49 protein-coding genes (1 of these 49 running past the window's edge) are annotated in these 56738 nt (G+C 71.6%); 31 read left to right on the top strand and 18 right to left on the bottom strand.

Going from position 1 to position 56738, the window contains the following annotated elements:
* Positions 1-865 carry the 5' portion of a WD40/YVTN/BNR-like repeat-containing protein gene (locus ACWDVB_RS32775; protein WP_451516033.1) on the bottom strand. The gene continues 311 nt to the left of window position 1, outside the view, so 865 of the gene's 1176 nt are visible here — the first part of the coding sequence; its start codon is at positions 863-865; its stop codon lies off the left edge, out of view.
* A 213-nt stretch (positions 866-1078) separates the two neighbouring features.
* Here ACWDVB_RS32775 and ACWDVB_RS32770 point away from each other — a divergent pair, with 213 nt between their 5' ends.
* Positions 1079-1495, top strand: a complete 417-nt coding sequence (locus ACWDVB_RS32770; protein WP_451516034.1) for an SsgA family sporulation/cell division regulator — start codon at positions 1079-1081, stop codon at positions 1493-1495.
* A gap of 87 nt (positions 1496-1582) precedes the next feature.
* Here ACWDVB_RS32770 and ACWDVB_RS32765 read toward each other — a convergent pair whose 3' ends face one another.
* Both ACWDVB_RS32765 and ACWDVB_RS32760 read right to left on the bottom strand, forming a co-directional pair.
* Positions 1583-2281: a GOLPH3/VPS74 family protein gene (locus tag ACWDVB_RS32765; RefSeq protein ID WP_451516035.1), complete on the bottom strand. Its 699-nt coding sequence runs from the start codon at positions 2279-2281 to the stop codon at positions 1583-1585.
* Positions 2282-2403: 122 nt separating this feature from the next.
* Positions 2404-3330, bottom strand: a complete 927-nt coding sequence (locus ACWDVB_RS32760; protein WP_451516036.1) for an SMP-30/gluconolactonase/LRE family protein — start codon at positions 3328-3330, stop codon at positions 2404-2406.
* Between the two features lie 94 nt (positions 3331-3424).
* Here ACWDVB_RS32760 and ACWDVB_RS32755 point away from each other — a divergent pair, with 94 nt between their 5' ends.
* From ACWDVB_RS32755 to ACWDVB_RS32730, 6 genes are all read left to right on the top strand, one after another.
* Positions 3425-3892: an Lrp/AsnC family transcriptional regulator gene (locus ACWDVB_RS32755; protein ID WP_451516155.1), complete on the top strand. Its 468-nt coding sequence runs from the start codon at positions 3425-3427 to the stop codon at positions 3890-3892.
* A 252-nt stretch (positions 3893-4144) separates the two neighbouring features.
* On the top strand, positions 4145-5788 hold the full coding sequence (locus tag ACWDVB_RS32750) for an ABC-F family ATP-binding cassette domain-containing protein (protein WP_451516037.1): 1644 nt from the start codon (positions 4145-4147) through the stop codon (positions 5786-5788).
* 10 nt (positions 5789-5798) lie between these two features.
* The gene (locus ACWDVB_RS32745; protein ID WP_451516038.1) at positions 5799-8144 is read left to right on the top strand and encodes an ATP-binding cassette domain-containing protein; all 2346 of its coding nucleotides are present in this window, start codon (positions 5799-5801) and stop codon (positions 8142-8144) included.
* Between the two features lie 37 nt (positions 8145-8181).
* Positions 8182-8958 carry a dimethylargininase gene (ddaH, locus tag ACWDVB_RS32740; protein ID WP_451516039.1) on the top strand — a complete coding sequence of 259 codons (777 nt, stop codon included), beginning with the start codon at positions 8182-8184 and terminating at the stop codon, positions 8956-8958.
* A 156-nt stretch (positions 8959-9114) separates the two neighbouring features.
* Positions 9115-10086 carry an acyl-ACP desaturase gene (locus ACWDVB_RS32735; RefSeq protein WP_451516040.1) on the top strand — a complete coding sequence of 324 codons (972 nt, stop codon included), beginning with the start codon at positions 9115-9117 and terminating at the stop codon, positions 10084-10086.
* Positions 10087-10186: 100 nt separating this feature from the next.
* Positions 10187-12658, top strand: coding sequence for a hypothetical protein (locus tag ACWDVB_RS32730; protein ID WP_451516041.1), 2472 nt, complete (start codon positions 10187-10189; stop codon positions 12656-12658).
* Positions 12659-12671: 13 nt separating this feature from the next.
* Here ACWDVB_RS32730 and ACWDVB_RS32725 read toward each other — a convergent pair whose 3' ends face one another.
* Both ACWDVB_RS32725 and ACWDVB_RS32720 read right to left on the bottom strand, forming a co-directional pair.
* The gene (locus ACWDVB_RS32725; protein ID WP_451516042.1) at positions 12672-12926 is read right to left on the bottom strand and encodes a WhiB family transcriptional regulator; all 255 of its coding nucleotides are present in this window, start codon (positions 12924-12926) and stop codon (positions 12672-12674) included.
* Between the two features lie 68 nt (positions 12927-12994).
* On the bottom strand, positions 12995-13792 hold the full coding sequence (locus ACWDVB_RS32720; RefSeq protein ID WP_451516043.1) for a VOC family protein: 798 nt from the start codon (positions 13790-13792) through the stop codon (positions 12995-12997).
* 199 nt (positions 13793-13991) lie between these two features.
* On the opposite strand from ACWDVB_RS32720, the gene ACWDVB_RS32715 reads away from it, so the two are divergent.
* A complete protein-coding gene (locus ACWDVB_RS32715) occupies positions 13992-15230 on the top strand; it encodes a glycoside hydrolase family 64 protein (protein WP_451516044.1) in 1239 nt (412 codons plus the stop codon).
* On the opposite strand, the gene ACWDVB_RS32710 is transcribed toward ACWDVB_RS32715, so the two are convergent.
* Entirely contained in the window at positions 15125-15673 is a 549-nt protein-coding gene (locus ACWDVB_RS32710) for a hypothetical protein (protein ID WP_451516156.1), read from the bottom strand. The two genes, ACWDVB_RS32715 and ACWDVB_RS32710, sit on opposite strands and share 106 nt — an antisense overlap.
* Before the next feature lie 221 nt (positions 15674-15894).
* Positions 15895-16926: a LacI family DNA-binding transcriptional regulator gene (locus ACWDVB_RS32705; protein ID WP_451516045.1), complete on the bottom strand. Its 1032-nt coding sequence runs from the start codon at positions 16924-16926 to the stop codon at positions 15895-15897.
* Between the two features lie 217 nt (positions 16927-17143).
* Here ACWDVB_RS32705 and ACWDVB_RS32700 point away from each other — a divergent pair, with 217 nt between their 5' ends.
* The gene (locus ACWDVB_RS32700; protein ID WP_451516046.1) at positions 17144-18199 is read left to right on the top strand and encodes a pentapeptide repeat-containing protein; all 1056 of its coding nucleotides are present in this window, start codon (positions 17144-17146) and stop codon (positions 18197-18199) included.
* A 15-nt stretch (positions 18200-18214) separates the two neighbouring features.
* Here the strand turns inward: ACWDVB_RS32700 and ACWDVB_RS32695 are convergent, their stop codons facing one another.
* A complete protein-coding gene (locus tag ACWDVB_RS32695) occupies positions 18215-19213 on the bottom strand; it encodes a multicopper oxidase domain-containing protein (RefSeq protein WP_451516157.1) in 999 nt (332 codons plus the stop codon).
* Between the two features lie 214 nt (positions 19214-19427).
* On the opposite strand from ACWDVB_RS32695, the gene ACWDVB_RS32690 reads away from it, so the two are divergent.
* Entirely contained in the window at positions 19428-21962 is a 2535-nt protein-coding gene (locus tag ACWDVB_RS32690; RefSeq protein ID WP_451516047.1) for a ThuA domain-containing protein, read from the top strand.
* Positions 21959-24178: an OmpL47-type beta-barrel domain-containing protein gene (locus ACWDVB_RS32685; protein WP_451516048.1), complete on the top strand. Its 2220-nt coding sequence runs from the start codon at positions 21959-21961 to the stop codon at positions 24176-24178. Before ACWDVB_RS32690 ends, ACWDVB_RS32685 begins: the two co-directional genes overlap by 4 nt.
* Before the next feature lie 79 nt (positions 24179-24257).
* On the opposite strand, the gene ACWDVB_RS32680 is transcribed toward ACWDVB_RS32685, so the two are convergent.
* Complete coding sequence (locus tag ACWDVB_RS32680; RefSeq protein WP_451516049.1) at positions 24258-24599, bottom strand: hypothetical protein; 342 nt, start codon at positions 24597-24599, stop codon at positions 24258-24260.
* A 101-nt stretch (positions 24600-24700) separates the two neighbouring features.
* Between ACWDVB_RS32680 and legP the strand changes: the two genes are divergently transcribed.
* A complete protein-coding gene (gene legP / locus ACWDVB_RS32675) occupies positions 24701-26563 on the top strand; it encodes a Dot/Icm T4SS effector Zinc-dependent metalloprotease LegP (RefSeq protein WP_451516050.1) in 1863 nt (620 codons plus the stop codon).
* Positions 26564-26607: 44 nt separating this feature from the next.
* On the opposite strand, the gene ligD is transcribed toward legP, so the two are convergent.
* Positions 26608-27654, bottom strand: a complete 1047-nt coding sequence (gene ligD, locus ACWDVB_RS32670; protein WP_451516051.1) for a non-homologous end-joining DNA ligase — start codon at positions 27652-27654, stop codon at positions 26608-26610.
* Positions 27655-27727: 73 nt separating this feature from the next.
* Between ligD and ACWDVB_RS32665 the strand changes: the two genes are divergently transcribed.
* The 3 genes from ACWDVB_RS32665 (at position 27728) to ACWDVB_RS32655 (ending at position 31720) form a co-directional block, all read left to right on the top strand.
* A complete protein-coding gene (locus tag ACWDVB_RS32665) occupies positions 27728-28813 on the top strand; it encodes an ATP-dependent DNA ligase (RefSeq protein WP_451516052.1) in 1086 nt (361 codons plus the stop codon).
* A 147-nt stretch (positions 28814-28960) separates the two neighbouring features.
* Positions 28961-30754 (top strand): hydroxysqualene dehydroxylase, encoded by a 1794-nt coding sequence (locus tag ACWDVB_RS32660; protein WP_451516053.1) that lies wholly within the window; start codon positions 28961-28963, stop codon positions 30752-30754.
* 30 nt (positions 30755-30784) lie between these two features.
* Positions 30785-31720, top strand: a complete 936-nt coding sequence (locus tag ACWDVB_RS32655) for a DUF3048 domain-containing protein (protein WP_451516054.1) — start codon at positions 30785-30787, stop codon at positions 31718-31720.
* Between the two features lie 5 nt (positions 31721-31725).
* Here the strand turns inward: ACWDVB_RS32655 and ACWDVB_RS32650 are convergent, their stop codons facing one another.
* Positions 31726-32193, bottom strand: coding sequence for a MarR family winged helix-turn-helix transcriptional regulator (locus ACWDVB_RS32650; RefSeq protein ID WP_451516158.1), 468 nt, complete (start codon positions 32191-32193; stop codon positions 31726-31728).
* Positions 32194-32390: 197 nt separating this feature from the next.
* Between ACWDVB_RS32650 and ACWDVB_RS32645 the strand changes: the two genes are divergently transcribed.
* The 6 genes from ACWDVB_RS32645 to pcaDC are packed head-to-tail and all read left to right on the top strand — an operon-like array spanning position 32391 to position 37901.
* Positions 32391-33146: a CoA transferase subunit A gene (locus ACWDVB_RS32645; RefSeq protein WP_451516055.1), complete on the top strand. Its 756-nt coding sequence runs from the start codon at positions 32391-32393 to the stop codon at positions 33144-33146.
* Positions 33146-33790, top strand: coding sequence for a CoA transferase subunit B (locus tag ACWDVB_RS32640; RefSeq protein WP_451516056.1), 645 nt, complete (start codon positions 33146-33148; stop codon positions 33788-33790). Before ACWDVB_RS32645 ends, ACWDVB_RS32640 begins: the two co-directional genes overlap by 1 nt.
* A gap of 55 nt (positions 33791-33845) precedes the next feature.
* Entirely contained in the window at positions 33846-34742 is an 897-nt protein-coding gene (pcaH, locus tag ACWDVB_RS32635) for a protocatechuate 3,4-dioxygenase subunit beta (protein ID WP_451516057.1), read from the top strand.
* Complete coding sequence (pcaG, locus tag ACWDVB_RS32630) at positions 34742-35323, top strand: protocatechuate 3,4-dioxygenase subunit alpha (RefSeq protein ID WP_451516058.1); 582 nt, start codon at positions 34742-34744, stop codon at positions 35321-35323. Before pcaH ends, pcaG begins: the two co-directional genes overlap by 1 nt.
* A complete protein-coding gene (locus tag ACWDVB_RS32625; RefSeq protein ID WP_451516059.1) occupies positions 35320-36756 on the top strand; it encodes a lyase family protein in 1437 nt (478 codons plus the stop codon). The genes pcaG and ACWDVB_RS32625 overlap by 4 nt, the downstream gene beginning before the upstream one ends.
* Complete coding sequence (gene pcaDC, locus ACWDVB_RS32620; RefSeq protein WP_451516060.1) at positions 36753-37901, top strand: bifunctional 3-oxoadipate enol-lactonase/4-carboxymuconolactone decarboxylase PcaDC; 1149 nt, start codon at positions 36753-36755, stop codon at positions 37899-37901. The genes ACWDVB_RS32625 and pcaDC overlap by 4 nt, the downstream gene beginning before the upstream one ends.
* A 56-nt stretch (positions 37902-37957) precedes the next feature.
* Here the strand turns inward: pcaDC and ACWDVB_RS32615 are convergent, their stop codons facing one another.
* Positions 37958-38920 carry an SDR family oxidoreductase gene (locus ACWDVB_RS32615; RefSeq protein ID WP_451516061.1) on the bottom strand — a complete coding sequence of 321 codons (963 nt, stop codon included), beginning with the start codon at positions 38918-38920 and terminating at the stop codon, positions 37958-37960.
* Between the two features lie 23 nt (positions 38921-38943).
* Positions 38944-39708, bottom strand: a complete 765-nt coding sequence (locus ACWDVB_RS32610) for an SDR family oxidoreductase (protein ID WP_451516062.1) — start codon at positions 39706-39708, stop codon at positions 38944-38946.
* Between the two features lie 68 nt (positions 39709-39776).
* On the opposite strand from ACWDVB_RS32610, the gene ACWDVB_RS32605 reads away from it, so the two are divergent.
* Genes ACWDVB_RS32605 through ACWDVB_RS32590 form a run of 4 tightly spaced genes read left to right on the top strand, consistent with a single transcriptional unit; the run spans position 39777 to position 43262 of the window.
* Positions 39777-40532 carry an enoyl-CoA hydratase family protein gene (locus ACWDVB_RS32605; RefSeq protein WP_451516063.1) on the top strand — a complete coding sequence of 252 codons (756 nt, stop codon included), beginning with the start codon at positions 39777-39779 and terminating at the stop codon, positions 40530-40532.
* Entirely contained in the window at positions 40529-41419 is an 891-nt protein-coding gene (locus ACWDVB_RS32600; protein WP_451516064.1) for a CoA transferase subunit A, read from the top strand. Before ACWDVB_RS32605 ends, ACWDVB_RS32600 begins: the two co-directional genes overlap by 4 nt.
* Positions 41416-42198: a CoA-transferase subunit beta gene (locus ACWDVB_RS32595; protein ID WP_451516065.1), complete on the top strand. Its 783-nt coding sequence runs from the start codon at positions 41416-41418 to the stop codon at positions 42196-42198. Before ACWDVB_RS32600 ends, ACWDVB_RS32595 begins: the two co-directional genes overlap by 4 nt.
* A 17-nt stretch (positions 42199-42215) precedes the next feature.
* Positions 42216-43262: an NAD(P)H-dependent flavin oxidoreductase gene (locus ACWDVB_RS32590; protein ID WP_451516159.1), complete on the top strand. Its 1047-nt coding sequence runs from the start codon at positions 42216-42218 to the stop codon at positions 43260-43262.
* A 106-nt stretch (positions 43263-43368) separates the two neighbouring features.
* Here ACWDVB_RS32590 and ACWDVB_RS32585 read toward each other — a convergent pair whose 3' ends face one another.
* From ACWDVB_RS32585 to ACWDVB_RS32570, 4 genes are all read right to left on the bottom strand, one after another.
* Entirely contained in the window at positions 43369-46023 is a 2655-nt protein-coding gene (locus ACWDVB_RS32585; protein ID WP_451516066.1) for an ATP-binding protein, read from the bottom strand.
* A gap of 169 nt (positions 46024-46192) precedes the next feature.
* A complete protein-coding gene (locus ACWDVB_RS32580) occupies positions 46193-47350 on the bottom strand; it encodes an acetyl-CoA C-acetyltransferase (protein ID WP_451516067.1) in 1158 nt (385 codons plus the stop codon).
* A 46-nt stretch (positions 47351-47396) separates the two neighbouring features.
* Positions 47397-47984 (bottom strand): TetR/AcrR family transcriptional regulator, encoded by a 588-nt coding sequence (locus tag ACWDVB_RS32575; protein ID WP_451516160.1) that lies wholly within the window; start codon positions 47982-47984, stop codon positions 47397-47399.
* A 120-nt stretch (positions 47985-48104) separates the two neighbouring features.
* Positions 48105-48887, bottom strand: coding sequence for an SDR family oxidoreductase (locus tag ACWDVB_RS32570; RefSeq protein ID WP_451516068.1), 783 nt, complete (start codon positions 48885-48887; stop codon positions 48105-48107).
* Positions 48888-49002: 115 nt separating this feature from the next.
* Here ACWDVB_RS32570 and ACWDVB_RS32565 point away from each other — a divergent pair, with 115 nt between their 5' ends.
* The 4 genes from ACWDVB_RS32565 to ACWDVB_RS32550 all read left to right on the top strand — a co-directional run bounded on the left by ACWDVB_RS32565 (position 49003) and on the right by ACWDVB_RS32550 (position 53931).
* Complete coding sequence (locus ACWDVB_RS32565; protein ID WP_451516069.1) at positions 49003-50241, top strand: acyl-CoA dehydrogenase family protein; 1239 nt, start codon at positions 49003-49005, stop codon at positions 50239-50241.
* On the top strand, positions 50241-51227 hold the full coding sequence (locus tag ACWDVB_RS32560; protein ID WP_451516070.1) for an acyl-CoA dehydrogenase family protein: 987 nt from the start codon (positions 50241-50243) through the stop codon (positions 51225-51227). The genes ACWDVB_RS32565 and ACWDVB_RS32560 overlap by 1 nt, the downstream gene beginning before the upstream one ends.
* A 401-nt stretch (positions 51228-51628) precedes the next feature.
* Entirely contained in the window at positions 51629-52813 is a 1185-nt protein-coding gene (locus ACWDVB_RS32555; RefSeq protein WP_451516071.1) for an anhydro-N-acetylmuramic acid kinase, read from the top strand.
* 164 nt (positions 52814-52977) lie between these two features.
* Positions 52978-53931 carry a DUF2510 domain-containing protein gene (locus ACWDVB_RS32550; protein WP_451516072.1) on the top strand — a complete coding sequence of 318 codons (954 nt, stop codon included), beginning with the start codon at positions 52978-52980 and terminating at the stop codon, positions 53929-53931.
* A 206-nt stretch (positions 53932-54137) separates the two neighbouring features.
* On the opposite strand, the gene ACWDVB_RS32545 is transcribed toward ACWDVB_RS32550, so the two are convergent.
* The gene (locus ACWDVB_RS32545; protein WP_451516073.1) at positions 54138-54722 is read right to left on the bottom strand and encodes a TetR/AcrR family transcriptional regulator; all 585 of its coding nucleotides are present in this window, start codon (positions 54720-54722) and stop codon (positions 54138-54140) included.
* A gap of 161 nt (positions 54723-54883) precedes the next feature.
* On the opposite strand from ACWDVB_RS32545, the gene ACWDVB_RS32540 reads away from it, so the two are divergent.
* Both ACWDVB_RS32540 and ACWDVB_RS32535 read left to right on the top strand, forming a co-directional pair.
* Positions 54884-55765 (top strand): phosphatase PAP2 family protein, encoded by an 882-nt coding sequence (locus ACWDVB_RS32540; RefSeq protein ID WP_451516074.1) that lies wholly within the window; start codon positions 54884-54886, stop codon positions 55763-55765.
* Positions 55762-56673 carry a DMT family transporter gene (locus tag ACWDVB_RS32535; protein ID WP_451612016.1) on the top strand — a complete coding sequence of 304 codons (912 nt, stop codon included), beginning with the start codon at positions 55762-55764 and terminating at the stop codon, positions 56671-56673. Before ACWDVB_RS32540 ends, ACWDVB_RS32535 begins: the two co-directional genes overlap by 4 nt.
* Positions 56674-56738 lie beyond the last annotated feature (65 nt).

Below are 56738 nucleotides of genomic sequence, written 5' to 3'. Positions count from 1 at the left end.
AGGTCTGGTCGGGGCGGTAGTCGCCGCCGACCGCGATGCCGTGCGTACGGTCGCGGAAGGCGAGGCCGAAGACGCCGCGCGCCGGGTCGCCCGCCGGGATCGGCGCGTCGGTGGCCGTCCAGGTCAGGCCCCGGTCGGCGGAGTGCAGGACACGCGCGCGGGACGCCCCGCCGGTGGCCAGCCACACGTCGCGCGGCCCCGAGCTCACCAGGCACTGGCCGCTCGCCGCGAAGGCGGCCTCGCCCTCCTGCGCGGCCGGCATGCCGGTGCTCGGCAGGACCTTCCAGGAGCGGCCGCCGTCCGCGGTGGACAGGATGCGGTACTTGCCGTCGACCGGATCGCTCACCGCCAGGCCGTGGCGGCGGTCGAAGAAGGTCATGCAGTCGTAGAACGCCTTCGCGTCGGTGTTGCGGAAGGACTCCGTCCATGTCGCGCCGCCGTCGTCGGTGCGCAGGACCCGCGACGCCTCGCCCTCGCCGATGGCGAGGACCACCGCGCGCCGGCCGTCAAAGGCCGCCACGTCGCGCAGTTCGAGAGCCGCGCCACCCGGTGGGCCCGGTGGGGACACATCGCGCCAGGTACTGCCACCGTCCGACGTACGCAACACGGTTCCCTTGGACCCGGCCACCCAGGCCGTGCGACGGCTGACGGCGGCGAGGCCGCGGAAGCGCGCGTCGGTGCCGCTGTCCTTGAGCTGCCAGCCCGGACCCCTGCCGGGGGTGCGGTCCTGCCCGTCCGGTCGTGCGGTCGCGGGCGCCGCGCTCACGGTCGCGGGCACCGCGAGAACGGCCCCGGCGAGCGCCGCCCCGCAGAGTCCCGCCAGCATCGCGCGTCTCATCGACTTCGACTTCCCCATGGCCCTCATGGCGGGCGAAGCTAGCCGACGCGCCGGGCCCCGTCCAGATGGCCTGAAGGCGCCCCCCGCACGACGGGGGCCGGGAACCGCGGGCGCCTCCACGGTGTCGCGGTGACAGAGGTCACTCGGTCCCACCCACCCGGCGTGTGCACGGATCCCGTCATTCCGTCGTCTATTCAAGTGCCGACCCCAGTCGTCCAGCAGTCAGTGAGGGAGCAGGCGTTGTCCACCGTCATCGAGCAAGCCGTAGAGGCCCGCCTGGTCGCCGCCGCGCCGCGGATGCCGACCATCCCCGCAACACTCCACTACGACCGGCGGGACCCCTTCGCCGTGCGGATGAGCTTCCCCGCCCCCGCGACCCTGGAGGGCGTCGAGGTCTGCTGGACCTTCGCCCGCGAACTGCTCACCGTCGGCGTGCAGCGCGCGGTGGGCGACGGCGACGTACGCGTGCGGCCGTACGGCTTCGACCGCACGGTCGTGGAGTTCCACGCGCCCGAGGGGACGGCGATCGTCCACATCCGCACCGGGGAGCTGCGCGGCTTCCTGCGCCGCACGACCGCGCTGGTGCCGGTCGGCCAGGAGCACCGCCACGTCGACCTGGACCAGGACCTGGTGGAGCTGATGCGGGACGCGTGCTGAGGCGCTGACGCACGTCGGTGAGCCCGCCCCACCGGGCCTCCCTCAGCCGCCGACCACCTTGAACAGCAGCGCTCGTTCCCCACTGCCTCAGTCCCCGCCGCCTCCGTCACCGCCGCCCGACGAGCGTGCCATCTCGGCGGAGGCGACCGCCGAGGCCTGTGCCTTGCGGAGGTTGCGCATCAGCGTCCGCAGCTCCGGCGAGGCGCTGCCGCCGCGGTCGGTCAGCTCCGCGAGCCGGTCCTTGTGGCGCCTGCGGTCCTTGCCGCTGACGAGCGTGCGCATCTTGCCGGTGGCCGCGCATACGACCAGCGCCGCGTCGCTCGGCGCCACTTCCGTGACCGGCCGGTCGCCGCGCAGCGCGGCCAGCGCCTCCGCGTGGAGCGTCTCGGCGTGTCCGACGCGTTCCAGTTCCCAGGTCCGGGACGGAAAGAGACCAAGGATGCGTCTGCGCTCCATGCGCAGATAGCCGTGGGCGGTCAGCTGGTCGCGGACCGCGGTGAGCGTGTCCCGGGAGCGGTACGTCATCCAGCCGCGCCACTTGCGCGGCTTCGACCGCTCGACCAGGTCGACGAGGGCGTCCAGCACGGTGTCCCCGGTGCGGGCGCCGACGGCGGGCATGACGACACCGCCGCCCGTCTCGACGAGCATGCCGCGCTGGGCGAGTTCGGCCAGGGCCCCGGCGCGGATCGCGAGGTGGAGGTCGGGGCCCCCGGTGAACTTGCCCCGGTCCGTGTTCCACGCCAGCAGGAAGAGCCTCGCGGGCAGGGACAGCGTGCTGTGGTGCACGGCGCCTCCTCTCTCATGCCCTTCAGGGGAGCGATCGGCGGTCGCCGCCGGTGAGCGGTGAGCCGGTAGCACTGAACGATAGCGGCGCGGGTCGCCTCATCGACCGGCTCGGTGCCCGCGCGTCAGCGCCGCACCCGCGGCAGCCCGGTGACCGCCATGACCACCGAGTAGAGCGAGGTCGACGCGGTGATGAACAGGCGGTTGTTCTTGGGGCCGCCGAAGGCGATGTTCGAGACCGGCTCCGGGATGTTGAGGCGGCCGATGAGCGTCCCGTCCGGGTCGTAGCAGTGCACCCCGCCCTGGATGGCCGCCGCCCACAGCCGGCCTCCGTCGTCGAAGCGGAGGTTGTCGAAGTGGCTGACGCCGTCCGTGGTCTTGGCGAAGACCTCCCCGTCGGAGAGCGTCCCGTCGTCGCGGACGTCGAAGGCGCGGATGACGCCGCCCCGCGTGTCCGAGACGTACAACTGCCGCTCGTCGGGAGAGAAGACAAGCCCGTTCGGGGCCTCGAAACAGTCCGCGACCAGGCGCACCCGACCCGAGTCCGGGTCGATCCGGTAGACGTTGAGACCGTCGAGCTCGGGCTCGGCGCGGAAGCCCTCGTAGTCGCTGGTGATCCCGAAGTCGGGGTCGGAGAACCACACCGAGCCGTCGGAGCGTACGACCGCGTCGTTGGGGCTGTTGAGCCGCTTGCCGTCGTAGCGGTCGGCGAGCACGGTGATCCTGCCGTCGGGCTCGGTGCGGGTGACCCGCCGGTTGCCCTGCTCGCAGCTGATCAGCCGGCCCTCGCGGTCGAGCGTGTTGCCGTTGACGTGCCCGGCCGGGGAGCGGAAGACGGAGACCGCTCCGGTCGTCTCGTCCCAGCGCAGCAACCGGTCGTTGGGGATGTCGCTCCAGATCAGCTGGCGCCAGGCGGGGAGGTAGAGGGGTCCCTCGGCCCAGCGGCAGCCGCCGTACAGCTTCTCCAGGCGGTCGTCGCCGTTCGCGCACCGACCGGTGCGGAACCGGTCGTCCAGAATCTCATACAGTGTGGTGTCGTCGGTACCGGACATGCCTACCCCCAGGCGCTTGTGGACTGAATCTCGTACAGCCGCGGTGGACTATGCCAGAACCGTATATGGTTGCGCCATGGGGATGGTGCATGACGTGGACGACATCGACCGCAAGCTGATCGCGGTCCTCCAACAGGACGCGACCACCGCGTATGCCGCGCTCGGCAAGGAGGTCGGTCTCTCCGCGGGCGCCGCCCACGAACGGGTGCGCAAGCTGCGCGAGCGGGGCGTCATCCGGCGCACCACCATCGATGTGGACCCGGCGGCGCTGGGCCGCGGCGTCCTGGCCTTCGTGATGGTCGAATCGACGGCCTGGATGGGAGATTCGGCCGAGGCCTTCGCGGCGATCCCGGAGATCCAGGAGGCGCATGTCATCGCGGGCACCGCCGCGGTCCTGGTGAAGGTGCGCGCCGCGACGACGGAGCAGCTCCAGGACGTGCTGCGCAGGCTGTACGCGATCGACGGCGTGAGCGGCACGCAGGCGACGGTGTCCCTGGAAACCTTCTTCGAGCGGCCGGTCCCGCCCGCCGCGCCGAGCGGCGGCGCCGCGATAAAACATTGACAGGGGATTCGGGGCTTCCTACCGTGTACAACGGTTCTGTTGCCGTCGATAGGAGAAGGACGTTGCTCGTCTGAGGTCATGAGACACCGCGTCACGCAGCTTTCGCTGCCGTGTACGTCGCGTGCGACCTCGGCATACGAGCCGTCCCGTCCCCCGGCGCAGGCCTTCTCTCCTTTCTGGCCCCACCCCGCCGCGGTGTCTCGAACGCGTTGTCCCTGACCGCGCTCCACACCACGCGACCGCGAGGCCTGTATGTCTACTTTCCCCACCTCTGTCACCTGCACGTCGCTCGCCTTCGCCTGGCCCGACGGAACGGTCGTCCTCGACGGCCTCCAAGTGGCCTTCGGGCCCGGCAGGACCGGACTCATCGGCGTCAACGGCTCAGGCAAGTCGACGCTGTTGAAGCTCATCGCCGGTGAGCTGACGCCCGCCGAAGGCACCGTCAAGGTCACCGGCGAGGTCGGCCATCTGCCGCAGAACGTCACCCTCGACACCGGGCTGCGCGTCGACGAGGTGCTCGGCATCGCCGCGACCCGCGCCGCGCTGCACGCCATCGAGGCGGGCGACGTGCGCGAGGAGCACTTCGCGGCCGTCGGCGACGACTGGGACGTCGAGGAGCGCGCCCGCGCCACCCTCGACCAGCTCGGGCTCGGCCACATCGGCCTCGACCGCACCACGGGCGAGGTCTCGGGCGGCGAGTCGGTGCTGCTGCGCCTGGCCGCGCTGCTCCTGCGCCGACCCGACGTCCTGCTGCTCGACGAACCGACCAACAACCTCGACCTGTACGCCCGTCGGCGCCTGTACGCGGCCGTCGAGGCGTGGACCGGAGTGCTCGTCGTGGTCAGCCACGACCGTGAACTCCTCGACCTCGTCGACCAGATCGCCGATCTGCGCGAGGGCGAGGTCAGTTGGTACGGCGGCAACTTCAGCGCGTACGAGGAAGCCCTCGCCACCGAGCAGGAGGCGGCGGAGCGCATGGTGCGCGTCGCCGAGTCCGACCTGAAGAGGCAGAAACGCGATCTGGCCGACGCCCAGGTCAAGTTGGCCCGCCGCAAGCGGTACGGCCAGAAGATCCAGGACAGCAGGAGCCAGCCGAAGATCTTGATGGGCGCCCGCAAGCGCGCCGCCCAGGAGTCGGCGGGCAAGCACCGCATCCTGCACGAGGAGAAGCTCGCCGAGGCCAAGGAGCGCCTCGACGACGCCGTGGAGGCGGTCCGGGACGACGACGAGATCCGCGTCGACCTGCCACACACCCTGGTCCACCCGGGGCGCACCGTCCTCACCCTGAGCGGTCTCGGACTGCGCTACGGCGCCCGCGTCCAGGGCGAGTTCGAGCTGCGCGGCCCCGAGCGGATCGCGCTGACCGGACGCAACGGCGCGGGCAAGACGACGCTGCTGCGCACCATCGCCGGGGAGCTGGACGCGGTCTTTGGCGAGGCTCGGGCGCACGTACCGCTGCGCTTTCTGCCGCAGCGCCTCGACGTGCTCGACGACGAGCTGACCGTCGCCGAGAACGTGGCGTCGTACGCCCCTGACGCGACCAACAACCGGGTCCGGGCGCGCCTGGCCCGCTTCCTGTTCAAGGGGGCCAAGGCCGATCAGCGGGCGGGGTCCCTCTCGGGCGGCGAGCGGTTCCGGGCGGCGCTCGCCGCGCTGCTCCTGGCCGAGCCCGCGCCGCAGCTGCTCATGCTCGACGAGCCGACGAACAACCTCGACATGGCGAGCGTGAAGCAGCTGTCGACGGCCCTGGAGTCGTACGAGGGCGCGCTGATCGTGGCCAGTCACGACCTGCCGTTCCTGGAATCCATCGGCATCACACGGTGGCTGCTCCTGGACGGCGAACTGAAGGAGATCACCCAGGAAAAGAAGACAGAAGCTGTCGGGTATTCCGATTAGCTTCGCGTGTATGCACCAGGACACGCGACAGCACCGGGGCACGCGACAGGGCGTACAGCAGAGCACGCACCAGCACATCGCCATCGTCGGAGCCCGTGAGAACAACCTCAAGGAAGTGGACCTGCGCATCCCGAAAGGCCGCCTCACGGTCTTCACCGGGGTGTCGGGGTCCGGGAAGTCGTCGGTCGTCTTCGACACGATCGCGGTCGAGTCCCAGCGTCAGCTGAACGAGACCTTCACCTGGTTCGTGCGCAACCGGCTGCCGAAGTACGAGCGGCCGCACGCGGACGCCATCGAGGACCTCTCGCCCGCGATCGTCGTCGACCAGAGGCCGATCGGCGGCCACTCCCGCTCAACGGTGGGCACGATGACGGACGTCTACTCCGTGATCAGGGTGCTCTTCTCCCGGCACGGCACGCCGAGCGCGGGCCCGGCGACGGCGTATTCGTTCAACGACCCGTCGGGCATGTGCCCCGAGTGCGACGGCCTCGGCCGTACCGTGCGGCCCGACTACGACCGCATCCTCGACCCGGCCAGGTCCCTGGCGGACGGCGCGATCCTCTTCCCGCCGTTCGCCGCGGGGACCTGGCAGGGCCAGACGTACACCAACACGACCGACCTCGACACGCACAAGCCGGTCGGCCGATTCACCGACGCAGAGCGGCAGTTCCTGCTGCGCGGTGGCCGCGGAAAGGTGAAGGTCAACGTCGACAACACCGGCGGCGCCCGGGACATCGACTACGAAGGGCTCGCCGACCGCTTCGAGCGGCTCTACCTCAACCGCGACCTGTCCGCGCTCTCCCAGAAGACGCGCGACCTGGTGCGGGGCTTCCTCGTCGAAGGCGCCTGCCCGTCCTGCCGCGGGGCGCGGCTCAACCCGGCGGCGCTCGCCACGCGCGTCAACGGCCTCGGCATCGCCGACTGCACCGGGATGGAAGTCACCGACCTCATCAAGGAGTTGGGCCGCATCCACGATCCGGTGGCCGGCCCGATCGCCGGGGCCGCCGTCGCCGCGCTGGAGCGGATCGAGGCGATCGGGCTCGGCTATCTCAGCCTGGACCGCGAGACGTCCACGCTCTCCGGCGGCGAGGGGCAGCGCCTGAAGATGGTGCGCCATCTCGGCTCCAGCCTCACCGGTATGACGTACATCTTCGACGAACCGAGCGTCGGCCTGCACCCACGCGACGTGGGGCGGCTGAACGACCTGCTGCTGCGGCTGCGCGACAAGGGCAACACCGTCCTGGTCGTCGAGCACGACCCGGACGTGATCGCGGTCGCCGACCACGTCGTCGACATGGGACCCGCGGCCGGCACCGACGGCGGCCTGGTCGTCTTCGAGGGCACGCCGGACGAGCTGCGGCAGGCGGACACCCTCACCGGCCGCCACCTGCGCCGCGTCAGGACCATCAAGGAGAAGCCGCGCGAGGCGACCGGCGGACACTGGATCAAGGGCGCCGATCTGCACAACCTCAAGAACGTCAGCGTGCGCGTGCCGACCGGCGTGCTCACCGCGGTCACCGGCGTCGCCGGATCCGGCAAGAGCACGCTGGTGTCGAAGGCGTTCACCGCGGCCCACCCGGACGCCGTGGTCGTCGACCAGTCGTCCATCGGCATCTCGGGCCGCTCGACCCCGGCGACCTACCTCGGGATCATGGACACGGTGCGCAAGCTCTTCGCGCGGGAGACGGGCGCGAAGGCGAGCCTGTTCAGCTTCAACTCCCACGGTGCGTGCGAGCGTTGTCAGGGGCGCGGGATCATCTACAGCGATCTGGCCTTCATGGACCCGGTGACCACGACGTGCGAGGCGTGCGAGGGGCGGCGCTTCAAGGACGAGGTGCTGCGCCTCACCGTCGACGGCCGGTCCGTCGTCGACGTGCTGGAGATGACCGCCGAGCGGGCGCTGGACTTCTTCGGCCGCTTCGACGACCCGGCGGTACGCCGACGCCTCGGCGCCCTGCGGGACGTCGGGCTCACCTATCTCACGCTCGGCCAGCCGCTCAGCACCCTGTCCGGCGGCGAGCGCCAGCGCATCAAGCTGGCCACGCAGCTGCACCGCACCGGCACGACGTACGTCCTGGACGAACCGACGACCGGCCTGCACATGGCGGACGTCGACGGGCTCCTCGCGATGCTCGACCGGCTCGTCGACGCCGGGAACACGGTGCTCGTCGTCGAGCACAACCTCGACGTCGTCAAGCACGCGGACTGGGTCATCGACCTCGGCCCCGACGGCGGCAAGCACGGCGGGCGGATCGTCTTCGAGGGCACTCCGGCGCGGCTCCTCCAGACACGGGGGTCGTTCACGGCGGATCACCTCCGGAGCACTCTGGCCCCGGACGGGGAACGCGCCGCATGATGTGCGGCACCGCCCCCGCCGCCATGAGGAGTACCCCGTGCCCAGCAAGAAGGCCCTGATCCGCCGTCCCGGCCCGCGCCTCGCCGAAGGGCTGCTCACCCACCTGGAACGCACCCCGGTCGACGTGGGGCTCGCGCTGCGGCAGTGGGAGGCGTACGTCGCGGCGCTGGACGCGCACGGCTGGCAGACGCTGGAGGTGGAGCCCGCGGACGACTGCCCGGACTCGGTGTTCGTGGAGGACACGGTCGTCGTCTTCCGGAACGTGGCGCTGATCGCCCGGCCTGGAGCCGAGGCCCGGCGGGGCGAGACGCCGGCCGTCGAGGAGGCGGTGGCCCGGCTCGGCTGCTCCGTGAACCGGATCCGGGAGCCCGGCACGCTCGACGGCGGCGACATCCTCAAGATCGGCGACACGGTCTACGTGGGGCGGGGCGGCAGGACCGACGCGGAGGGGGTGCGGCAGCTGCGGGCCGCCTTCGAACCGCTCGGCGCGCGCGTGGTCGCCGTCCCCGTCGCCAAGGTCCTGCATCTGAAGTCGGCGGTGACGGCGCTGCCCGACGGGACGGTCATCGGATACGAGCCGCTGGTCGACAGCCCCTCGCTCTTCCCGCGCTTCCTGCCCGTGCCGGAGGAGCCGGGCGCGCACGTGGTGCTCCTGGGCGGCACGAGGCTGCTGATGGCGGCGAGCGCGCCGAAGAGCGCGGAGCTTTTCGCCGGTCTCGGTTTCGACCCGGTTTTGGTGGACATCAGCGAGTTCGAGAAGCTCGAAGGCTGTGTGACGTGCCTCTCAGTCCGGTTCCGGGAACTGTACGCCTGACCAGTAATGAGGCCTTTGTTGCTGGGGAGACGTATGGGGGCCGGGCTCACAGCCCCTTTACGGTGGGTTTAACCTACGGCAACGTAACCTACGAGACCGTAGGTAGTGCACCGCTCGCACTGCTCGTAAGTATCCCCGTCCCCGTATGGAGCCCACGTGACGATCACCTCTCCCCACCTCGGCAGCACGGACAGCTGGACCGATGCCCGGCTGCTCTACGCGCTGGAAGAAGTGGTCGAGCAGGAACTCAATCGCCACCTGAAGGTGGCCAAGGACTGGATGCCCCACGAGTACGTCCCGTTCTCCGACGCCCGCAACTTCCCCGGCTTCTTCGAGGACGGCGAGGCGTGGGAGAAGGGCCAGTCCCCGGTCACCGACATCGGGCGCATCGCCCTGGTGGTCAACCTGCTCACCGAGGACAACCTCCCCAGCTACCACCACGAGATCGCCTCCCTCTTCGGCCGCGACGGCGCCTGGGGCACCTGGGTGCACCGCTGGACGGCCGAGGAGGGCAGGCACGGCATCGTGATGCGTGACTACCTCCTGGCCTCGCGCGCCGTCGACCCGGACGAGCTGGAACGCTTCCGGATGATGCACATGAGCGAGGGCTTCGAGTCGGACAACCGCCACTCGATGCTCCACTCGGTCGCGTACGTGGCCTTCCAGGAACTGGCGACCCGCATCTCGCACCGCAACACCGGACACCAGTCGGGCGACCCGGTCTGCGACCGCATGCTGGCCCGCATCGCCACCGACGAGAACCTCCACATGGTCTTCTACCGGAACCTCCTGAAGGCCGCCTTCGAGCTCGCGCCCGACCTGACCATGCAGGCCGTCCGTGACGTGGTGGTCAACTTCCGCATGCCGGGCCACGGCATGCCGGGCTTCGAGCGGGCCGCCGCGCAGATGGCCATCGGCGAGGTCTACAACATGCGCATCCACCACGACGACGTGCTCCAGCCCGTGCTGCGCCACCTGAAGGTCCTGGAGATCGACGGCCTCGGTCCCGAGGGCCTGAAGGCGCAGGAGGAGCTGGGCTTCTTCATGGGCGGGCTCGACGCGGAGGCGTCCAAGTTCGACGAGAAGCTGGCCGCCCGCAAGGCGCGGTTGGCGGCGCGCGGAGCCTGACGCCCGCGCAGCGGGGCCTGACCGCCGTACACCAGCCAGTGGCGCCGCATCGATTTACGGACGTCCTCCCCGGTGCGACTGTGGCATGGGGGTGGAACCCATGGCACAGACCCATGAGTGGATGTTCTACGAGGTCATGTGGCGCAACTGGACGGGCAGGGCGCAAGTGCCCTCTCCCGTGCCGTGGTGGGCGCAGCAGGCCTTCCGGCGCTGGAGCGACGACTTCGACGCCGGGACGTACGAATCGAAGGAGGCCGCCCTGGCCTCCAACGCCCTGTACCGCTACTGGCACATGGTGGGCGTGAAGGATCACCGTCAGGAGTCCCTGATCGGTCAGGCCGGTGAGATCGAGCCGGTCTACGACAAGTACTGCCTGTCCTTCTTCCTGTACGACCCGGCGTCGGGCGCCCTGCACCTGCCGCAGCTCACCGACGGCGGCACGGTCGGCCAGCGCGTGGAGGCGCCGCACCTGCCCGTCGTCCTGACCGACTTCCGCACGCCGGACGGCGTCGCGTTCGTGCAGCGCACATTCGCGACGACCGTCGGCGCGCGGCAGCGGGACCTCGTGGTGACACGGCTGACCGTGGGCACCGCGACCGGGCGGCAGCGCGAGGGGTGGCTGTGCGCGGCGGTCATGCCGGCGGGGCCCAGCGGCTTCCAGCGGCACGACCGCAACGGCCGGCAGATCACCGACCGGAGGCTGACGTTCCTGCGGTATCTGCCGGAGGAGAGCCGGGCGGAGACGAACAGCGGGTGGGGCCCGGTGTTCGACACGGCACCCGAGCAGTACGGCGTGTACGGCAACCCCGACTTCTCCTACGACCCGAACGCGTATCTGACGCACAGCCCCTTCCACGACCTGGTCATGGGCGGCAAGCTGAACGGGGCGCGGCAGGCGCAGGACCAGATCGCGGGGATGTGCAGCGCGGCGTTCGCGTGGCCGTTCCGGGTCGTCGACGACGAGACGTTCGAGCTCGATGTGCGGCTGCCCGTCGATCTGTACAGCGGGGCCGCCGACCTCGCAGAGATCACGGCGACCCCGGCCGCCGAACTGGAGGCGGCCAACCGGACGTTCTGGACGACCAAACTGCTCGACCAGGGGCTTCAGCCCCGACTGCCGCGCGCCGTCTCCCATCTGACGGACCTGTTCCGCCAGTCGCGCTCGCAGCTGCTCATCCTCTCCGACGGCGGCGAGATCCATCCGGGCCCGACGGTCTACGACTCGTTCTGGATCCGTGACTCGTCCGTGGAGGCGACCGCCTGCTCGCTGGTGGGCGACGCGGCGCTCGCCGAGCACCAGCTGGGCACGCACTACCCGCTGAAGTTCAACCGCGGCACGGGCCGGATCGGGCCGTGCGCCGAGTACGGCTTCTACGGCGGCCCGCACGAGCGCGACGACCGCGAGTGGGACAGCAACGGCCAGGCGCTGTGGGCGATCGGCCGCCTCGACCGCACGAAGGGGCCCGCCGACGCGTTCGGCGCCAAGCTCTACACGCCGTACGTGATCGACGGCGCCCGGTGGCTGCGCGACAACCGCGACCAGTACGGGCTGCTGCACAGCGGCTGGAGCGCCGAGCATGTGGGCGAGCGCGACAAGCCGCACTACTGGGACGACCTGTGGGCGCTGGCCGGTCTGTACGAGGCGGCGCGGCTCGCGGAGCGCATCGGCTCGCCGGACGTGCCCGAACTCTGGGCCGTGTTCGACGACACGAAGCGCGCGACGGCGGCCTCGATCCACTGGGTCCTGGAGGAGCAGCGCAGGCGCGGGGCGTGGGAGACGTACATTCCGACCGGGCCGGGCGACGTCGGGCGGCTCGACTCGACGATGATCGGCACCGCGGCGTTCTTCCATCCGCTGCGCCTGCACATGGGCAGCAAGCTGGGCCCGGACATCGACCGGGCGGCCCGCTTCACACTCGACACCATGTACGCCCACTTCGTGTCGGGCGGCTACCGCCACGAGGCGGCCTGGAACGCCTACGGCCCCTACCTCACCACGCAGTTGGCGCACGCGTACCTGCTCGCGGGCGATCCGGTGCGGATGGACGCGCTGCTCGGCTGGATCGTCGGCGCCTCGTTCCCCCGCGCGGAGGGCCGTGCGGTGGCCCTCGGCGCGTGGAACGAGCAGCACGCGTTCACCATCGCGTCGGACTTCCACGAAGTGCCATCGCGGCACTGGTACATGGGCGACATCCCGCACGGCTGGGCCGCCGCCGAGTATCTGCTCCTGATCCGCGACATCCTGCTCTTCGAGGCGGACGAGGACCGCGACCCGCACGTGTACATCGCGCCCGGCGTACGTCCGCACTGGGTGCCGGACGGCGACACGGTGGCCGTGGAGTCCGCGCCGACGCTCTTCGGTGAGCCCTTCGGCTACCGGCTCACCCATGACGCGGGCGAGCGGACGGTCGCGGTGGAGGTCACCGAGGCCCCGGAGCGGGTGCGGTACGTCTATCCCTGCCGGTTCGGTCAGGTGCGGGCGGCGACGGCGGACGGGCACGACCTGCCCGTCTCCGGTGACGATGTCCAGATCCCCGCGGGGACGCGGCGGTTCACGGTGACGTACGCCTGAAGGCGCACGCACGTCACCGTGTGCCGCGCGGTACGCGTCTGAGGGCGTACCTCTCCTTCTCGGAGAGGCCGCCCCAGACGCCGAACCGCTCGTCGTTGGCGAGTGCGTACTCCAGGCAGGCCGGGCGCATCTGGCACATCCGGCAGATGTACTTCGCCTCGCGCACCGAGCTTCCGGGCTCGGGGAAGAAGAAATCCGCTCCGGTCTGCGCGCACAGCGCCTGCTCCTGCCAGGCGAGTTCGGGCTGGGCCGTCATGTCGATCTGCATGGCACCGATACTGCCCCGGCGCGCGAAACAAGCGATCAACGAACGATCAACGACCGTCCGCCCACGGGTCAGGACTCCATCCGCTCACCGGGAGGGGAGGGCTGCAGCACCGCGAACCGGGCGCCCGCCGGGTCGGCGAGCTTGGCGAAGCGGCCGACGCCCGCCATCTCCACCGTCCGCATCCGCACCGCGCCACCGGCCCGCTCGGCCTTGGCGACCGTGTCGTCGCAGTCGTCCACCTGGAAGTACGGCAGCCAGTACGCCCCCTCTTCGGTGGGGTCGCTGTCGAGCGGCACGATGCCGCCGAACATGTCGTCCTCGGTGCCGTCGGCGGGGTGCACCATCGTGTACGAGCCGCCGGGGAAGGTCATCTCGGTGGTCTGCCAGCCGCACACCGAGCCGTAGAACGACGTGGCCGCGGCGACGTCCGGGGTGTACAGCTCGGTCCAGACCAGGCCGCCCGGCTCGTTCAGGACATCGAGGCCCTTGAGCTGTCCCTGCTGCCACACGGAGAACGGCACGCCCGCCGGGTCGGTGAAGCCCGCCATGCGGCCGAGGTCGCGGATGTCCATGGCTTCGACGAGCGTGCTGCCGCCGAGCTGCTCGACGGATTTCGCCGTGGCGTCGACGTCCGTCGCGCGGAAGTAGAGCGTCCAGGTCGGCGGGGCCTCGTCGGCCGCCATGGCCATCGCGCCCGCCGCGGTCCTGCCGGAGATCTGGAACTGGCTGTAGCCCCCCACTTCCGGGCCGCCCTGCTGGAGCTCCCAGCCGAACAGCTCGCGGTAGAAGGCGCCGACGCTGTCGAGGTCCGGGGCGCACATGTCCACCCAGACCGGAGCGCCTGTGACAAAACGGGTACCGACCATGATCGACTCCTTTGTCGCATCTCGCTGCGTCTCGCTGCCGTCTCTTCGAGTCTGGCACCCGCCACTGACAATCCGCCCTGTCGTCACTTCGTGAAGGAAACACATTTCTGAGAGCGCTCTCAGTCACATCTCTTGACGCCTCGATCGCCTGCCGCGACAGTGGTGCACCACCCCCCACGACCCGTGCAGGAGACCTTCCGTGATATCGCGTCGAACGTTTCTGACCACCGCCGCCGGCGCCGCGGGCGCCCTCACCCACCCCCTCTGGGGGAGCGCTCTCAGCGCCAGTGCCCGGGCGGGCGGCAAGGCCGCTCCCACCACCTGTGAGCTGGCCCTGCGGAACAAGTCGCTTCCGGGCCAAGTGCGCGCGTACGTCACCGGTCATGAGCAGGGCACCGGCCGCTGGCTGCTGCTCAAGCCGGACGGCGGGGTCTACCGCCCCGAGTCGCCCTCGGCGCCGCAGACCCCGCTGCCGGTCGACTGCGCCATACCGCTCGGCGCGGCCGGTTCGGCGCCCCGGGTGTTGACGCTTCCTCAGATGTACGGTGCCCGAATCTACTTCGTACGCGACGACAGGCTGGACTTCTTCCTCAACCCCGGCCCCGCCCTGGTCGAGCCCGCCTTCGCGAACCGTGCGGACCCCAACTACGGCCGCACGTGGTCGTTCTGCGAGTTCACCTTCAACCCCCAGCAGCTCTTCGCCAACATCAGCTACGTCGACCTCGTCACCGCGCTGCCCATCGGGCTGACCCTGGAGGGCGACGCCACGCACACCGTCGCCCCGCTCCCCGACGGCGCCGTCGGCAGAATCGCCTCGGACCTCGTGGCACAGGCGGCGAGGGACGGGCAGCCGTGGGACGACCTGGTCATCCGGAGCGACGGCGGAGGCGTGCTGCGCGTGATCTCACCGCAGAACCTCATGGCGCCCTACTTCGACAGGCCCGGCGAGATGCCCTTCCGTGACGTATGGAACGGCTACATCGACCAGGTGTGGGACAAGTACCGCTCCACCGACCTGAAGATCGACCTCCAGGGCGGGCGCGGCGTGTTCACCGGGCGCGTCAGCGGCGACGTACTGACGTTCAACGGCGGCCACTCCTTCACCAAGCCGACGTCGAAGGACATCTTCACCTGCAACCACGGCCCCTTCGCCAACAACCCCGGCGACCCGGACGACAAGAAGGGCCTCCTCGCGCGGCTCGCGGCCGGTTTCAACCGCAGCATCATGCTCACGCACCCCTCGCAGCCGAACGGCCCGACGGCCGCCGACTACTACCGGGGCCCGGTGACCAACCACTGGTCACGGGTGGTGCACGCCAACTCCCCCATCGGCTACGCCTTCCCGTACGACGACGTACGTCCCGACGGGCAGCCGGACGTGTCGGGCGCCGCGCATGACGGCAATCCGCGCCGGTTCACGGTGAGCGTGGGTTCGTAAGCCGGTACGGGCGGGACGGCCGTCCGGCGACGGTAGTAGTGCACCGTGACCGCGCCCAGCAGCGGGCCCCACAGGAGCAGCGGGGCGTAGGCGATGTTGAGCAGCCAGGTGCCCCAGGGCGATGCGTCCATGTCCGCGTTGACCGACGTGTACACGAACATCACGCCGAAGGCCGTCGTGGCCAGCGCGCCCAGTCCCGCCACGACGGTGGCCGGCAGGACCGGGACGCGACGCCCGCGCAGAAATGGAAGCCACCGCGGCCAGGTCTCGCCCCAGCGCTGGACGAGCCCGAGGGTGAGGAACGCGAAGAGCTCGGAGACCAGGCTGAGGCCGACAAGGTAGAACGACCCCGGGCCGGGGGCCTGCATCTGGTCGTACTCGGACCGGGCCAGTCCCACCGGAAGGCCCACCGCGATGGCCAGGCGCCACAGCCCCGAGGGCACATTGGTCAACGCCGCACCTACGGCGGCGCGTTGCGCCCATGGCGGCACGTTCGGCAACGTATTCACTTTCAGCATGTGATCCACACTGGCGCGCGAGGGCACCGCCACGCGTCGGCCTGTGGTCGCGTGCTCCTCCGCCGAGCGGCGTACTGACGAGTGCGACCACCGGGGGCGGTGAAGTCCCGGCCCCGGTGCCCGAGGCCGTGCGCGGACCGCCCCTGTTACGCCGACGCCCTGCGCACCAGGGCCGTCGGCAGCACCACGCTCGTCGGTCCGGAGGTGGACTCCTCCCCATCCCTGCCGCGCAGGAGCGTCCGGGCCATCAAGCGGCCCATCTCCTCGATGTCCTGACGGACCGTCGTCAGCGGCGGTTCGGTCTGCTCCGCCACCGGCAGCATGTCGTCGAAGCCGATCACCGCCACGTCGTCCGGCACCCTCCTGCCGCGCTCCCGCAGCACCCTGAGGGCGCCGGACGCCGACAGGTCGTTGGCCGCGAAGACGGCGTCCAGCTCCGGTACGCGGTCGAGGAGTTCCCGCATCGCCCGCTCCCCGCCCGCGGGCGTGAAGTCACCCTCGGCGATCAGCCGCGGGTCCACGTCGACGAGGACGTCACGGAAGCCGTCGAGCCGGTCGACCGCGGAGGTCTGGTCGAGGGGGCCGGTGATGTGCGCGACGCGGCGGCGGCCGAGGCCGACCAGATGGCGCACGGCGTCGCGCGCCCCGCCGCGGTTGTCGCAGTCGACGTAGGGCGTGCCCCGCTCGTCCGACGCGGCGTCCGGCCAGCCGGGGCGGCCGCCGAACACGGTGGGCACCCCGGCGCGCCGGATGATGCCGGGCAGCGGATCGTCGAGGTGCAGCGAGAAGACGAGGGCGCCGTCGACGTGGCCGCCCGCGAGATAGCGTCCGACCCGTTCATGGTCGTCCCGCCCCTCGGTGAGCAGCAGCACGAGCTGTACGTCACGGGCGGTCAGCTCCTTGCTGATGCCGCGCAGTTGGAGGGCGAAGAAGGGGTCGGCGAAGACCCGGGTCTCCGGCTCGGCGATCACCACGGCGACCGCGTCGTGGCGCCGGGTGACGAGGCTGCGGGCGGCGCGGTTGGGGACGTAGCCCAGCTCGTCGACCGCGGCCCTGACCTTCTCCGCGAGCCCCTCGCGCACTCCCGGGTCGCCGTTGACGACGCGGGAGACGGTGGCGCGCGAGACCCCGGCGCGGGCGGCCACGGCCTCCAGCGTGGGGCGCGGTTCCTCGGTCACCTGCGGTCACTCCTCCCTGACGGTGTCAGGGGCATCCTCTCCTACGGCTGGAGCAGACCAAGGGCCCGGATGCGCCTGGTTCAGGTGGTGGAACCGGTGGGTAGGCGCGTGGATGCGGCTGCGAGGAACGAGCCCGGAAGGGAGATCGTCCGTCCTGGTGGCTGGTGGCCGACGAGGCGCAGCCGGACGGCCGTGGCGAGCGCGGTGAGGGGGACGCATGCCGGAGGATGAAAGGCGCAACGGAGCGGATCACGGGGAGGCCACAGGGACCGGTGAGGGCGAGGCCGCAGGGACCGGCGATGGGCAGGCCGCAGGGACCGGCGACAGTGGTGAGTCGGCGACCACCTCACCCACCCGGCGTTCCGACTGGACCAAGCGGACCGAGATCGGGGTGGCGGTACTGGCGGGGCTTTCGACGTTGTTCGCGGCTGTGGCCGCCGTGGTCACCCTTCAGGTCCAGGCCAGGCAGGGCCGCAACGAGGTGGACGTGACGCTCCAGGGCCAGATCACCGATCGCTTCAACGCCGCGGTGGGCAACCTCGGCGACCGGGCGGACGAAGTGCGCCTTGGCGGGATTTTCGCCCTGCGGCGCATCATGGAGGACTCGTCCCGAGACCAGCCGGCGGTCGTGGACGTGCTGTCGGCGTACGTACGTACGCATGCGCCCGCCGCCGGGGGAGGAAAGGCGAAGCGGGACGCCGCCGGGCGACCGGCGCCGGACGTGCGGGCGGCTTTCGAGACGCTGGCCGAACGCGACCCGGACCACGACAAGTCGGCCCGGGTCGACCTGCGCGACACCTACCTCCGCTACATCGGCGTACGCCAGAACGCGAGCGGCCCCGACGGAACGGGGCCGAAGCTGGCCAACGCCAACCTGTCCGGCGCCGTCCTGTCCGACGCGCAACTGAGCCGGACGCGGCTTTCGGGGACGTACCTCGTCGGTACCCGGCTGGAGGATGCGGATCTACGAGGGGCAGACCTGCGCGAGGCCGACCTGCGCGGAGCCAAGCTCTCAGGCGCCGACCTGAAAGGCGCTGACCTGCGCGGCGCCCGGCTCCGCGCCGAGGACGCCGCTGAGGGCGACGACAAGAGCAGCGACGACAAGAATGACAAGAACGGCTCCGGCAAGAACGCCAATGTCTCCCGGAACCCCGCCGAGGTGAGCGCGGACCAACTCCTCAGGGCTCGTCTGGACCGCACGACCTTGCTCCCGTCCTCCCTGGAGCGTGACCCCCGTATCCGCGAGCACCTCTCGGACGAGCATGCGCCTTGAGACCGCGCTGGAACACTAACCGTGGTCGTACTTCCCCGACTTCGCCGCGCCCCCGGCGCGATGGTGCGGCTCATAGTCCGGAATCGTCCCGTCCGCCTTCCTCACCAGGAACAGGCCCGCCATCCCCATGTCCGAGTGGCTCTGCACATGGCAGTGGTACATCCAGGCCCCGGCGCCCACGCCCTCGCCCGCGACGACCTGGAAGCCGAAGGAGTCGCCGGGGCCCGTGATCTTGTCGTCCAGGATCTGGCTCGGGTCGTCGGGGCCGGTCAGCATGCCCGTGCGGTTGTCCGCCCAGCGGTGACCGTGGACGTGGAACGTGTGGTGGTACTCGCCGTGGGTGATCGACACGAACTCGACCCGGTCGCCCACGGTGGCCTCGAAGGTGGGGCTGTCGTGGCCGGACCTGTTGTTGATCGTCATGTCGTTGAAGACGATCGTGAAGGTCTTGTCCGGCAGCAGGTCGCCCTTGCGCCGCACGATCAGCGGACCGTACAGCCCCTTCCTGACGCCGCCGGTGCCGTGGTCCGTGCCGACCACGTGGTCGTGGTAGTGCCAGTAGCCCGCGGTGCCGGGACGCCAGGTGCCGTCCTTGCGGCGGCCCGGGGCGTGCGTGCGCCAGGTGTAGGTGCGCCTGCCGCCCGGCTCGACGTCGCTCCTGGTGTGCTTGGTGCCGTCGCTGGAGATCTCGTAGTCCATGCCGTGGACGTGCAGGCTGGCGGCCACGTCCATCGTGTTCTCGAACTCGATGTGCAGGGTGTCGCCCTCGTTCAGCTCGATGAGCGGGCCCGGTATCGACGCCTCGCCCTTCTCCAGGCCGTACCCCATCTGCCCGTCGGGGAGCTTCTCCGCGTACATCTTGATGCGTTTGACCTCGCCGCCCGCGGGCGCCGTCCTGGGGGGTCCCTCGGCCGTGCTCGCCTCCGGCGCATGGGTGAGGGACAACGATGTCACGCCCGCCGCGGCCGCCGCGCCGCCCGCGAGCAGCCTCCGGCTGAAGCTCCGCCGGTCCATGTTCCGTCGGTCCATGCCGAACTCCCCACTGCGGTACGGAGACTGACGGGGCGCGGGATGCCCCGGGGACGGCCACACGGTATCGACGGCATCTCCGTTTATCCACACTCAGGACAAAGGTCGTGCTGTCGCGGTGATACCTATTGGCGAGGTGCGAAAAGAGGTCTAACTTCGTCGGCGCTGTTGCTGTGACCGACGAGGGGTGGGTGTACTCATGCGGCGCACACCGCATCAAGAGCCCTTGACCGTACGAGGGTTGAGCAGAGCACGACGCAGACCGAACCGCTCGCGCCGGGCCTGGACGGCCGCGCTGCTGTCCGGAGCCATGGTCACCGGAGCGCTCTCCGCGCAGGCCGCGTCCGCGCGGCCGTACCCGGAACCGCCGATGACAACGATGTCCATCCCGTCGCCGCCCGGCGGCGCCAACGTCAAGGTGCTGGTCTTCCACGGCTCCGCGGCCGCCGGCGACGAGTCTCCCGTCGTCGACGCCGGCATCGAGGCCATCGAGAAGATCGGCCAGTCGGGCCCGGCGGCCCAGCGGTTCAAAATCGTGGCGACGGACGACCCGGCCGTCTTCACGGACGGGAGAAGGCTCGGCACGTTCAACGCCGTGGCGTTCCTGACCGGTGGCGGCGATGTCCTCGACCCCGAGCAGGAAGCGGGCCTTGAGGCGTACATGGAGGCCGGTGGCGGCTTCCTCGGCGTCCATGACGCGGCGCGCGCCGAGCCGTACTCGACCTGGTTCACCGGACTCATCGGCGCCCGCCCGGCGGACTCCGGCCCGACGGACGTCCAGCGCGCGACCGTCGAGGTCGGCGACCGCGAGCATCCGGCGACCAAGGGCCTGCCCCTCCAGTGGAAGCGGCCCGACCGCTGGCTGAACTGGACGAAGAACCCCTCGGGCGAGGTGCACACGGTCGCCCGCGTACGGGAGACGACCTACCGGCCGGGCACCGGCAAGAACGGCTGGGACCACCCCGTCTCGTGGTGCCGCGACTACGACGGCGGGCGCTCCTTCTACACCGGCATGGGCGGCACGGCATCGTCGTACGACGAAGTGGACTTCCGCGGCCATCTGCGGGGCGCCCTGCTGTGGACGACCCGCATCGCGCGCGCCGACTGCAAGGCGACGATCAACGCCAACTACCGGGCGGAACGCCTCACCCAGGCCAATCGGCCGGGCCAGAACGACCAGACAGGCGAACCGCACGGCCTGGTCACCGCGCCCGACGGCAGGGTCCTCTACATCGGCCGCGGCGGAGCCGACTCCTCCCGGCCGGTGATCACCGACTGGAACAACCCGGACATCGGCAAGGGCACCGGCGAGATCCACGTCTACGACCCGAAGACCAAGAAGGTCACACTCGCGGGCGCCCTCCCGGTCTTCGGCAACAAGGGCGGCGGCGACGAGCTCATCAAGGTCGAAGAGGGCCTGCTCGGGATCGAACTCGACCCGGAGTTCGCGCAGAACGGCTGGGTGTACCTGCACTACACACCGCACGCGAGGATCAACCGCGAGACGCACATGGCGGAGCGGTACGTCTCCCGCTTCACGCTCGACCGGGCCACGGACAAGCTCGACATGGGCAGCGAGAAGGTGCTGCTCAAGTGGCCGGTGCAGATCCACAGCTGCTGCCACTCGGGCGGCGGGATGGCCTGGGACTCCAAGGACAACCTCTACATCGCGACCGGTGACAACAACTCCTCGCGGTTCACGGACGGTTACTCGGGCAACAACCCCGAGCCGGACTTCAAGGGCGTCTCGTTCGCCGACGCGCGCCGCACCGCGGGCAACACCAACAATCTCAACGGCAAGATTCTGCGCATCCACCCGGAGCCCGACGGGACGTACACGCTCCCCGAAGGGAACCTCTTCACCGGCAAGGAGCAGGACGAGGGCGGCGGCAGGACGCGCGGCGAGATCTATGTGATGGGCGTCAGGAACCCGGCGCGCATCTCCATCGACGAGAAGACCGACACGCTGTACGCGGGCTGGGTCGGCCCGGACGCCGGCGCGCCGTCGACGACATGGGGCCCGGCGAAGTACGACACGTTCGCCGCGATCACCCACGCCTCCAACCGCGGCTGGCCGTACTGCATGGGCAACAACCAGCCCTACCGCGACCGCAATCTGCCGGACCCGACGAAGCCGCTGGGCTGGTACGACTGCGAGAACCTCAAGAACGAGTCGCCGAACAACGACGGCCTGGTGAACATCCCGCCGGCCGAGCCCAACAACATCTGGTACTCGCCGCAGGGCGGCGGCATCGACTACCCGCGCGACGTGAACGGCGTGCCGAGCTACCGGACGGAGGAGCAGAAGCAGCTCCTGCCGTGGCTCAAGGGCGGCGGCCAGGCCACGATGAACGGCCCGGTCTACCGCTACGACGCGACCGACGCGACCGACGCGAGCACCGACAAGTGGCCCTCCTACTGGGACGGCAAGTGGTTCGTCGGCGACTTCTACGACGGCGACCAGCCGCGGCACGCGGTGCTGACCGACCCGAAGACGGTCGGCGGTGGCGGCCTTCCGGTGCACGCCGAGTCACTGAAGAAGATCATTCCGATCGGCAACGACGGCATCAAGAACCTCATGGACTGGAAGTTCGCGCCGGACGGCTCCCTGTACGTCCTCGACTACGGCCGCGGCTTCTTCACCTCGGACTCCAAGTCGGCGCTGTGGCGCGTGACGTACAAGGGCGGCGCGCCGACCCCGGCCGCCGACGACCTGGCGAGGAGGGCGGAATGATGCGTTCCCCCACCGCATGGACCGTGCGGAGGCGAAGACTGTATACGGCGCTGCTCGCGTCGCTGCTCATGGTGCTCGGCCTGACGTCGACGGCGGCCACGGCACGCCCCGACAACGCCGGGCTCGCGGCGGCACAGACCCTGACCTGGACGGCCGACAACGACATCGACAAGTACAAGTCGGCTCCCACCACGGCGGTGGCGGGTCCGACGACGATCGTCTTCGAGAACAGCGAGGCGACCGGCAACACGACGGGCATGCCGCACACGCTGACGTTCGACGTCTCCGACCCGGAGTACAACAACGACGTCCCGCTGAACATCCTGGCCAACCCCGACGACGACCAGGGCGGCAAGCACACCGCCGAGGTCACGCTCACCCCGGGCCGCTACCGCTACCACTGCACGATCCCCGGCCACGGGGCGATGCAGGGCATCCTGGTGGTGACCGAGGGCGGCGGCGAGGACACCACGCCTCCCGAGACCTCGGCGAAGGCGGAGGGGCAGACCGACGCCGATGGCGCGTACGTCGGTTCGGCGTCGGTGGTGGTGAGCGCGACGGACGTGGGCTCGGGCGTCGCGAGGATCGAGTACGCGGTCGGGGCGGGCGGCGCGTGGCAGCCGTACACCGCGCCCGTGGTCGTCGACACGGTCGGCACCCACAAGATCCGCTACCGGGCCGTCGACAGGGCGGGCAATCTGGCGGCGGAGAAGTCCGTCGACTTCACCGTGGTGGCGCCGTCGACGGACGACAGGACGCCTCCGGAGACGTCGGCCACGGTGACCGGCGAGAAGAACGAGCAGGGGCAGTACGTCGCGATGGCGACGGTCACGGTGACGGCGTCCGACACCGGCTCCGGCGTCAACAGGATCGAGTACGCGATCGGTGACGGCGCCTGGACGGCGTACACGGCCCCGGTCATGGTCCACGAGACGGGCACCCACAAGGTGCGCTACCGCGCGTCCGACAAGGCGGGGAACCAGGCGGCCGAGAAGGCGGTCGAGTTCACCGTGGTAGCGCCGCCGGTCGAGGACAGGACGCCGCCGCGGACCTCGGCGAAGGTCGAGGGCGACAAGGACTCCGACGGCGCCTATCTCGGCAGGGCGAGGGTGACGGTCACCGCGACCGACGCCGATTCGGGTGTCGCCAAGGTCGAGTACTCCTTGGACGGCGGTCCGTATCTCGCCTACGAGGCGCCGGTCGTCGTCGACCGCGTGGGGCGGCACACCGTGGCGTACCGGGCGAGCGACAAGGCGGGCAACACGGCCGAGGCCAAGTCCGTCTCCTTCACCATCTCGCGGGGCGGCGGGGTCCCGGCGCCCGACTGCCCCGAGTTCGACGAGCGGCTGACGGTGATCGTCGGCACGGTCGACACGGGCATCCCGAACCGCGTCACGAACAACCGCTGCCGCATCAACGAGATGATCGAGGACGAGAAGGAGTGGACCTCGCACGCGCTCTTCCTGAAGCACGTCAAGGCCGTCACCGACAGGCTTCTTAAAGAAGGCGTCATCGTTCAGCGCGAGTACAACAAGATCAACCGTGCCGCGAAGCAGTCCGGCATCGGCAAGCCCGGCCAGACGGACGGCTACCGCAAGCTCTTCGACGGCACAGAGGAGTCCTTCGGCAAGTGGGAGCAGGTGGGCGGCGGGAAGTTCGGTCTCAACGACGACGGAACAATCACCAGCAGCACCACGGTCCAGGGCATGGGCATGCTGTGGTTCCCGCAGCGCAAGTACGGCGACTTCTCGCTGAAGCTCCAGTGGCGGGACGACGCGCCGGGCGGCGGCAACACCAACTCCGGTGTGTTCGTGCGCTTCCCGCAGGTACACGACCACCCGGAGGAGTCGCGCCCGGAGTGGGTCGCCATCAAGTACGGGCATGAGGTGCAGGTCCACGACCGTCCCGACGGCGACATGTACAAGACGGCGTCGATCTACGGCTTCGACCGGGTGGGCCTCGCCGGTGCCGGTGTGACCCCGAAGGGCACGTGGAACGACTACGAGATCCGCGTGGTCGACCAGCACTACTCGGTCTACCGCAACGGCGTCCTGCTCAACGAGTTCGACAACGTCGGCGGCCAGGACTTCACGCCCCCGCGCGCCGACGACCCGGGCACGGACGGACGCCGCTACGCGTCCGGCTACCTCGGGCTCCAGGTCCACGGTGTGACAGATGTGGTGTCGTACCGGGACATCAGGGTCAAGGAGCTGTAGCAGGGCTCCTTGTCGCGCGTCACGGAGCCGGGAGGGCGGTCGTCAGCGCCCTCCCGGCTTCCGCGTCACCGCACCCGCGTCACCGCACCCGCGTGACCTCGACCGCCACCGAGTCCGCGCCTCCGTACGTCAGTACCGGGTTGCCCCGGACCGACACGAGGTCGCCGGGCGCGATCTCGCCGGAGCCGTCGACGTCGGCGTGCACGCGGACCGTGTACCGCGCCCGGGGGTCGGGCGTCTCCACGGCGAGGGTGAGCCGGTGCGGTGCGGCGAGGTCCACACCGCGCTCGGCGGTCCGGCTCACCACCCGGGCCGGCGTGTCCGCCGCCGTGATCTCCTCGACCTGCGCGCGCAGGGTCACGGTTCCCCGCGGCGGTGTCGTACCCGCCGCGAGACAGACAGCGATTTCTACGTTTCGCATACGCTCGCCCAGCCCTTGTTGGTCGTGTCGTATCCCACTATTTTCCGCAAAATAGCGCCCGTGACGGCAGGGCGGGAAGCCGGATCCGAGGGAGACACGAGATGGCTGCTTCCGAGTCGCGAGTTTCTGGTGAGGGACACGGGGAGTTCCGCTCCTCCCGGGACGTGAAAACCGGCCTGATCGACGGCACCAGCTTCCAGATAAAGCCGGTGCAGTACGTGGACATCGACGGGCTCGCGGTCTTCGAGGGCGACATCGTGCTCGGGACGGTCGCGGAAGTCGAGCGCCGCACCTCGGAATTGAGGGCGGAGTCGGAGGGCAAAGTACCGGAGTCGGCGGTCATCATCTCCGGAAAGCAGTTCCGCTGGCCCAACGCGCTGGTGCCCTTCGAAATCGACGCGAACCTGCCGAACCAGCAGCGGGTGACCGACGCCATCGCGCACTGGCAGACCCGCACCCGGATGCGCTTCGTGCGGCGGACCCCGGCCAACCAGGCGCAGTTCCCGGACTTCGTGCGCTTCGTGCCGGGCGGCGGCTGCTCGTCGTTCGTGGGCCGGCGAGGCGGTTCGCAGAGCATCACGCTCGCCGCCGGCTGTACGACGGGGAACTGCGTGCACGAGATCGGGCACGCGATCGGCCTGTGGCACGAGCAGAGCCGTGAGGACCGCGACCAGTTCGTGACGATCATCTGGGCCAACATCACCCAGGGCTTCGAGCACAACTTCGACCAGCACATCACCGACGGCGACGACGTGGGCCCGTACGACTACGGCTCGATCATGCACTACCCGCGCAACGCGTTCTCCAGCAACGGCCAGGACACGATCGTGCCGACCGTGCAGGGCGCCGCCATCGGCCAGCGCACCGGCCTCAGCACGGACGACATCGCCGCCGTGCACGCGATGTACGGCCCTTCGCCCGCCTCGGGACCCGTGGTGTCGTGGGAGTCGGACCGCCTCGACGTCTTCGGCATCGGCACCGACTCCGCGCTCTACCACAAGTGGTGGAACGGCAGGGCCTGGGGCCCGGACATCAAGGGCTGGGAGTCGCTCGGCGGGATCTGCACGAGTCCGCCGACGGCGCTCGCGTGGGCGCACGACCGGCTCGACGTCTTCGTCATCGGGACGGATTCGGCGCTGTTCCACAAATGGTGGGACGGAAACGCGTGGGGCCCGAGCGTCAAGGACTGGGAATCCCTCGGCGGAATCTGCACCAGCGCGCCCGAGGCCATTTCCTGGGGCCCCGACCGGCTCGACCTCTTTGTCACCGGCACCGACTCGGCGACGCACCACAAGTGGTGGAACGGAAACGCGTGGGGCCCGAGCATCAAGGGATGGGAATCGCTCGGCGGAATCTGTATGACCAAGCCGAAAGCGGTGTCCTGGGGTGCGAACCGGCTGGATCTCTTTGTGATCGGGACGGATTCGGCGCTGTACCACAAGTGGTGGGACGGAAACGCGTGGGGCCCGGGCATCAAGGACTGGGAATCGCTCGGCGGCACCTGCATGGGCGAGCCCGTCGCTGTTTCGTGGGGGCAGAACAGGCTGGATCTGTTCGTGATCGGGACGGACTCCGCGCTCTATCACAAGTGGTGGGACGGGAACGCCTGGGGCCCGAGCGTCAAGGGCTGGGAATCGCTCGGCGGGATCTGTGAGGGAACGCCCGCCGCCGTCTCGTGGGGAGCCAACCGCCTCGATCTGTTCGTGATCGGCACCGACTCGGCGCTGTACCACAAGTGGTGGGACGGGAGCGCGTGGGGCCCGAGCATCAAGGGCTGGGAATCGCTCGGCGGGATCTGCACGAGTTCGCCGACCGCGGTCGCCTGGGAAGCGAACCGGCTCGACGTGTTCGTCCGGGGCACCGACTCCGCGCTGCACCACAAGTGGTGGGACGGGAGGGCGTGGGGGCCGAGCGTCCAGGGCTTCGAGTCCCTCGGCGGCGTCCTGACCCGCTTCACGGACTGACGCTCCGCCGGCTGTCGGCCGGGTCGGTCCTCGTACGTGCCGGGTCAGTCCTCGTGTCTGGCCCGGCTCGGCTGTACCCGCTTGGGCTCGCCCGGCATCTTCGGGTACTCCGGCGGGTACGGCAGGTCGCCGAGACCGTGGTCCCTCTCGTCCTTGTCGGCGAGCTCCAGGAGCGCTTCGAGGGAGTGGGCCCGGTCCTCCATGCGCGCGTGGACGTCGCCGAGCTTCGCGAAGCGCTCCGGCATGGTGGCGAGGTCGAAGTCCTCGGGCGCCGCGTCGTCGACCTCGTCCCACCGCAGCGGGGCCGACACCGGGGCGTGCGGGCGGGCCCGCAGCGAGTAGGCGGAGGCGATCGTGCGGTCCCTGGCCGTCTGGTTGTAGTCCACGAAGATCCGCGCGCCCCGCTCCTCCTTCCACCACGCCGTCGTGACCCGCTCCGGCATCCGGCGCTCCAGCTCGCGGCCGCAGGCGATCGCGGCCCGCCGCACCTGGGTGAAGGTCCAGCGCGCTTCGATGGGCACGAACACGTGCAGGCCGCGGCCGCCGGACGTCTTGGGCCAGCCGACCAGACCGCCGAACTCGTCCAGGACGGCGCGGAGTTCGTGCGCGGCCCGTACCGCGTCGGCGTAGTCCGTGCCGGGCTGCGGGTCGAGGTCGATGCGGAGTTCGTCGGGGTGGTCGAGGTCGTCGCGCCGTACCGGCCAGGGGTGGAAGGTGAGCGCGTTGTACTGGGCCGCCCAGATGACGGCGGCCACCTCGGTGGGGCACATCTCGTCCGCGGTGCGGCCGCTGGGGAAGGCGATGGTGGCGGTGGGGATCCAGTCGGGCAGGTTCTTCGGGACCCGCTTCTGGTAGAAGAACTCCCCGGCCGCCCCGTCCGGGTAGCGCTGCAGGGTGGTGGGCCGGTTCCTGAGCGCGCGCAGGATGCCCGGTCCGACGGCCACGAGGTACTGGGCGACGTCCATCTTGGTGAAACCCCGCTCGGGGAAGACCACCCGGTCGGGGCTGGACAGGCGTACCGTCCGCTCCCCCGTGTCGATCTCCACGGCCGCGCTCCTGCCCTTGGCGCTCTTGCCCTCGGCTTCACCCATGGAGCCACGCTAAGCGGACGGGACATGCGGCGCACACCGGGCGGTATGGAGCGAATCACCACAGAATCGGAGTATGGATCTGCCGGTGATGCCGCCCGTGAAGCCCATGCTCGCCAAGCCCGTGGCGAAGATCCCGCCGGGCATGCAGTACGAGGCCAAGTGGGACGGCTTCCGCGCGATCGTCTTCCGCGACGGAGACGACATCGAGGTCGGCAGCCGTACCGGCAAGCCCCTCACCCGCTACTTCCCCGAACTCGTGGAGGCGCTGCGCGAGCGGCTCCCGGCCCGCTCCGTGCTGGACGGCGAGATCGTGATCGCCAGGGACGGGCACCTGGACTTCGACGCGCTCACCGAGCGCATCCACCCGGCGGCCTCGCGCGTCGCGCTGCTGGCCGAGCGCACCCCCGCCTCGTTCGTCGCCTTCGACCTGCTCGCCCTCGCGGACGAGTCCCTGCTCACCACCCCCATGGGCGAACGCCGCGAACGCCTGGTGGCGGCCCTGTCCGGGGTGACGCCACCCGTCCACGTCGCGCCGGCGACCACCGACACGGAGGTGGCGCGGCGCTGGTTCGAGGAGTTCGAGGGCGCGGGCCTCGACGGTGTCATCGCCAAGCCGCTCGATCTGCTCTACCGCCAGGACGAGCGTGCCATGTTCAAGGTCAAGCACGAGCGCACGGCGGACTGCGTGGTCGCGGGGTACCGCTTCCACAAGAGCGGCCCCGTCGTCGGCTCGCTCCTCCTCGGTCTGTACGACGGCGGGGGCGCCCTGCAGCACGTGGGCGTCGCCGCGGCGTTCACCATGAAGCGGCGGGCGGAGCTGGTCGAGGAGCTGGAGCCGCTGCGGATGGAATCGGCGGAGGCGCACCCGTGGGCGGCCTGGGGGGACGAGGCGGCGCACGAGTCGGCGCGGCTGCCGGGGGCACCGAGCCGCTGGTCGGGGAAGAAGGACCTGTCGTGGGTACCGGTGCGCCCCGAACGGGTCTGCGAAGTGGCGTACGACCACATGGAAGGCGGGCGGCGCTTCCGTCACACGGCGCGGTTCCGCACATGGCGCCCCGACCGGGACCCGGAGAGCTGCACCTACGCCCAGTTGGAGGAACCGGTGCGGTACTCCCTCACGGACGTACTGGGGACGGACGTACCGGGGCCGGAGAACTGACGCACCCTCGTCCGGCTCCCCCGCACCGCATTCACGCCAAAGTGTGAAGCGGCACCGCCGTATCTTCCGCCTCACCGACCGCGACCGTATGCTCCTGCGCCTGACACGTCAGTTACTGGGAGTAAGTAGGAGTAAGGGGGACGGGGCATGGGGCGCAGTGGTGGAGAGGGAAGCACGCGGCGGGGGTTCGTCGCGGGGGCGGCGGCGGTCGGCGGTGCCGCCGCGCTGGGCGTGGCGGCGGGCACGCTGCCCGCGGCGGCCGCCGCGCCGGGCGCGCCGCGGGCGAAGCAGTCCGTGGCCGTACTCGGCGGCGGTGTCGCGGGGCTGACGGCCGCCCACGAGCTGGCCGAGCGCGGCTTCGCCGTGACGGTCTACGAGCGCAGGGAGCTCGGCGGCAAGGCCCGCAGCATGGACGTACCGAACAGCGCGAAGGGCAACCGCAGGCCGCTGCCCGGTGAGCACGGCTTCCGCTTCATCCCGGGGATCTACCACAACCTCCCCGACACGATGCGCCGCATCCCCTTCCCGGGGAACGCCAACGGCGTGTGGGACAACCTCGTCGCGCCCCGCGAGATGTCGTTCGCGCGCACCGGCCGCGAGGACCTCCGCATGCCGATCCCGTGGCCGGGCAGCGAGCCGGAGAAGCTCACCCCGGACGACATCGCCCGCGCGCTCACCGCGCTGCTGGACACCGCGTTCAATCTTCCGGCGCACGAGGTCGCGTACTTCGTGAACCGTGCCCTGGTCTTCCTCACCAGCTGCGACGAGCGCCGCGACGACGACTGGGAGTCGACGCCCTGGTGGGACTTCGTGCGCGCCGAGAGGATGTCGAAGGACTATCAGCGCATCCTCGCGATCGGCATCACCCGCAACATCGTCGCGACGAAGGCCGAGGAGGCGAGTACCCGCACGGTGGGCAGCATCGGCGAGGCCTTCGTCTTCAACGCGCTGGGCCAGGGCGCCGACGGCCCGCCCGACCGGATCCTGAACGCGCCCACGAACGAGGCGTGGATCGACCCGTGGGTGACGCATCTGAAGTCGCTCGGCGTCGAGTTCCGCATCGGCTGGACGGTGCGCGAACTGGCGTTCGGCGGCGGTCGGATCACCAAGACGGTGTTCGAGGACCCCGAGGGCGTACGGCGTGACATCACCGCCGACCACTACGTGCAGGCCATGCCGGTGGAGCACGCGCGCCGGACGTGGAGCGCCGCGATGAAGGCGGCGGACCCGCAGCTGGCGCGCTGCGACAAGCTCCAGACGGACTGGATGACGGGCATCCAGTTCTATCTGACCGAGCGCCCGCCGCTCGTGAAGGGCCACTTCAACTGCATCGACTCGCCCTGGTCGCTGACCGGCATCGCGCAGGCGGGCCACTGGCCCGAGCGCGACTTCCCCGCCGACTACGGCGACGGCGTCGCGGTCGACTGTCTGTCGGTGGACATCTCCGAGTGGGACAAGCCGGGCATCCTGTACGGCAAGACGGCCAAGCAGTGCACCCGCGACGAGGTCGCCAAGGAGGTGTGGGCGCAGCTCAAGGCCGCACTGAACGACACCGGCAAGACGGTCCTGAGCGACGGCAAGCTGCACTCGTGGTTCCTCGACCCGGGCGTCGACGGCCTCGGCACACCGAACCCCACCAACGAGGACCAACTCCTCATCCACCCCGTCGGCACCCTCCACAACCGCCCCTCGGCCGCGACGAAGATCCCCAACCTCTTCCTCTCCGGAGACTATGTGTCCGTGGACATCGACCTGGCGACGATGGAGGGCGCCAACGCGTCGGCCCGCCAGGCCGTCAACGCGCTGCTGAAGCAGACGGGTTCGGACCAGAAGCCGTGCACGGTGACGCCGATGTACCGCGCCCCGGCGATCGAGCTCGCCAAGCGCCATGACCGCACCCGCTACCGACTCGGTCTGCGCAACGCCCTCGACCTCGGCTGAGAACGGGGGCGTACGGGGTATGACGTACGCATGAGACGGTGGACGCGGACGCGCAGACGGGCCGGGGCGGTGCTGCTCGCCGCCCTGGCGGCCGCCTGCACGGTGCAACCCGACGGGAGGGGACCGTCCGCGGGCGGCGCCCCTGACGACGGTGGCACCGTCCTCGCCGTGAAGATCGACAATGTCCCTCAGGCGCGCCCGCAGAGCGGTCTCGACGCCGCGGACGTCGTGTACGTCGAGCAGGTGGAGGCGGGGCTGAGCCGCCTGATGGCCGTGTACGCGTCGCGGCTGCCGCCCGCGATCGGGCCGGTGCGCAGCGCGCGCGAGACGGATCTGGAACTCCTGCGCCAGTTCGACCGGCCCGTGTTCGCCTTCTCGGGGGCCCAGTCGAAGCTTCTCCCGTTGATCGCCGGCGCCCCCGTGCGCGCGCTGCCGCCGGACAAGGTGCCCGAGGACGCCTACTACCGGGACAGTGACAAGGCCGCGCCGCACAACCTCTTCGTACGGCCCGAGGCGCTGAAGGCCGACCCGCGCGCGGGCGCCCTGGAGAGCACCGGGTTCCGGTTCGGGCCGCGCCCGGCGGGCGGCACCCCGCAGACGCACCGGACGGTCAGGTTCCCGGCGGCCCGCTTCACCTTCGACTGGGTGGAGTACGAGGGCCGCTGGCGCATCGCCATGGACGGCGAGCGGGCCCGCACCTCCGACGGCAAGGAGCTGGGCGCGTCCACGGTCGTCGTACAGGACGTGAAGGTACGGTCCTCCCGCTTCCACGACCGGTCGGGCAGCGTCTCGCCGTTCACCGAGACGGTCGGCGAGGGGACAGCGCGCGTCCTGCGGGACGGGCGGGCCTACGAGGCGCGCTGGAAGCGGCCGTCCGCCGGGGACGGCACGGAGTTCACGACGCCCGACGGCAAGCCGCTGCCGTTCGCCAAGGGGCAGGTGTGGGTGGTGTACGCGAAGGCGTGAGCGGCTCAGGCCTTGGGAGCCGTCAGCGGCTCGGCGGGGTTGCGCAGTCCTTCGGCCGCGTCCGCGACGCGCTGGATCAGGTCGAAGAACACGGTCTGCTCGTCGGTGGAGAGCGGCGCGAGGAACACCTGGTTCATGCGGGCGGTGCGCACGGTCAGCTTGCGGTGCGTGCGCCTGCCCTCGTCGGTGAGGCGCAGCAGATAGCGGCGGCCGTCCTGCGGGTCGCGGACCTTGTCGAGCAGCTCGCGGCGGATGAGCCGGCTGATGACCTCGGCGACGGTGGAGCGGTCGAGGCCCACCCGCTCCCCCACGGTGCGCTGGTCGAGGCCGGGCTCGGCGACGAGGGCGTTGAGGACGGCGAACTGGGGTGAGGTGATCTCTTCGGAGACCATCGTGTTCCACAGGAGGTAGTGCGCCTGTTGCAGGCGCCGGGCCAGGTGCCCGGGGTGGGTGGCAAGGTCCACCGCGGCCATGGGGTCCTCCGCTTCCTCGACGGTTCTCGTCAGTTCGTCCGTCCACTTTCGTCGGTGCACTGAACAATACCTGCTCGGCAGCCGCACTACCGCCTGCTCTTGCCAGGGACTTCGCGCACTCCTATCCTCGCAGAAATAGTCAGTGCCCTGATTAATTGTTTGATGTTGATCGGGCCGGAGGAGAGGGGGCTGGGCGGATGGACAAGGTGATGGCCACGGCCGCGGAGGCGGTGGCCGACATCGGGGACGGTGCGTCGCTCGCGGTCGGCGGCTTCGGCCTGAGCGGCGTGCCGAACGAGCTGATACGGGCGCTGCACGGATCCGGGGCCTCGAACCTGCGGGTGGTCTCCAACAACTGCGGCGCGCTGGACTCGGGCCTCGCGACGCTCCTGTCGGCGGGCCGCATCGCCCGCGTGACCGGTTCCTACATCGGCGCCAACAAGGAGTTCGCCCGGCAGTACCTGGCCGGTGAGCTGGAGGTCGAGATGATCCCGCAGGGCACGCTGGCCGAGCGGCTGCGGGCGGGCGGCGCGGGCATCCCGGCGTTCTACACCCCGGCCGGGGTGGGCACGCAGGTCGCCGACGGCGGACTGCCGTGGCGCTACGACGGCTCGGGCGGGGTCGCGCTGGCGTCCCCGGCCAAGGAGGTGCGGGAGTTCGACGGCACCCCGTACGTCCTCGAGCACGGCATCCGCACCGACTTCGCGCTGGTGCGGGCGGCCAGGGGCGACCGGCACGGCAACCTCGTCTTCAACAAGTCCGCCCGCAATTTCAACCCCCTCGCGGCCATGGCGGGACGCGTCACCGTCGCCGAGGTGGAGGAGCTGGTGGAGCCGGGCGAGATCGACCCGGACGCGGTGCACCTGCCGGGGATCTACGTACGGCGCGTGGTCGCGCTCACCCCGGAGCAGGCGGCGGACAAGCGGATCGAGAAGCGGACGGTGAACGGCTGATGCCCTGGACCCGCGAGCAGATGGCCGCCCGCGCCGCGCGCGAACTCCGCGACGGCCAGTACGTGAACCTGGGCATCGGCCTGCCCACACTGATCCCCAACCACCTGCCGCCGGGCGTCGAGGTGGTCCTGGAGTCCGAGAACGGCATCCTCGGAGTGGGCCCCTACCCCACCGAGGCCGAGGTCGACCCGGACCTGATCAACGCGGGCAAGGAGACCGTGACCGTCCTGCCGGGCGCCGCCTACTTCGACTCGGCGCTCTCCTTCGGGATGATCCGCGGCGGCCACATCGATGCCGCCGTGCTCGGCGCGATGCAGGTCTCCGCGCGCGGGGACCTCGCCAACTGGGCGGTCCCCGGAAAGATGATCACCGGGATCGGCGGCGCGATGGACCTGGTGCACGGCGCGCGCACCGTCATCGTCGTCATGGCGCACACCGCGAAGGACGGCTCCGCGAAGATCGTCGAGGAGTGCGGGCTGCCGCTGACCGGCAAGGGGTGCGTGGACCGGATCATCACCGATCTGTGCGTTCTCGATGTGACGGAGGACGGCCTGGCGCTGGTCGAGTTGGCCCCGGGGTGCACGGTCGAGGAGGTCGTCGCGAAGACGGCGGCCGAGGTCCGGCTGCCGGGGAGTACGCCATAGGCCGCCTGCCGGTCCCGGCGCCCGCCCTCCGTCACGTCCTCATGGAGCCATCAGCATGGCCGCACACCAGGAGCCGCAAGAGATGACCCTGACCACTTCCTCCACCCCCTCGGCCGAGCCGCCGTCCACCGAGCCCTCGTCCACCGGGCGCTCGTCCACCGAGCGCTCGTCCACCCGGCGCTCGTCCAGCGGGCCGCTGCCCGACGGGCTCACCCAGGACGCGATAGACACCGAGGTCGCCAAGGCACAGGCCGCGTCGGCCGCCCACGGGCACCATCCGCCGCGCGACTACCCGCCTTACCGCAGCAGCCATCACCGCCACCCGAAGCAGCCGCTGATACCACTGCGCGACCCCGAGGCGGTGGAGCTGACCGGCCCCGCGTTCGGCGTCACCGACGTGACCGCCCTGGACCGCGATCTGACGCGGCAGCACCAGGGCGAGCCGCTCGGCGAGCGGATCACCGTGAGCGGCCGGGTCCTGGACCGCGGCGGGCGGCCCGTGCGCGGCCAGCTGGTCGAGCTGTGGCAGGCCAACGCCTCCGGGCGCTACGCCCACCAGCTGGACCAGCACCCGGCACCCCTCGACCCGAACTTCACGGGCTTCGGCCGCTGCCTGACCGACGACGAAGGAGCGTACTCCTTCACGACCATCAAGCCGGGCGCCTACCCGTGGCGCAACCACGTCAACGCCTGGCGTCCCGCGCACATCCACTTCTCGCTCTTCGGCACGGCGTTCGCCCAGCGCCTCGTCACGCAGATGTACTTTCCCGGGGACCCGCTCTTCCCTTACGACCCGGTTCTGCGCTCGGTGACCGACGAGTCGGCGCGGGAGCGCCTCGTCTGCGCCTACGACCACGACCTGTCCGTCCCCGAGTGGTCGCTGGGCTACCGCTGGGACATCGTCCTGGACGGCCCGTCCGCGACCCTCTTCGAGGAAGGCGACCACCACTGATGCCCACGTCCACTTCCACGTCCGCTTCCACGCCGCTCCCCACGCCCTCCCAGACCGTAGGGCCCTTCTACGGCTACGCGCTGCCCTTCCCGCGCGGCGGTGAGGTGGCGCCCGTCGGCGACCCGGACACCATCACGCTGCACGGGTACGTGTACGACGGCGCGGGGCAGCCCGTCCCCGATGCCCTCATCGAGACCTGGCAGCCCGCTCCGGACGGCTCGCGGGAGGGCGCCCCCGGCTCGCTGCGGCGCGACCCCGTGACGGGGCGGGTCATCGGGCGTGACGGCGTCGCGTTCACCGGGTTCGGCCGGGTGCCGACGGACGCGGACGGGCACTGGGCGGTACGGACGCTGCCGCCGGGCGGCGTCTCGTACATCTCGCTGGCCGTCTTCGCGCGCGGGCTGCTGCATCACCTCTACACGCGCGCGTACGTGGTGGACGAACCCGGCGACGCGCTGCTCGGCTCCCTGGACGCGGACCGGCGTGCCACGCTGATCGCGCGGGGCGAGGCCGCGCATACGTACCGGTTCGACATCCGGCTCCAGGGCGCGGGCGAAACGGTCTTCCTGGAACTCCTGTGACCGGCCTGTTCTCCCCCGGCTCGGCGGGCTCCGCCGCCGAGGAGGCGACCGGTGACATCGCCTTCCTCCAGGCCCTCTTGGACGCCGAGGCGGCGCTGACGCGCGCGCAGGCGGCGGTGGGCCTCGCCCCTCCGGAGGCGGCCGCCGCTGTCACGGAAGCGGCCTCGGACGCCGCCCGCTTCGACGCCCGCTCCCTCGCACTCCGCGCGCGGGAGGGCGGCAACCCGGTGATCCCCCTGGTGGCGGACCTGACGGCGGCGGTACCGGCCGACGCGGCGCCCTACGTCCACCGGGGCGCGACGAGCCAGGACATCCTCGACACGGCCCTGATGCTGCTCTCCGCGCGGACACTGGACCTGCTCCTCACGGACCTGACCCGCACGGAACACGCCCTGTCCCGCCTCGCGTCGCGGCACCGGAACACGGTGATGCCGGGCCGCACCCTGACGCAGCACGCGGTACCGACGACATTCGGCCTGAAGGCCGCGGGCTGGCGCTCACTGGTACTCGACGCACGGGACCGGGTCGCGCGGGTGCGGGGGGCGCTGCCTGTGCAACTGGGCGGTGCGGCGGGGACGTTGGCGGTGTTCGGGGTGTATGGCGTGTGGGCTTCGGGGGTGGCTGGGGGGCCGGACGCAAGGGGGCGGGGGGCGAGTGGTGGTGCGAGTGGTGGTACTTCTGTTTCAGGTGGGGTGTCCGCTTCGCGGGGTGGCGGGATCGTCGAGGGGCTGCCGGGGGTCTTCGCGTGCGCGCTGGGGCTGGCCGAGCCGTTGATCCCCTGGCACAGCCTCCGCACCCCCGTGGCCGACCTGGCGTCCGCCCTCGCCTTCACCGCGGGGGCCCTGGGCAAGGCGGCGGCGGACGTGCTCACGCTCTCCCGCACCGAGATCGCCGAGCTCTCCGAAGGCTCCGGTGGCGGTTCGTCCGCGATGCCGCACAAGGCGAACCCGGTCCGCGCCACGCTCATCGCCGCCGCCGCGCGCCGCGCCCCCGCCCTGGCGGCCACCCTGTACGGCTCGCTGGTCGCCGAGGACGAGCGGCCCGCGGGCGCCTGGCACGCCGAGTGGGAACCTCTGCGCGACCTGCTCCGCCTGGCGGGAGGCGCCGCCCGTGACGCGGCCGAGATGGCCGAGGGGCTGCGCGTCCACGCGGAGGCCATGCGGGAACACCTGGACCTGACCGGCGGGTTGATCGTGTCCGAGCGGCTCGCCGCCGAGCTCACGCCGCTGCTCGGGCGGGCCCGCGCGAAGCAGCTGCTGACCGACGCGGCACTGCGTACCCGCACCGAAGGGCGCCCGCTGACGGAGGTCCTGGCTGACAGCCTGCTGGTGGAGCCCGCTCTGAAGGACGTCGATCTCACCGAACTCACCGACCCCACCCGTTACACCGGCTCCGCCGGCACCCTCACCGACCGCGCCTTGGAGCGACGTTGACCATCGACACCACCGGCGGGCTGCCGCACCACACCACCGAGGGGCCGGACACCGCTCCCCCGCTCCTCCTCGGCCCGTCCCTCGGCACCTCGACCGCCCTGTGGGACGCCGTCGCGCCCGAACTCGCCACGGCCCACCGGGTCGTGCGCTGGGACCTGCCCGGCCACGGCGGCTCCCCCGCGGAGCTGATCGGGCCCGGCGCCACGGTCGCCGACCTCGCCGGGCTCGTCCTCGCGCTCGCCGACGCGCTCGGCATCGACCGCTTCGCGTACGCGGGTGTCTCGATCGGCGGGGCCGTCGGACTGCATCTCGCGGCCCACCACCCGGAGCGCGTGACGGGCCTCGCCGCGATCTGTACCTCCGCGCACTTCGGCGGCGCCGAGCCGTGGCGCCAACGGGCCGCGACCGTGCGCCGCGAGGGCCTGGCCGCACTCGCGGAGTCGGCGCCGCAGCGCTGGTTCACGCCCGGTTTCACGGTGCCCGCCCTGGTGGCGGACCATCGGGCCGCCGACCCGGGCGCGTACGCCGCGTGCTGCGACGCCCTGGCCGCGTACGACCTGCGGCACGCCATGCCGGCCATCACCGCGCCCACGCTGGTGATCGCCGGGCGCGAGGATCCGGCGACACCGCCCACCCACGCACGGGAGATCGTCGACGCGGTGCCGGGCGCGTCCCTCATGGAACTCGCGGGCGCCTCGCATCTGGCGCCCGCGGAGCGCCCCGCCGCCGTGACGGCCGCCCTGCGCGCGCACTTCGGCGACTCGACCGGCCCGGCGGGCAACGGCATGGCCGTGCGGCGCGCCGTGCTCGGCGACGCACACGTCGACCGCGCCCAGGCCAACACCACGCCCTTCACAGCCCGCTTCCAGGACTTCATCTCCCGCTACGCGTGGGGCGAGATCTGGACCGACCCCACACTGCCGCGCCGCGAACGCAGCATGATCACGCTGACCGCGCTCGTCGCCCACGGCCACCTCGACGAACTCGCCCTGCACGTCCGCGCGGCCCGCCGCAACGGCCTCACTCCGGAGGAGATCGGCGCCGTCCTGCTGCAGACGGCGGTCTACTGCGGAGTACCGGCGGCCAACGCGGCGTTCGCGGTGGCGCAGCGCGTACTCGCCGAGGAGACGAGGAGTGGTAGGTGAAGACCGCCGGGGGGGCAAGGGACGGCACGCGCGCGTGCCCCCTTCATCGCGCCCCTTCACCGTGCCCCGTACACCGGCTGCGGCGGCTCCGCGCCGGTGAGGAGTTCGCGGGCCGCCTCTCCCGCCTCCGCCGGTGACCAGCGGGCGCCCTTGTCCGCGGTGGGGCCGGGGCGCCAGCCCTCCATGACCGTGATGCGGCCTCCTTCCGCCTCGAAGACGCGGCCGGTGACCCCGGCCGAGGCGGCGGAGCCCAGCCAGACGACCAGCGGGGAGACGTTCTCCGGGGCCATCGCGTCGAAGCCGCCGTCCTCGGGGGCGGCCATGGTGTCGGCGAAGGTCTGTTCCGTCATGCGGGTGCGGGCGGCGGGGGCGATGGCGTTGACTCGGACTCCGTAGGCGGCCAGTTCGGCGGAGGCGACCAGGGTGAGGCCGAGGATGCCGGCCTTGGCGGCGCTGTAGTTGCCCTGTCCCACGCTGCCCAGCAACCCCGCCCCGGAGCTGGTGTTGACCACGCACGCGTGCGGCGCGCGGCCGGCCTTCACCTCGGCCCTCCAGTGCGCTCCCGCGTGCTTCAAGGGCAGGAAGTGCCCCTTGAGGTGGACCCGCATCACGGCGTCCCAGTCGTCCTCGTCGAGGTTGACCAGCATCCGGTCGCGCAGGAAGCCCGCGTTGTTGACGAGGGTGTCGAGGCGGCCGTACGTGTCCAGGGCGGCCCGCACCAGTGAGGCCGCGCCCTCGGACGTCGCGATGTCACCGCCGTGCGCGACGGCCTCGCCGCCCGCCGCGCGGATCTCCTCGACCACGGCGTGCGCGGGCCCGCCCGACTCCCCGGAGCCGTCGGGCCCCACGCCGAGGTCGTTGACGACGACCTTGGCGCCCTCGGCCGCGTACGCGCGCGCGTGGGCACGGCCGAGGCCACGGCCCGCGCCCGTGACGATCACGACGCGGCCCACGCAGATTCCGGACGTGGCGGCTGAAGCGGCGGCTGACGTGACGGCTGACGTGGCGGCTGAAGTCATGCGGCAACTCCCTTAGGTGGCGCTCACTGATTGACGGAGGCGGCGTCCAGGAAGGCGGGGCGTTCGCCGCCGCCGTGCAGCTGGAGTGCGGCGCCGCTGATGTACCGGGCTCGGTCGGAGGCGAGGAAGACGCAGGCGTCGCCCACGTCGGACGGGTCGGCGAGGCGGCCCAGCGGAACAGTGCGGGCGACCCCGGCGATGCCCTCTTCGTCGCCGTAGTGGAGGTGGGCGCTCTCGGTGCGGGCGAGGCCGAGGACGACCGTGTTGACCCGCACGGTCGGCGCCCATTCGACCGCCATGGTCCGGGCGAGGTTCTCCAGGCCCGCCTTCGCGGCGCCGTACGCCCCGCTGCCCGGCGAGGGCCGCGTGCCGCTGACGCTGCCGATCATCGTGATGGTGCCGCCCGTCTCCTGGGCGCGCATCACCTCGTACGCGGCGAGCGAGGCGTACAGCGGGGCCAGCAGGTTCAGTTCGACGATCTTGGCCTGGCGGGCCGGGGCGGAGTCGGCGAGGAGGCCGAACGGCGTGCCGCCCGCGTTGTTCACGAGCGCGTCCACCGCGCCGTGGTCGGCGGCCACCGCGCCGAAGAAGGCGTGGGCCGCCTCGGCGTCACGCAGGTCCAGCGGGCGGAAGTCGGCGGTGGCGCCCGCCGCTTCGACCGGCTTGTCGGGCGGCCTGCGAGCGCAGACGACGACGCGCGCCCCGGCGGCGAGGAAACCGCGGGCGATCCCGGCGCCGACGCCGCGGGTGCCGCCGGTGACGACGACCACCTGTCGGGTGTCAGTCATCGCTGCTACCTTTCCAACTAACAAATGTTTGGTTGAAGGCGTGTGGTCGAAAGGTAGCGGATCCTCTGATGTCTGTCTCCACCTCCGTCCCGGACAAGGGCGTGGCCGTCGTCACCGTCGACTATCCGCCCGTCAACGCCCTGCCCGTCCAGGGCTGGTATGACGTGGCGGACGCCGTCCGCACCGCCGGCCGCGACCCCGCCACGCGCTGCGTGGTGCTTGCGGCCGAGGGCCGTGGGTTCAACGCGGGTGTGGACATCAAGGAGATGCAGCGCGACAGCGGCCACGGCGCGCTGATCGGTGCCAACCGCGGCTGCTACGCGGCGTTCTCGGCTGTCTACGACTGCGAGGTGCCGGTCGTCGCCGCCGTGCACGGATTCTGCCTGGGCGGCGGCATAGGCCTGGTGGGCAACGCGGACGCGATCGTGGCGAGCGAGGAGGCCACCTTCGGCCTGCCCGAGCTGGACCGGGGCGCGCTCGGCGCGGCCACACATCTGGCCCGCCTGGTCCCGCAGCATCTGATGCGCGCCCTGTACTACACCTCGCGCACCGCGACGGCCGCCGAGCTGCACGCGCACGGCTCGGTGTGGCGGGTCGTCCCGCGCGCGGAGCTGCACGACGCCGCCCTGGAGTTGGCGTACGAGATCGCCCGCAAGGACGGCACACTGCTGCGCTTCGCGAAGGCCGCGATCAACGGCATCGACCCGGTCGACGTCCACCACAGCTACCGCTTCGAACAGGGCTTCACCTTCGAGGCGAACCTCAGCGGCCTCGCCGACCGCATCCGTGAGGACTTCGGGACGCAAGGGGAGGTCAGGGCATGACACACACCGCACAGACATCCAAGCGAACAGCCAAGGCGATGACGCCCGACGAGATCGTGGGGCGCCTGGAGAGCGGTATGACGCTCGGCATCGGCGGCTGGGGCTCGCGCCGCAAACCGATGGCGCTGGTGCGTGCGCTGCTGCGGTCCGGCGTCACGGAACTGACCGTCGTCGCGTACGGCGGCCCGGACGTCGGCCTGCTCGCCGCGGCCGGCCGGATCCGCAAGCTGGTCACGGCGTTCACGACACTCGACTCGATCCCCCTGGAGCCGCATTTCCGTGCCGCACGCGAGCGTGGCGCCTTCGAACTCGTCGAGCTGGACGAGGCGATGTTCATGCAGGGCCTCACCGCGGGCGCCCAGCGACTGCCGTTCCTGCCGATCCGCGCGGGCCTCGGCTCCGATGTGCTGCGGGTCAACCCCCACCTGCGTACGGTCACTTCGCCGTACGAGGACGCGGAGGATCTGGTCGCCGTGCCCGCCCTGCGGATGGACGCGGCGCTGGTGCACATGAACCGCGCCGACCGGTTCGGCAACGGCCAGTATCTGGGCCCGGACCCCTACTTCGACGACCTGTTCTGCGAGGCGTCCGACACCGCGTACGTCTCGTGCGAGCGGATCGTCGACTCCGGAGAGCTCACCGCGCATGCCGCGCCCCAGACCATGCTGATCTCCCGGCATTCGGTGACGGGCGTGACCGAGACGCCCAAGGGCGCGCACTTCACGTCCTGCGCGCCCGACTACGCCCGCGACGAGCCCTTCCAGAAGGCGTACGCGACCGCCGCCGCCGACCCGCGGGCCTGGGAGGCCTTCCACGACCGCTTCCTCACCGGTACGGAGCGGGACTACCAACTGGCCGTCCAGGCCTGGCACAAGGAGCAGCGATGACGCGGACCGGTGCGACGACGACCGGGCGGACCGCCAGCCGCGCCGAGTACTGCGTGATCGCCTGCGCCGAGGCCTGGCGGGACGGCGGCGAGATCCTCGCCTCCCCCATGGGCACGATCCCGTCCATCGGCGCACGTCTCGCCAAGCTGACCTTCTCCCCCGACCTGCTGCTCACGGACGGCGAGGCGCTGCTCATCGGCGACGTCCCGGCGGTGGGCGCCGCGTCGAGCGTGACGGAGGGCTGGCTGCCGTACCGCAAGCACCTGACGATGGTGATGGGCGGCAAACGGCACGTGCTGATGGGCGCGAGCCAGATCGACCGCTTCGGGAACCAGAACATCTCCTGCATCGGCGACTGGGAGCGCCCCCAGCGGCAGCTGCTCGGCGTGCGCGGCGCCCCGGCCAACACGATCAACAACCCCGTGAGTTACTGGATTCCGAGGCATTCGACGCGGGTCTTCGTCGAGAAGGTCGACATGATCAGCGGTGTCGGTTACGACAGCGCGGCCGCCGCTGGGCCCTCCGCGACCCGCTTCCACGACCTGCGCCGCGTCGTCTCCGACCTCGGCGTCTTCGACTTCGCCACGCCCGACCACGCGATGCGGCCGGTGTCCCTGCACCCGGGCGTCACGCTCGGCCAGGTGCGCGAGGCGACGGGTTTCGCGCTGTCCGTGCCGGACGACGTCCCGTGCACCCGTGAGCCGACCGACGAGGAGCTACGGCTGATCCGCGAGGTCGTGGACCCACGGGGCCTGCGCGAGCGCGAGGTACGCGCGTGACACCGGCCCCGCCCGTCATCGAGACGCCGCTGACCAGGCTGGTCGGAGTGCGGCACCCGATCGTGCAGACCGGCATGGGCTGGGTCGCGGGCCCCCGTCTGGTATCGGCCACGGCCGACGCCGGGGCGCTCGGCATCCTGGCCTCCGCGACCATGACGGTCGAGCGGCTGCGCGCGGCGGTGCGCGAGGTCAAGTCCCGTACGGACGCGCCGTTCGGCGTCAATCTGCGGGCCGACGCGGGTGACGCCCGCGACCGCGTCCGGATCCTCGTCGACGAGGGCGTGCGGGTCGCGTCCTTCGCGCTGGCGCCGTCCAAGGAGCTGATGGCCGAGCTCAAGGACGCGGGCGTGGTGGTCATCCCCTCGGTCGGCGCGCGCCGGCACGCCGAGAAGGTCGCGGCGTGGGGCGCGGACGCGGTGATCGTGCAGGGCGGCGAGGGCGGCGGCCACACCGGCGAGGTCGCCACGACGGTCCTGCTTCCGCAGGTCGTCGACGCGGTCGACATCCCGGTGATCGCGGCGGGCGGGTTCCACGACGGGCGCGGCCTGGTCGCCGCGCTCGCGTACGGCGCGGCGGGCGTGGCCATGGGCACACGCTTCCTGCTCACCTCGGACTCGACGGTCCCGGACGCGGTCAAGGCGCGTTACCTGGCGGCCTCTGTCACAGACATCACGGTCACCACGCGCCTGGACGGCCTTCCGCACCGGATGCTGCGTACGGAGCTGGTCGCGAGCCTGGAGAAGTCGGGCCGAACAGCGTCCCTGGCCCGGGCGGTGCGGCACGCGGCGGCGTTCCGGAAGGTCTCCGGGATGAGCTGGACGCGGATGGCACGCGACGGCCTCGCGATGAAGCGCGGCAAGGACCTGACGTGGAGCCAGGTGCTGCTCGCGGCGAACACACCGATGATGCTGAAGTCGGCGATGGTGGACGGCCGCCCGGACCTGGGGGTGATGGCTTCGGGGCAGGTGGCGGGCGTGATCGAGGACGTGCCGTCGTGCGCGGAGCTGGTGGAGCGGATGATGGTGGAGACGGGGGAGGTGATGGGCAGGTTGAGGCCGGGTTGACAAATCAAGCCCGTCCGGCGATTGAGGACCGGGGTCCGGGGCAGGGCCCCGTGACGTCACCCCCGGGGCGGCCCGCGCAGCAGGGGCGCTGCCGGAAGCCCGACCGTCAACGCCGCGCGGGCGACAGGTGGTCCAGCGCCCGGTCGATGAGACCATCCGCCCCGCAACTCCGCGCCAAGGTGAGCCCCCGCTCAAGCTCCGGCACGGACCCCGCCGCGATCCCGTACTCGACGCGCGCCACCGCGTGTTCGTACGCACAGGGCGACGCTTCCAGGTACGTGGCGGCCTGGCGGTAGAGGGCGATGGAGCGCGGCCCGCTCTCCAGAGCGGCGGCACACCGCAGGGCCTCGCCGATCGCCGTGTCCGTGCCGAACCGCTCGGCCTGCATGCGGGCGTCGGAGACGAGGAGCGCCGCCCGCTCGGGGTCCTCGTGGGCCAGGGCGCGGGCGAGGTCGTACGCCCACGGCGCGAGCACGGTGTTGTACTGCCCGCGCGCCGTCAACGCCTTGGCCGTGGCCTCCAGTACGCCAAGGCCCTCGCCGGTGCGGCCGAGGGCGAGCAGCAGTCTGCCGCGTACGGACAGGGCGTCGGGCACGTAGATCGTGGAGGCGGAGGGCGGCGCGAAGCCGTAGCGGTCGGCGATGGCGCCCGCCTCGTCGATGTGCCCGCGCGCCAGCAGCGTGTCGATGAGCATGCTGGCCGCCTCCCAGTGCATGGGCAGGCCCGTGCCGACGCGGTCGGCGAGGCGCAGGCTCTCGCGCAGGGAGCGCTCGGCGTCGACCAGCCGCCCACGCCTGCGGTACACATAGCCGAGGAAAGCGTGCGAGAGGGCGAGGTGTCCGCCGCTCCAGCCCGCCGTCTCGTACGCGCGCACGGCCTCGGTGAACAGGCTCTCCGCGCGGTCGAGCCGGTCCGAGAAGGCGTAGGAACCGCCGAGCATCAGGCGGAGTTCGAAGCTCCATTCCGTGTCGGTCCAGCCGAGCCCTGGTGCGAGGCGGCCGTTGACGAGGGCACGGTCGCAGAGTTCGACGACCAGTTCCGCGTTCTCGCCGCGGGTCATGGCGTCGAAGGCGCGCAGGATCAGCAGGGCGCGCTCGGAGTTGTTCCGGCCGGCGAGTGGACCGGCGAGCGCGGCGAGCCGCCGCGACCGGCCCGGTGCGTCCTCCTCGCCCGCGTGGATGCCCTCCCACATGTAGTGCACGGCCTGCAGGCGCAGCCGCGCGGGCCCGTCGTCGAGCCGCTCCGTCTCCTCGACGATGGCGCGCAGGCCTTCTTCCAGTTGGTCGTTGTGGACGAGTGCCTGGGAGAGGCGGCAGACCGCGTCGACGCGCAGGTCCCTGTCGAGGCCGCGCATGGAGAGGGCCTCGCGCAGATGCCGGATGGTGGTGGCGGGCGAGGTGAGCAGGGTGGCGCAGCCCAGTTCGTAGAGCACGCGCGCGTGGATCTCGGGCAGCGGTGGCTCCTGAAGGGCCCGTTCCAGACAGCGGCGGGCCGCGTCGGGCGCGCCGACGGCGAGGTGTTCGGCCGCGGCCTGGCGCAGCTGCTCGACCAGTTCGGGGTCGTCCTCCGGATGGACTTCCAGCAGATGCCGGGAGGCGGCCGCGGCGCCCCGGCCGTCGCGGGTGACGACGGCGGCGGCCACTCCGTGCATGGCGGTGCGGGTGGCCGCGGGGATCGAGCGGAGGATCGTGCTCGCGATCTGCGGGTGGACGAACTCCAGGCCGCCCGCGTCGGGGAGCAGGATGCGTGCGGCGCAGAGCCGCTCCGCGCAGCGTTCGGCGGTGTCGCGGGGCATGACGGCAAGTGAGGCGGCCATGTCCAGGGAGATGGCGGTGCCGAGGATGGCGGCCGCCCAGGCGAAGCGGGTGGCGTCGGTGCCGAGCTCTTCCAGGCGGGCGATGAGGCCGTGGCCCTTGGCCGTGCGGTTGAGGGCGCGGAGCGCGTCCGCGGTGCTCTCCACCGGTTCCAGTTCGCTGTCCTGCACCTTGGCGAGCAGTTCGACCGACTCGTACGGATTGCCGCCGGTGACGGCCCACACCTCGCGGCAGAACGGGGCGTCGGCGTGCTCGCCGAGTGTGGCGCGGGTCAGGCCCGCGGCGGCGTCCGGGGTGAGCGCGCGCAGTGTGCTGAACGAGCGGGCCGACGCGGCGACCGAGGCCAGATGGCGGGCGCTCTCACCTTTGGCGTCGCCGGGCCGGTGGGCGATCACGACGAGCACGGGCAGTTCGTCCAGGCGCCGGGCGAAGGCGGCCAGCCAGTGCAGGGTCTCCTGGTCGGCCCAGTGCGCGTCGTCGATGAGCAGGACGAGCGGCCATTTCAGCTGCGCGAGGCGCGAGACCGCTTCGACGAGGCCCTCGCAGACGCCCTGGGGGTCGGCCTGGCCTCCGCCGGGCTCTGTTATGCCGAGGGCGGGTCCCGCGATCTCGTACCAGTCGCCGAGGTATTCGCGGGCCTCGTCGGGCGAGAGGGAGACGAGTGCGGGCTGGAGGAGTTGGCGTACGACGTTGAAGGGGACGGAGGTGACCGCCTCGCCGCCGCGTGCGGACCAGACCGTGGCGCGGCGGGCCTCCGCGATGCGCCGCACCTCGGCGAGGAGCGCGGTCTTGCCGATGCCGGCCTCTCCGCTGAAGACGAGCAGGCCGCCCGCGTCGCTCGTGGCGTCCGCGCAGAGTTCCTCGACGGCCCGGGTCGCCGCGGCGAGTTCGACCTCGCGCTCCCACAGCGGGGCCCAGGCGGCTCCTCCGGGCCGTCCCTGCGTCATCGCGCTACCTCCCGGGATCGCTCATTCGGCGTACAGAAGTCGAGCCTAGCCGGGTCGGGGCCGCTGTGGAGCGCGGTCGGCGCAGGTACTGCCACAAGAGGTGACGGGCCGTCCGTTTCGCGGGCGGGCGGGGTCTTCGGGACGGCGGTCGGGACCGGTCCGGGGGCGGTCAGAGGCGCTCGATGATGGTCACGTTCGCCTGTCCGCCGCCCTCGCACATCGTCTGGAGGCCGAACCGGCCCCCGCTGCGCTCCAGTTCGTGCAGGAGGGTCGTCATCAGCTTCACTCCGGTCGCGCCGAGGGGGTGGCCGAGGGCGATCGCACCGCCGTTGACGTTGACCTTCTCCGGATCGGCGCCGGTCTCCTTGAGCCAGGCGAGGACGACCGGCGCGAACGCTTCGTTGATCTCCACGAGATCGATGTCGCCGATGCTCATGCCGGTCTTCTTGAGGGCGTACGCGGTGGCGGGGATCGGCGCGGAGAGCATCCGGATGGGGTCCTCGCCGCGCACGGAGAGGTGGTGGACGCGCGCGCGGGGCGTCAACCCGTGTACGCGCACGGCCCGTTCGCTCGCGATGAGCATGGCCGCGGCGCCGTCCGAGACCTGTGAGGAGCAGGCGGCGGTGATCGTGCCGTCGTCCAGGACGGGCCTGAGGCCCGCCATCTTCTCCAGGGTCGTGTCGCGGCGCGGGCCTTCGTCGGTGGTGACGTCGCCGTACGCGACGGCTTCGCGGTCGAAGCGGCCCTCGTCGATGGCGCGGATCGCCCGCCGGTGGGAGCGGAGGGCGAACTCCTCCATGTCGCGGCGGGATATGTCCCACTTGGCGGCGATCAGCTGGGCGCCGTGGAACTGGTTCACGGGCCGGTCGCCGTAGCGGGCGCGCCAGCCCTCGCTGCCGGCGTACGGGCCTTCGGTGAGGCCGAGCGGCTCGGCGGCCTGCCGGGACGCGAAGGCGATGGGGATCATCGACATGTTCTGCGTGCCGCCCGCGACGACGAGGTCCTGGGTGCCGGACAGGACGCCCTGTGCCGCGAAGTGCACGGCCTGCTGGGACGATCCGCACTGCCGGTCGATCGTCACGCCGGGCACCTCTTCGGGGAGTCCGGCCGCGAGCCAGCTGGTGCGGGCGATGTCCCCGGCCTGCGGCCCGACCGTGTCCAGGCAGCCGAAGACGACGTCCTCCACGGCGGCGGGGTCGATGCCGGCACGCTCGACGACCGCCTTGAGGACGTGGGCGCCCAGGTCGGCGGGGTGGACCCGGGAGAGCCCGCCCTTGCGCCTGCCGACGGGGGTGCGGACCGCTTCGACGATGTATGCCTCGGCCATGACTGCGTACTCCTCGGTCGTGGGGCGCCGTGCGACGACGCGCCGCTTACGTACGTACGGAGATGCCGTCCAGGACCATCGAGAGGTACTGGCGGGCGATCTCCTCGGGGCTGTGGCCGCCGCCGGGGCGGTACCAGGACGCGGCGACCCAGACGGTGTCGCGCACGAAGCGGTAGGCGAGCCGGACGTCGAGGTCGTCGCGGAAGACGCCTTCCGCGACGCCGCGCTCCAGCGTCGTCAGCCACGCCTTCTCGAAGCGCTGCTGAGAGTCGGACAGGTACTGGAAGCGCTGCTGGGCGACCAGGTGCTTGGCCTCCTTCTGGTAGATCGCGACGGCGGCGCGGTGCCGGTCGATCTCCCGGAAGGACTCCGTGACGAGCGCTTCGAGCGTCCGGCGGGGGTCGAGCTGGGCCTGGAGCACGCTGTCGTAGCCGTCCCACAGCTCGGTGAGGAAGGTGCGGAGGATCTCTTCGAGCATCGACTCCTTGGAGTCGAAGTGGTAGTAGAGGCTGCCGGCGAGCATGCCCGCGGCGTCGGCGATCTTGCGGACCGTGGTGGCGTCGTATCCCTGCTCGGCGAAGACGTCGGCGGCGATGCCGAGCAGTTCGCGGCGCCGCTCGGGCGAGGGGCTCACCTGGGCCTTCTTCTTGCTGGTGCGCTGCTTCGGTTCGCTGGTGCGCTGTTCTGGTTCGCTGGTGCGCTGCTCTGGTTCGCTGGTGCTCTGCTTCGGTTTCGACACACGGTCATTCTCCGCCTAGGCGTGCTGGCTGCTGACCGAGACCGTCTCGCCCGTCATGTACGAGGAGTAGCCGCTGGCCAGGAAGACGATGACGTTGGCTATCTCCCACGGCTGCGCGTACCGCCCGAAGGCCTCGCGCTCGGTGAGTTCGTCGAGGAGCTCCGCAGAGGTCACTTTCGCCAGGTGGGGGTGGATCGCCAGGCTCGGCGCGACCGCGTTGACCCGGATGCCGTGGGGGGCGGCCTCGATCGCGGCGCAGCGGGTGAGGGCCATGACGCCGGCCTTCGCCGCGGCGTAGTGCGCCTGGCCCGCCTGGGCGCGCCAGCCGAGCACCGAGGCGTTGTTCACCAACACGCCGCCCCGGCCGGAGGCCCGCATGCGGCGCAGGGCCGCGCGAGTGCAGCGGAACGTGCCGTTCAGCGTGACGTCGATGACCTTGTCCCACTGCTCGTCGGTCATGTCGATGAGCTCCGCCGTCCCGCCGAGTCCGGCGTTGTTCACCACGATGTCCAAGCGGCCGTGGCGCCGCTCCGCCAGCTCGAACAGGGACTGGACGTGCGCCTCGTCGGTGACGTCGCACGGGATGCCGTCGACGCGGTCGGCGCCGAACTCCTCGGCGAGCGCCGCGACCGTCTCCTTGGTGCGGCGCGGGTGGGCGTCACCTATGACGATGCGGGCGCCTTCCTCCAGGAAGCGGCGTGCGGTGGCGCCGCCGATGCCGGCTCCGGCGGCCGCCGTGATCACGGCGGTGCGGTCCGCGAGCAGCTCGTGTCCCGACGGGTACGCGGGTGCGTCCATGGGGCGCCCTCCCAGTTCTGTTTCTGCTTCTCGCCCTCGACTCATCGACCATTGTCAAGGTAATCTACCAAACACTTGTTAGGGAAGGGTGATGGGAGAGGGAAGGCGGGCACGGATGGACCTCGACTTCACCGCCGGGGAAGAGGAGTTCAGGCGGCGGGCGCGCGACTGGTTGGCCGCGCATGTGCCGGCCGCGCCGCTGCCGTCCCTGGAGACGGAGGAGGGTTTCGCGGCCCACCGGGAGTGGGAGCGCGTACTCGCGGCCGACCGCTGGTCGGTGGTGTCCTGGCCCGAGGAGTACGGCGGGCGGGGCGTCGACATCGTCAAGTGGCTGGTGTTCGAGGAGGAGTACTACGCGGCGGGGGCGCCGGGCCGCGTCTCGCAGAACGGCATCAGTCTGCTCGCGCCGACGCTCTTCGACTTCGGCACCGCCGAGCAGCGTGCGCGGGTGCTGCCGTCCATGGCGACCGGCGAGGTGATCTGGGCGCAGGCCTGGTCGGAGCCGGAGGCGGGGTCGGACCTGGCGTCGCTGCGGTCCACCGCGCGGCGTACGGACGGGGGTTGGGTGCTGCGCGGGCAGAAGACGTGGTCGTCGCGGGCCGCGTTCGCCGACCGCGCGTTCGGGCTGTTCCGCAGCGAGCCGTACGACACCTGTGCGGGCGCCGGGACCGGTGGAGGCGGCGGTGCCGGTGGAAGCGGCGGTGCCGGTGGAAGCGGCGGTGCCGGTGCCGCGGGCAAGCCGCATCGGGGGCTCACGTACCTGATGTTCCCGCTCGACGCGGAGGGCGTGACGGTCCGTCCCGTCGGGCGCCTGGACGGCAAGCCCGCCTTCGCCGAACTCTTCCTCGACGACGTCTTCGTACCGGACGAGGATGTGATCGGCGAGCCGGGCCAGGGCTGGCGGATCGCCATGTCGACCACGGGCAATGAACGCGGCCTCACTCTGCGCTCCCCCGGCCGCTTCCTCGCCTCGGCGGACCGCCTCGCGCGGGGCTGGCGGGCGCACGGGGACCCGGCCGACACGGCACTGCGCGACCGGGTCGCGGACGCCGTCATCGGGGCGCGTGCCTACGAGTTGTTCACGTGGGCCTGCGCGTCGCGCTTCGCGGCCGGGGAGACGGTCGGTGCCGAGTCCAGCCTCAACAAGGTCTTCTGGTCGGAGTACGACATCGCGCTGCATGAGACGGCGCTGGATCTGCTGGGCGTGGAGGGCGAGCTGACCGACGGCGCCGCGGCGGACTGGATGGAAGGGTACGTCTTCTCGCTCGCCGGGCCCATCTACGCCGGCACCAACGAGATCCAGCGCGACATCATCGCCGAGCGGCTGCTCGGCCTGCCGAAGGGACGCCGCTGATGAGGTTCCTCCTCGACGCCGAGCAGCGGGAGTTCGCGCGCTCGCTGGACGCGATGCTTTCGGCGGCCGACACGGTGACGGCCACGCGCGCGTGGGGTGCGGGTGATTTCGCGCCGGGGCGTGCGGTGTGGGCGCGGCTCGCGGACATGGGGGTCTTCGCGCTGCCGGTTCCGCAGGCGTATGAAGGGGTGGGCCCGCTGCCCGTCGAAACGGTCGTCGCCTTCGTGGAGCTGGGTCGGCACGCCGTGCCGGGTCCGGCCGTCGAGACGGTGGCCGCGGCGGCGCTGCTCGCACGCCTGGCGGAGCTGGGCGAGCCGGAACCGGCCAAACGGTTCCTGCCCGTGCTCGCCTCCGGTGCGGCGAGCGCGACGCTGACGCTGCCCGAGGGCGGGCCGTTGGCGCTGGATCCGGAGGCGGCGGGCCTGATCCTGGCCGTGGCCGACGGCGAGCTGCGGCTCGCGCCCGGGCACGCGCGCGTACGTCAGTCCCTCGACCCGGCCCGGCGCCTCGCCGCCCCTCTGCCCGGTGGTGAACTGCTCGCCACGGGCCCCGCCGTGACCGCGGCGACCCGGCACGCGAGGGAGTGGGCGGCGCTCGCGACGGCCGCGCAGTCGCTCGGCGTCGGGTTCGCGCTGCTCGACAGGACCGTGGCGTACGTGAAGCAGCGCACGCAGTTCGGGACGCCGATCGGAACGTTCCAGGCCGTCAAGCACCGGCTCGCGGACGTCCTGCTGCGCCTGGAGTTCGCCCGCCCCCTGGTGCTCGGCGCCGCGCTGACCCTGGCACCGGCGGATGTCGCCGCCGCCAAGGTGACGGCGAGCGAGGCGGCGTACGGGGCGGCCCGGGCCGCGCTCCAGTTGCACGGCGCGATCGGCTACACCGCAGAGTTCGAGCTGTCCCTGTGGCTCACGAAGGCGCGGGCACTGCGGTGCGCGTGGGGTGATCCGGGGGAGTGGCGGGGGCGGATGCTCGCGGCGCGCCCCTGACCACGCCCTGGGCGGGCGACCCTCACTCACGGAAGTGAGCCAAGCCCCGCACCACACAACACCCACCCCGGGCCATACCCGGGGCAAGCCCCCACAGCGTGGGGCGAAGCGTGCGGCGTCTGCCTCCGCGCCGCGCACGGCGGCCGTGTGGCGCAGAGGTGGGGCGCCCGGTCGGGGGTTCGCGCGGGAGACGCGGCCCGTGCCTCGGCCCGCTGACGAGGGCGTGTTCCGCGGTCCGGGCGGGACGTTCCGCCACCCGGGCGGGCGGGCTTTCGGCGGGATCGGCGCGGGCGGTGCGCGGTGCTGCACCCCGTGCCGCGTTCACGGAAGACGCGTCGCCCGCATCCCACGGGATGCGAAGATCAAGCGCATTGGTGAGCCGACCGAGAAGGAGGCCCCACGTGCGCGTGATCGGGCTCATGTCAGGGACCTCGTACGACGCGATCGACGCGGCAGCCGCCGATCTGACCCTCGACGGGGACCGTCTGACGCTCACCCCCCTCGGGCTGATCAGCCGTGGCTACGACGAAGGGCTGCGCGCCGCGCTCGCCGCCGCGCTGCCGCCCGCGACCACCACGCTCGCCGAGGTCTGCCGCCTGGACACCGCCATAGGCCGTGCCTTCGCCGCCGCCGCGGTCGAGGCGGACCGCGAACTGTGCGACTCCCGGGCCCAGTTGGTCGCATCGCACGGACAGACGGTCTACCACTGGGTGGCGGACGGACAGGTGCACGGCACCCTGCAGATCGGACAGCCCGCCTGGATCGCCGAGGCAACGGGGCTGCCGGTGGTCGCCGACTTCCGCCCACGCGACATCGCGGCGGGCGGCCAGGGCGCGCCCCTGGTCAGCCTGGTGGACCGGATGTGGCTGCGCGGCCGGCCCGGCGCCCCCGCCGCGCTGAACCTCGGCGGCATCGCCAACATCACCGCCGCCGACGGCACCGCCTTCGACACGGGCCCCGCCAACGCCCTGGTCGACGCCGCGGTGAGCGAGGTGACGGGCGGCCGCCTCGCCTACGACCTGGACGGTGAGTTCGCCGCGCGCGGCGCGGTCCACGCAGGGCTCCTCGACCGTCTCCTCGCCGAGCCCTACTACGCGCTTCCGGCACCGAAGACGACGGGCAAGGAACTCTTCCATCTGCCGTATCTGCGTACGGCCTTGAAGGGGTACGAGGCACTGCCCACCGAGGACGTCGTCGCCACGCTCACCCGGCTCACCGCCCGCACGGTCGCCGACGCCGTCCGCTCGGTGAAGGCCTCGGAGGTCATCGCCTCCGGCGGCGGTACGCGCAACCCGGCGCTGATGGGCTCCCTGCGGGCGGAGTTGGGCGGTGGTATCCCGGTGCGCACCTCCGATGAGCTCGGCATGCCGTCCGCGGCGAAAGAGGCGTACGCCTTCGCCGTCCTCGGCTTCCTGACCCTGCACGGCCTGCCCGGAACGGTCCCGACGAGCACGGGCGCACGCCACGCGAGCGTGCTGGGCTCGATCACGCCGGGGCGACGGGGCATGCCGTGGCCCGAGACGATTCCGGAGAAGGAGGCCCCGGCGCGGCTGGTCATCAACGGCCACGGGAGCCGGGACCGGTAGGCCGCGACAGCGGCGTCCCAGGGAACTGCGGACTGGGGGACCCTGGGGAATCAGGGGCTCCACGCGCCAAGGGGGGTCAGCGGGGCCGCCCTTGACCGCCCTCTCATGTCGCTTTATGGCCCCCTCTCATGCCGCTTTCACCCGGGGCTCATACTCTGGCGCCCATGACGCAGATGACTCCCCCAGGCTGGTACCCCGATCCCGGCCAGACCGCCGGCGGTCCGCCCACCGAGCGCTGGTGGGACGGGAACATGTGGACGGATCAGGTGCGCGCCACCGCGGGCACGCACGCGTATCCGACCCAGCCGGCCTTCCCGGCCCATCCGGGACAGGCCCCCGCGCCACGGCGGCGCCTGCGCGTCGCGATAGCCGTCGGCGTGGTGCTCGTCGTCCTCGCCGGGATAGGCGGCGGCGTGTACGCCCTGACCGCCGACGACGACAAGGACGACGGCGACTCCACGGCCAAGGAGCCGTCGTCGGGCGCCCCGCGGGACCCCGGGGCGCCCGATGCGCCGCGGTCGCCGGACGGCTCGGAGACCCCGAACGCCCCGGACGCCCCGAAGGCCCCAGGGCAGGAGCCCGGCTTCGCGAGCGACACGGTGAGCGGCATCAAGATCCCCGTGCCGGACGGCTGGGCGGGCGGCCCCACGCAGGTGGGCGCCGGGGTGCAGACGGACCCGATCCCCTGCCCCGGGAACCCCGAGGAGCGGTGCACTCGCGGCAGCGCGTACTCCCAGCCCGCCGAGAAGCTGGACATCGACGCCAAGACGCCCGAGGCGGCCGCCAAGGAGGACATCAAGAAGAACGCGAAGGAGGGGTACGGCGGCAAGACGTACGGCCGTATCACCTCGCACAAGGTGCTGGCGTCCAAGTCGATCACCGTGGCGGGCCAGAAGGGCTACTACGTCCGCTGGAAGGCCGTCACGGAGAAGAGCGACGACGGCTACGTCGAGTCGCTCGCCTTCCCCTCCCCCGCCGACAAGTCGAAGCTCGTCATCGTCCGCATGGGCATCGACGACAACGCGAAGGCGCCTTCACCGTCCTACATGGACCAGATCGCGAAGGGCATCAAGGCGGGCCCCACAGGCGGCGGCGGAGGAACCGGACAGGACGTGTAGGAGACGGGGACCGGACGTTCAGCACACGGGAACGTGCCGATGATGCCGCGGGCGGTGCGGCAGCACGCGTGGGCCCGATGGACCGGGCGGGGTTCCTCGCCGCTCAGGAGGAACCCCGTCCGGCCCGGGGGTGCGCGCCGCCCCCGTCCCCACGGTGCGGCGCGGGCAGGCCCGGGTCTCGTCATCCGGCAGACCCGGGCCCACGATCAGGTGAGGCCGAGCGCGGGCAGCACGCACGCCTCGACGAAGCGGGTCAGATACTCCTCGTCGGCGTGCGCGCCCTCAAGGACCGGTCTGGCCCGCAGCACACCGAACAGCTGCACTGTGAGGAACTCCACCGCCGGATGCCCCTCGGCGATCTCACCGCGCTCGACGCCGCGCCGGATGATCACGTCCATGGCCTGGAGCTCCGGCTCGACCAGCGTCTCGCGCAGCACCCGCTGCAGGTCCACGTCCTGTAGGACCGCGTGGCTGAGCGCCTGGACCAGCATCGTGTCCCGCCCCGACTGCTCGCCCGCGGCCCGGGCCGCCTCGCGCAGGTCCCCGGCGAGGCTGCCGGTGTCGATCCCCTCGAACCGCACGCAGCGGTTGGCGCGCAGCGCCGCGGCCACGAACTGGGGCTTGGTCTTCCACTGGCGGTAGAGCGTGGACTTGCTGCACCGGGTGCGAGCGGCCACGCCCTCCATGGTCAGCGCCTCATAGCCGCACTCGCGGAGCTGGTCGAGGACGGCGTCGTAGAACTCCTGCTCACGCTCCGGCGTGATCTTCGAGCGACTCGTCGTCGACGTCATGGCTCTTCTCCTCGGTACGGCGGCCGGATCAGCTCGATCGACCCTCATCGATACGCCAGTGTACCGGTACGCCTTCGTATCGGTACACTGGCGTATCGATGAGCGAGGCGTTTCCTCGCTCGGCACCGCACTACCCAGTCATCACGCAAAGGGGCCGGGGGATGGAATCCCGAACCGAGCCTGTCGAACGGGAGCCGGACATAACGGTCCGGGAGCCGGACATATCCGCCCGACCGCCCGTCGTCCGCGAGCTCCTCCTCGTCGTAGGACTCTTCCTCGTCTACAAATTCGGCAGGCAGCTCGCCAACGGGCACACCGGCGAGGCCTTCCACAACGCGCACCGCGTGTGGGACGCCGAGCGGCTGCTGCACCTGCCCGGCGAGGGCGCCGTGCAGGACGCCCTGCTGAGCAGCGAGACACTGATCCACGTCGCGAACACCTACTACGCGACCGTGCACTTCCCGGCGACGCTGCTCTTCTTGGTCTGGCTGTACGCGCGCCGACCCCGGCACTACGTCTGGACGCGGCGGGTCCTGGCCGCGCTGACCGCGGCCGCGCTCGTGCTGCACCTGGGCTTCCCGCTCGCGCCGCCGCGGATGCTCGACGCCGCGCGCCTCGTGGACACGGCACAGGTGTACGGGCCCTCGGTCTACGCCGCGAAGCCCGCCACCGACACGATGGCCAACCAGTTCGCGGCCATGCCCTCCCTGCACTTCGGCTGGGCGCTGATGCTCGCCATCGGCATGATCGTCGCGACCTCGACGCGGTGGCGCTGGCTGTGGCTGCTGCACCCGCTCCTGACGCTGCTCGTGGTCGTCGGCACCGCCAACCACTACTGGCTCGACGCGCTCGCGGCGACCGTGCTGCTCGGCATCGCGCTCGCGGTCATCAGGCCGCCGCTTCCGGCGCGGTCACTGGTCGTACGGCGCTGGGGACCCACGTCCCGGCCCGAGGCCGAGCACGAGCCCGTACCGCCACCCGTATCGGAGCCGGGCCTCTCCCCCGCCGCCCCGGAATTGATCGTCTCGGGGGCCCCACGGTGAGCGCCACACTCCTCGCCGTCGTGCTCTCGCTCGTCTCGGCGGGCGCGTACGCCGCCGCGGCCGTCGCCCAGGAGCGGCTCGCCTCGCGGGTCGCCGAGGGCGAGAGCGGGGTCCTGCGGATGCTCGGAAGCGGCATCTGGTGGTCCTCGGTCGGGCTCAACGCGGCCGCCGCGCTGCTGCACGTGGCCGCCCTGAAGTACGGGCCGCTCACGCTGGTCCAGCCGCTGGGGGCGCTCACCCTCGTCGCCGCCGTGCCGCTCGGCGCGCGGCTCGCGGGGCGCCGGGTCACGCGCCTGGAGTGGCGCGGCACCGGCCTCACGCTCATCGGCCTCGGCGCGCTGCTCCTGACCGCTTCGGGACCGGCGCCCGACGACACGCTGACGGTGCCCGAGGCGCTGGTCGTGGCCGCGGCGACCATGGCGGCCATCGGGATGCTCTCCCGGCCGGGCACGCGGCCGGGGCTGCGGCACGCGACCGCGTCCGGCTTCGCATCCGGCGTCGCGTCGGCGCTCACGCAGACCGTGACGGTCGCCGTGACCGACCGCTCGGGGCCGCTGCTCAGCCCGCAGGTCCTGATCGTCGCGCTGCTGGTCGCGGCGTTCGCCGCCGGTGGCCTGCTGCTCTCGCAGACCGCCTACCGGGGCGGCCTCGGCGCGCCGCTCGCCGTGGTGACCCTGTCCAACCCGTTGGCGGCCTCGGTCATCGGCGTGGCGCTGCTCGGCGAGCGGCTGCGGGGCGGCGCCGGGGGGATCCTCCTCGCGGTGGCGGGCGCGGCGGTGGCGGCGTACGGCGTCGTGGTCCTCACCCGGTCGCCGCGGGGCCCGGCGGGCGGGCCGGAGCCGGACTTCCTGCCGTCGATCCCCGGCCCGGCCGTGGAACCGGCGGCGCTGCACCTGTCACGGCCCTGACGGACGTACGTACGTGAGAAACGGCGTCGGCCGCACTTACCGGGACGGGAGTGGCGGAAAAACGA

This window comes from Streptomyces sp. NPDC003379, assembly GCF_053589195.1.
The sequence above is the reverse complement of the archived record's forward strand: the minus strand, read 5'-3'. Positions and strand labels throughout refer to the sequence as shown.

What these genes read in the sequence shown, in the direction of transcription:
- ACWDVB_RS32565 (WP_451516069.1), top strand. Translation starts at nt 49,003, where the DNA reads ATGGACCTCGACTTCACCGCCGGGGAAGAGGAGTTCAGGCGGCGGGCG.
- ACWDVB_RS32685 (WP_451516048.1), top strand. Translation starts at nt 21,959, where the DNA reads ATGATGCGTTCCCCCACCGCATGGACCGTGCGGAGGCGAAGACTGTAT.
- ACWDVB_RS32725 (WP_451516042.1), bottom strand. Translation starts at nt 12,926, where the DNA reads ATGCAGATCGACATGACGGCCCAGCCCGAACTCGCCTGGCAGGAGCAG.
- ACWDVB_RS32540 (WP_451516074.1), top strand. Translation starts at nt 54,884, where the DNA reads ATGGAATCCCGAACCGAGCCTGTCGAACGGGAGCCGGACATAACGGTC.
- ACWDVB_RS32645 (WP_451516055.1), top strand. Translation starts at nt 32,391, where the DNA reads ATGGACAAGGTGATGGCCACGGCCGCGGAGGCGGTGGCCGACATCGGG.
- ACWDVB_RS32700 (WP_451516046.1), top strand. Translation starts at nt 17,144, where the DNA reads ATGCCGGAGGATGAAAGGCGCAACGGAGCGGATCACGGGGAGGCCACA.
- ACWDVB_RS32665 (WP_451516052.1), top strand. Translation starts at nt 27,728, where the DNA reads ATGGATCTGCCGGTGATGCCGCCCGTGAAGCCCATGCTCGCCAAGCCC.
- ACWDVB_RS32720 (WP_451516043.1), bottom strand. Translation starts at nt 13,792, where the DNA reads ATGGTCGGTACCCGTTTTGTCACAGGCGCTCCGGTCTGGGTGGACATG.
- ACWDVB_RS32640 (WP_451516056.1), top strand. Translation starts at nt 33,146, where the DNA reads ATGCCCTGGACCCGCGAGCAGATGGCCGCCCGCGCCGCGCGCGAACTC.
- pcaH (WP_451516057.1), top strand. Translation starts at nt 33,846, where the DNA reads ATGGCCGCACACCAGGAGCCGCAAGAGATGACCCTGACCACTTCCTCC.
- legP (WP_451516050.1), top strand. Translation starts at nt 24,701, where the DNA reads ATGGCTGCTTCCGAGTCGCGAGTTTCTGGTGAGGGACACGGGGAGTTC.
- ACWDVB_RS32595 (WP_451516065.1), top strand. Translation starts at nt 41,416, where the DNA reads ATGACGCGGACCGGTGCGACGACGACCGGGCGGACCGCCAGCCGCGCC.
- ACWDVB_RS32550 (WP_451516072.1), top strand. Translation starts at nt 52,978, where the DNA reads ATGACGCAGATGACTCCCCCAGGCTGGTACCCCGATCCCGGCCAGACC.
- ACWDVB_RS32690 (WP_451516047.1), top strand. Translation starts at nt 19,428, where the DNA reads ATGCGGCGCACACCGCATCAAGAGCCCTTGACCGTACGAGGGTTGAGC.
- ligD (WP_451516051.1), bottom strand. Translation starts at nt 27,654, where the DNA reads ATGGGTGAAGCCGAGGGCAAGAGCGCCAAGGGCAGGAGCGCGGCCGTG.
- ACWDVB_RS32745 (WP_451516038.1), top strand. Translation starts at nt 5,799, where the DNA reads ATGCACCAGGACACGCGACAGCACCGGGGCACGCGACAGGGCGTACAG.
- ACWDVB_RS32680 (WP_451516049.1), bottom strand. Translation starts at nt 24,599, where the DNA reads ATGCGAAACGTAGAAATCGCTGTCTGTCTCGCGGCGGGTACGACACCG.
- ACWDVB_RS32615 (WP_451516061.1), bottom strand. Translation starts at nt 38,920, where the DNA reads ATGACTTCAGCCGCCACGTCAGCCGTCACGTCAGCCGCCGCTTCAGCC.
- ACWDVB_RS32650 (WP_451516158.1), bottom strand. Translation starts at nt 32,193, where the DNA reads ATGGCCGCGGTGGACCTTGCCACCCACCCCGGGCACCTGGCCCGGCGC.
- ACWDVB_RS32570 (WP_451516068.1), bottom strand. Translation starts at nt 48,887, where the DNA reads ATGGACGCACCCGCGTACCCGTCGGGACACGAGCTGCTCGCGGACCGC.
- ACWDVB_RS32695 (WP_451516157.1), bottom strand. Translation starts at nt 19,213, where the DNA reads ATGGACCGGCGGAGCTTCAGCCGGAGGCTGCTCGCGGGCGGCGCGGCG.
- ACWDVB_RS32660 (WP_451516053.1), top strand. Translation starts at nt 28,961, where the DNA reads ATGGGGCGCAGTGGTGGAGAGGGAAGCACGCGGCGGGGGTTCGTCGCG.
- ACWDVB_RS32730 (WP_451516041.1), top strand. Translation starts at nt 10,187, where the DNA reads ATGGCACAGACCCATGAGTGGATGTTCTACGAGGTCATGTGGCGCAAC.
- ACWDVB_RS32760 (WP_451516036.1), bottom strand. Translation starts at nt 3,330, where the DNA reads ATGTCCGGTACCGACGACACCACACTGTATGAGATTCTGGACGACCGG.
- ACWDVB_RS32585 (WP_451516066.1), bottom strand. Translation starts at nt 46,023, where the DNA reads ATGACGCAGGGACGGCCCGGAGGAGCCGCCTGGGCCCCGCTGTGGGAG.
- ACWDVB_RS32655 (WP_451516054.1), top strand. Translation starts at nt 30,785, where the DNA reads ATGAGACGGTGGACGCGGACGCGCAGACGGGCCGGGGCGGTGCTGCTC.
- ACWDVB_RS32600 (WP_451516064.1), top strand. Translation starts at nt 40,529, where the DNA reads ATGACACACACCGCACAGACATCCAAGCGAACAGCCAAGGCGATGACG.
- ACWDVB_RS32580 (WP_451516067.1), bottom strand. Translation starts at nt 47,350, where the DNA reads ATGGCCGAGGCATACATCGTCGAAGCGGTCCGCACCCCCGTCGGCAGG.
- ACWDVB_RS32560 (WP_451516070.1), top strand. Translation starts at nt 50,241, where the DNA reads ATGAGGTTCCTCCTCGACGCCGAGCAGCGGGAGTTCGCGCGCTCGCTG.
- ACWDVB_RS32545 (WP_451516073.1), bottom strand. Translation starts at nt 54,722, where the DNA reads ATGACGTCGACGACGAGTCGCTCGAAGATCACGCCGGAGCGTGAGCAG.
- ACWDVB_RS32610 (WP_451516062.1), bottom strand. Translation starts at nt 39,708, where the DNA reads ATGACTGACACCCGACAGGTGGTCGTCGTCACCGGCGGCACCCGCGGC.
- ACWDVB_RS32750 (WP_451516037.1), top strand. Translation starts at nt 4,145, where the DNA reads ATGTCTACTTTCCCCACCTCTGTCACCTGCACGTCGCTCGCCTTCGCC.
- pcaG (WP_451516058.1), top strand. Translation starts at nt 34,742, where the DNA reads ATGCCCACGTCCACTTCCACGTCCGCTTCCACGCCGCTCCCCACGCCC.
- ACWDVB_RS32605 (WP_451516063.1), top strand. Translation starts at nt 39,777, where the DNA reads ATGTCTGTCTCCACCTCCGTCCCGGACAAGGGCGTGGCCGTCGTCACC.